Source organism: Desulfuromonas sp. (assembly GCA_002869615.1).
Classification (GTDB): domain Bacteria; phylum Desulfobacterota; class Desulfuromonadia; order Desulfuromonadales; family UBA2294; genus BM707.
In genome coordinates, this window is the sequence record PKUH01000101.1 from 1 (window position 1) to 53,602 (window position 53,602).

The 53,602-nt window shown below is 51.7% G+C and carries 62 protein-coding genes, 3 tRNA genes and 2 pseudogenes; 10 read left to right on the forward strand and 57 right to left on the reverse strand.

Going from position 1 to position 53,602, the window contains the following annotated elements:
• From C0623_10635 to C0623_10655, 5 genes are all read right to left on the reverse strand, one after another.
• On the reverse strand, positions 1–183 hold a 183-nt coding region (locus C0623_10635), incomplete at its 3' end, for a hypothetical protein (GenBank protein PLX98921.1).
• On the reverse strand, positions 173–583 hold the full coding sequence (locus C0623_10640; GenBank protein ID PLX98922.1) for a hypothetical protein: 411 nt from the start codon (positions 581–583) through the stop codon (positions 173–175). The genes C0623_10635 and C0623_10640, both read right to left, overlap by 11 nt.
• A 9-nt stretch (positions 584–592) precedes the next feature.
• Positions 593–1,084 (reverse strand): hypothetical protein, encoded by a 492-nt coding sequence (locus tag C0623_10645; GenBank protein ID PLX98923.1) that lies wholly within the window; start codon positions 1,082–1,084, stop codon positions 593–595.
• Positions 1,085–1,121: 37 nt separating this feature from the next.
• Positions 1,122–1,625: a hypothetical protein gene (locus tag C0623_10650; GenBank protein PLX98924.1), complete on the reverse strand. Its 504-nt coding sequence runs from the start codon at positions 1,623–1,625 to the stop codon at positions 1,122–1,124.
• On the reverse strand, positions 1,622–3,256 hold the full coding sequence (locus C0623_10655; protein PLX98925.1) for an AAA family ATPase: 1,635 nt from the start codon (positions 3,254–3,256) through the stop codon (positions 1,622–1,624). Before C0623_10655 ends, C0623_10650 begins: the two co-directional genes overlap by 4 nt.
• Before the next feature lie 253 nt (positions 3,257–3,509).
• On the opposite strand from C0623_10655, the gene C0623_10660 reads away from it, so the two are divergent.
• The 3 genes from C0623_10660 (at position 3,510) to C0623_10670 (ending at position 5,927) form a co-directional block, all read left to right on the forward strand.
• A complete protein-coding gene (locus C0623_10660) occupies positions 3,510–4,214 on the forward strand; it encodes a hypothetical protein (GenBank protein PLX98926.1) in 705 nt (234 codons plus the stop codon).
• A 266-nt stretch (positions 4,215–4,480) separates the two neighbouring features.
• Entirely contained in the window at positions 4,481–5,497 is a 1,017-nt protein-coding gene (locus C0623_10665; GenBank protein ID PLX98927.1) for a taurine dioxygenase, read from the forward strand.
• A gap of 250 nt (positions 5,498–5,747) precedes the next feature.
• The gene (locus tag C0623_10670; GenBank protein ID PLX98928.1) at positions 5,748–5,927 is read left to right on the forward strand and encodes a hypothetical protein; all 180 of its coding nucleotides are present in this window, start codon (positions 5,748–5,750) and stop codon (positions 5,925–5,927) included.
• A 156-nt stretch (positions 5,928–6,083) separates the two neighbouring features.
• On the opposite strand, the gene C0623_10675 is transcribed toward C0623_10670, so the two are convergent.
• The 36 genes and pseudogenes from C0623_10675 to C0623_10850 form a co-directional block, all read right to left on the reverse strand.
• A tRNA-Arg gene (locus tag C0623_10675) sits at positions 6,084–6,160 on the reverse strand.
• Between the two features lie 20 nt (positions 6,161–6,180).
• Entirely contained in the window at positions 6,181–6,699 is a 519-nt protein-coding gene (locus C0623_10680; protein ID PLX98979.1) for an adenine phosphoribosyltransferase, read from the reverse strand.
• 18 nt (positions 6,700–6,717) lie between these two features.
• Complete coding sequence (locus C0623_10685; protein PLX98929.1) at positions 6,718–7,611, reverse strand: RNA polymerase subunit sigma; 894 nt, start codon at positions 7,609–7,611, stop codon at positions 6,718–6,720.
• Between the two features lie 37 nt (positions 7,612–7,648).
• Positions 7,649–8,407: a peptidase gene (locus C0623_10690; protein ID PLX98930.1), complete on the reverse strand. Its 759-nt coding sequence runs from the start codon at positions 8,405–8,407 to the stop codon at positions 7,649–7,651.
• A gap of 72 nt (positions 8,408–8,479) precedes the next feature.
• Positions 8,480–9,073, reverse strand: coding sequence for a cytochrome B (locus C0623_10695; GenBank protein ID PLX98931.1), 594 nt, complete (start codon positions 9,071–9,073; stop codon positions 8,480–8,482).
• Complete coding sequence (locus tag C0623_10700; GenBank protein PLX98932.1) at positions 9,070–9,732, reverse strand: protein-L-isoaspartate O-methyltransferase; 663 nt, start codon at positions 9,730–9,732, stop codon at positions 9,070–9,072. Before C0623_10700 ends, C0623_10695 begins: the two co-directional genes overlap by 4 nt.
• Positions 9,732–10,511: a 5'/3'-nucleotidase SurE gene (locus C0623_10705; GenBank protein PLX98933.1), complete on the reverse strand. Its 780-nt coding sequence runs from the start codon at positions 10,509–10,511 to the stop codon at positions 9,732–9,734. The genes C0623_10700 and C0623_10705 overlap by 1 nt, the downstream gene beginning before the upstream one ends.
• 3 nt (positions 10,512–10,514) lie before the next feature.
• Positions 10,515–10,928 carry a MerR family transcriptional regulator gene (locus C0623_10710; protein ID PLX98934.1) on the reverse strand — a complete coding sequence of 138 codons (414 nt, stop codon included), beginning with the start codon at positions 10,926–10,928 and terminating at the stop codon, positions 10,515–10,517.
• A gap of 22 nt (positions 10,929–10,950) precedes the next feature.
• Entirely contained in the window at positions 10,951–11,232 is a 282-nt protein-coding gene (locus C0623_10715; GenBank protein PLX98935.1) for an integration host factor subunit alpha, read from the reverse strand.
• Positions 11,233–11,326: 94 nt separating this feature from the next.
• The gene (locus C0623_10720; protein PLX98936.1) at positions 11,327–13,732 is read right to left on the reverse strand and encodes a phenylalanine--tRNA ligase subunit beta; all 2,406 of its coding nucleotides are present in this window, start codon (positions 13,730–13,732) and stop codon (positions 11,327–11,329) included.
• A 42-nt stretch (positions 13,733–13,774) separates the two neighbouring features.
• Positions 13,775–14,794: a phenylalanine--tRNA ligase subunit alpha gene (locus C0623_10725; protein PLX98937.1), complete on the reverse strand. Its 1,020-nt coding sequence runs from the start codon at positions 14,792–14,794 to the stop codon at positions 13,775–13,777.
• 108 nt (positions 14,795–14,902) lie between these two features.
• Complete coding sequence (locus C0623_10730; protein PLX98938.1) at positions 14,903–15,259, reverse strand: 50S ribosomal protein L20; 357 nt, start codon at positions 15,257–15,259, stop codon at positions 14,903–14,905.
• A 107-nt stretch (positions 15,260–15,366) separates the two neighbouring features.
• On the reverse strand, positions 15,367–15,564 hold the full coding sequence (locus C0623_10735; protein PLX98939.1) for a 50S ribosomal protein L35: 198 nt from the start codon (positions 15,562–15,564) through the stop codon (positions 15,367–15,369).
• A gap of 17 nt (positions 15,565–15,581) precedes the next feature.
• A complete protein-coding gene (locus C0623_10740) occupies positions 15,582–16,103 on the reverse strand; it encodes a translation initiation factor IF-3 (GenBank protein ID PLX98940.1) in 522 nt (173 codons plus the stop codon).
• Positions 16,104–16,113: 10 nt separating this feature from the next.
• A complete protein-coding gene (locus C0623_10745) occupies positions 16,114–18,030 on the reverse strand; it encodes a threonine--tRNA ligase (GenBank protein ID PLX98941.1) in 1,917 nt (638 codons plus the stop codon).
• Between the two features lie 70 nt (positions 18,031–18,100).
• Positions 18,101–18,175: transfer RNA gene (locus C0623_10750), tRNA-Val, on the reverse strand.
• A 163-nt stretch (positions 18,176–18,338) separates the two neighbouring features.
• Positions 18,339–19,685, reverse strand: a complete 1,347-nt coding sequence (locus C0623_10755) for a hypothetical protein (protein ID PLX98942.1) — start codon at positions 19,683–19,685, stop codon at positions 18,339–18,341.
• 147 nt (positions 19,686–19,832) lie between these two features.
• Positions 19,833–21,143: pseudogene (locus tag C0623_10760) on the reverse strand (homoserine dehydrogenase).
• Between the two features lie 21 nt (positions 21,144–21,164).
• Positions 21,165–21,662 carry a hypothetical protein gene (locus C0623_10765; GenBank protein ID PLX98943.1) on the reverse strand — a complete coding sequence of 166 codons (498 nt, stop codon included), beginning with the start codon at positions 21,660–21,662 and terminating at the stop codon, positions 21,165–21,167.
• Positions 21,659–22,123, reverse strand: a complete 465-nt coding sequence (nusB, locus tag C0623_10770) for a transcription antitermination factor NusB (protein PLX98944.1) — start codon at positions 22,121–22,123, stop codon at positions 21,659–21,661. Before nusB ends, C0623_10765 begins: the two co-directional genes overlap by 4 nt.
• Positions 22,123–22,593 carry a 6,7-dimethyl-8-ribityllumazine synthase gene (locus C0623_10775; GenBank protein ID PLX98945.1) on the reverse strand — a complete coding sequence of 157 codons (471 nt, stop codon included), beginning with the start codon at positions 22,591–22,593 and terminating at the stop codon, positions 22,123–22,125. The genes nusB and C0623_10775 overlap by 1 nt, the downstream gene beginning before the upstream one ends.
• Positions 22,594–22,616: 23 nt before the next feature.
• On the reverse strand, positions 22,617–23,822 hold the full coding sequence (locus C0623_10780) for a bifunctional 3,4-dihydroxy-2-butanone-4-phosphate synthase/GTP cyclohydrolase II (protein PLX98946.1): 1,206 nt from the start codon (positions 23,820–23,822) through the stop codon (positions 22,617–22,619).
• Positions 23,823–23,851: 29 nt separating this feature from the next.
• The gene (locus C0623_10785) at positions 23,852–24,502 is read right to left on the reverse strand and encodes a riboflavin synthase (GenBank protein PLX98947.1); all 651 of its coding nucleotides are present in this window, start codon (positions 24,500–24,502) and stop codon (positions 23,852–23,854) included.
• Positions 24,502–25,593, reverse strand: coding sequence for a bifunctional diaminohydroxyphosphoribosylaminopyrimidine deaminase/5-amino-6-(5-phosphoribosylamino)uracil reductase RibD (gene ribD / locus C0623_10790; GenBank protein ID PLX98980.1), 1,092 nt, complete (start codon positions 25,591–25,593; stop codon positions 24,502–24,504). The genes C0623_10785 and ribD overlap by 1 nt, the downstream gene beginning before the upstream one ends.
• Before the next feature lie 33 nt (positions 25,594–25,626).
• Entirely contained in the window at positions 25,627–26,097 is a 471-nt protein-coding gene (locus tag C0623_10795) for a transcriptional regulator NrdR (GenBank protein PLX98948.1), read from the reverse strand.
• Positions 26,094–26,570, reverse strand: coding sequence for a cytidine deaminase (locus C0623_10800; protein PLX98949.1), 477 nt, complete (start codon positions 26,568–26,570; stop codon positions 26,094–26,096). Before C0623_10800 ends, C0623_10795 begins: the two co-directional genes overlap by 4 nt.
• The gene (gene glyA, locus C0623_10805) at positions 26,570–27,820 is read right to left on the reverse strand and encodes a serine hydroxymethyltransferase (GenBank protein PLX98950.1); all 1,251 of its coding nucleotides are present in this window, start codon (positions 27,818–27,820) and stop codon (positions 26,570–26,572) included. The genes C0623_10800 and glyA overlap by 1 nt, the downstream gene beginning before the upstream one ends.
• A gap of 73 nt (positions 27,821–27,893) precedes the next feature.
• Entirely contained in the window at positions 27,894–28,358 is a 465-nt protein-coding gene (rpiB, locus tag C0623_10810) for a ribose 5-phosphate isomerase B (protein PLX98951.1), read from the reverse strand.
• A 1-nt stretch (position 28,359) separates the two neighbouring features.
• Positions 28,360–29,592 carry a beta-ketoacyl-[acyl-carrier-protein] synthase II gene (gene fabF, locus C0623_10815; protein PLX98981.1) on the reverse strand — a complete coding sequence of 411 codons (1,233 nt, stop codon included), beginning with the start codon at positions 29,590–29,592 and terminating at the stop codon, positions 28,360–28,362.
• A 106-nt stretch (positions 29,593–29,698) separates the two neighbouring features.
• Positions 29,699–29,929, reverse strand: a complete 231-nt coding sequence (locus C0623_10820) for an acyl carrier protein (protein ID PLX98952.1) — start codon at positions 29,927–29,929, stop codon at positions 29,699–29,701.
• A gap of 42 nt (positions 29,930–29,971) precedes the next feature.
• Complete coding sequence (locus C0623_10825; GenBank protein ID PLX98953.1) at positions 29,972–30,709, reverse strand: 3-oxoacyl-ACP reductase; 738 nt, start codon at positions 30,707–30,709, stop codon at positions 29,972–29,974.
• A gap of 17 nt (positions 30,710–30,726) precedes the next feature.
• A complete protein-coding gene (gene fabD / locus C0623_10830) occupies positions 30,727–31,650 on the reverse strand; it encodes a [acyl-carrier-protein] S-malonyltransferase (protein ID PLX98954.1) in 924 nt (307 codons plus the stop codon).
• A gap of 17 nt (positions 31,651–31,667) precedes the next feature.
• The gene (locus tag C0623_10835) at positions 31,668–32,648 is read right to left on the reverse strand and encodes a 3-oxoacyl-ACP synthase (protein ID PLX98955.1); all 981 of its coding nucleotides are present in this window, start codon (positions 32,646–32,648) and stop codon (positions 31,668–31,670) included.
• 15 nt (positions 32,649–32,663) lie between these two features.
• Positions 32,664–33,674 (reverse strand): phosphate acyltransferase PlsX, encoded by a 1,011-nt coding sequence (locus C0623_10840; GenBank protein PLX98956.1) that lies wholly within the window; start codon positions 33,672–33,674, stop codon positions 32,664–32,666.
• Positions 33,675–33,685: 11 nt separating this feature from the next.
• The gene (locus C0623_10845) at positions 33,686–33,865 is read right to left on the reverse strand and encodes a 50S ribosomal protein L32 (protein PLX98957.1); all 180 of its coding nucleotides are present in this window, start codon (positions 33,863–33,865) and stop codon (positions 33,686–33,688) included.
• A 32-nt stretch (positions 33,866–33,897) separates the two neighbouring features.
• Positions 33,898–34,446 (reverse strand): hypothetical protein, encoded by a 549-nt coding sequence (locus C0623_10850; protein PLX98958.1) that lies wholly within the window; start codon positions 34,444–34,446, stop codon positions 33,898–33,900.
• Positions 34,447–34,671: 225 nt separating this feature from the next.
• Between C0623_10850 and C0623_10855 the strand changes: the two genes are divergently transcribed.
• Complete coding sequence (locus C0623_10855) at positions 34,672–35,463, forward strand: nucleoside triphosphate pyrophosphohydrolase (protein ID PLX98959.1); 792 nt, start codon at positions 34,672–34,674, stop codon at positions 35,461–35,463.
• 256 nt (positions 35,464–35,719) lie between these two features.
• Complete coding sequence (locus tag C0623_10860) at positions 35,720–36,112, forward strand: membrane protein FxsA (GenBank protein PLX98960.1); 393 nt, start codon at positions 35,720–35,722, stop codon at positions 36,110–36,112.
• On the opposite strand, the gene C0623_10865 is transcribed toward C0623_10860, so the two are convergent.
• Together C0623_10865 and C0623_10870 are read right to left on the reverse strand one after the other, a co-directional pair.
• The gene (locus C0623_10865; GenBank protein ID PLX98961.1) at positions 36,113–36,445 is read right to left on the reverse strand and encodes a hypothetical protein; all 333 of its coding nucleotides are present in this window, start codon (positions 36,443–36,445) and stop codon (positions 36,113–36,115) included.
• Between the two features lie 81 nt (positions 36,446–36,526).
• Positions 36,527–36,946: a secondary thiamine-phosphate synthase enzyme gene (locus C0623_10870; protein PLX98962.1), complete on the reverse strand. Its 420-nt coding sequence runs from the start codon at positions 36,944–36,946 to the stop codon at positions 36,527–36,529.
• Here C0623_10870 and C0623_10875 point away from each other — a divergent pair.
• Positions 36,846–37,982, forward strand: a complete 1,137-nt coding sequence (locus C0623_10875) for a hypothetical protein (GenBank protein PLX98982.1) — start codon at positions 36,846–36,848, stop codon at positions 37,980–37,982. The two genes, C0623_10870 and C0623_10875, sit on opposite strands and share 101 nt — an antisense overlap.
• Here C0623_10875 and C0623_10880 read toward each other — a convergent pair.
• The 13 genes from C0623_10880 to C0623_10940 form a co-directional block, all read right to left on the reverse strand.
• On the reverse strand, positions 37,971–39,113 hold the full coding sequence (locus C0623_10880; GenBank protein PLX98963.1) for a hypothetical protein: 1,143 nt from the start codon (positions 39,111–39,113) through the stop codon (positions 37,971–37,973). The two genes, C0623_10875 and C0623_10880, sit on opposite strands and share 12 nt — an antisense overlap.
• Positions 39,044–40,513: a phosphohydrolase gene (locus C0623_10885; GenBank protein ID PLX98964.1), complete on the reverse strand. Its 1,470-nt coding sequence runs from the start codon at positions 40,511–40,513 to the stop codon at positions 39,044–39,046. Before C0623_10885 ends, C0623_10880 begins: the two co-directional genes overlap by 70 nt.
• A gap of 54 nt (positions 40,514–40,567) precedes the next feature.
• A complete protein-coding gene (locus tag C0623_10890; protein ID PLX98965.1) occupies positions 40,568–40,915 on the reverse strand; it encodes a histidine triad nucleotide-binding protein in 348 nt (115 codons plus the stop codon).
• 29 nt (positions 40,916–40,944) lie between these two features.
• Positions 40,945–41,904, reverse strand: a complete 960-nt coding sequence (locus C0623_10895; GenBank protein ID PLX98966.1) for a hypothetical protein — start codon at positions 41,902–41,904, stop codon at positions 40,945–40,947.
• Between the two features lie 3 nt (positions 41,905–41,907).
• Positions 41,908–42,672: a hypothetical protein gene (locus C0623_10900; GenBank protein ID PLX98967.1), complete on the reverse strand. Its 765-nt coding sequence runs from the start codon at positions 42,670–42,672 to the stop codon at positions 41,908–41,910.
• On the reverse strand, positions 42,669–43,400 hold the full coding sequence (locus tag C0623_10905) for a TlyA family rRNA (cytidine-2'-O)-methyltransferase (GenBank protein ID PLX98968.1): 732 nt from the start codon (positions 43,398–43,400) through the stop codon (positions 42,669–42,671). The genes C0623_10900 and C0623_10905 overlap by 4 nt, the downstream gene beginning before the upstream one ends.
• 22 nt (positions 43,401–43,422) lie before the next feature.
• Positions 43,423–45,240: a chloride channel protein gene (locus C0623_10910; protein PLX98969.1), complete on the reverse strand. Its 1,818-nt coding sequence runs from the start codon at positions 45,238–45,240 to the stop codon at positions 43,423–43,425.
• A gap of 158 nt (positions 45,241–45,398) precedes the next feature.
• On the reverse strand, positions 45,399–46,064 hold the full coding sequence (locus C0623_10915) for a hypothetical protein (GenBank protein PLX98970.1): 666 nt from the start codon (positions 46,062–46,064) through the stop codon (positions 45,399–45,401).
• 90 nt (positions 46,065–46,154) lie between these two features.
• Complete coding sequence (locus C0623_10920; protein ID PLX98971.1) at positions 46,155–46,625, reverse strand: aminoacyl-tRNA deacylase; 471 nt, start codon at positions 46,623–46,625, stop codon at positions 46,155–46,157.
• A complete protein-coding gene (locus tag C0623_10925) occupies positions 46,618–47,151 on the reverse strand; it encodes a hypothetical protein (GenBank protein ID PLX98972.1) in 534 nt (177 codons plus the stop codon). The genes C0623_10920 and C0623_10925 overlap by 8 nt, the downstream gene beginning before the upstream one ends.
• Before the next feature lie 205 nt (positions 47,152–47,356).
• A tRNA-Gly gene (locus tag C0623_10930) sits at positions 47,357–47,431 on the reverse strand.
• A gap of 80 nt (positions 47,432–47,511) precedes the next feature.
• Complete coding sequence (pgsA, locus tag C0623_10935) at positions 47,512–48,111, reverse strand: CDP-diacylglycerol--glycerol-3-phosphate 3-phosphatidyltransferase (GenBank protein ID PLX98973.1); 600 nt, start codon at positions 48,109–48,111, stop codon at positions 47,512–47,514.
• Entirely contained in the window at positions 48,108–48,677 is a 570-nt protein-coding gene (locus tag C0623_10940; protein ID PLX98974.1) for a lytic transglycosylase, read from the reverse strand. The genes pgsA and C0623_10940 overlap by 4 nt, the downstream gene beginning before the upstream one ends.
• Positions 48,678–48,856: 179 nt before the next feature.
• Between C0623_10940 and C0623_10945 the strand changes: the two genes are divergently transcribed.
• Genes C0623_10945 through C0623_10955 form a run of 3 tightly spaced genes read left to right on the forward strand, consistent with a single transcriptional unit; the run spans position 48,857 to position 50,949 of the window.
• The gene (locus C0623_10945; protein PLX98975.1) at positions 48,857–50,455 is read left to right on the forward strand and encodes an L-aspartate oxidase; all 1,599 of its coding nucleotides are present in this window, start codon (positions 48,857–48,859) and stop codon (positions 50,453–50,455) included.
• A 9-nt stretch (positions 50,456–50,464) separates the two neighbouring features.
• Positions 50,465–50,737 (forward strand): chorismate mutase, encoded by a 273-nt coding sequence (locus C0623_10950; GenBank protein ID PLX98976.1) that lies wholly within the window; start codon positions 50,465–50,467, stop codon positions 50,735–50,737.
• A 2-nt stretch (positions 50,738–50,739) separates the two neighbouring features.
• On the forward strand, positions 50,740–50,949 hold the full coding sequence (locus tag C0623_10955) for a hypothetical protein (GenBank protein PLX98977.1): 210 nt from the start codon (positions 50,740–50,742) through the stop codon (positions 50,947–50,949).
• On the opposite strand, the gene C0623_10960 is transcribed toward C0623_10955, so the two are convergent.
• Positions 50,946–51,446, reverse strand: a complete 501-nt coding sequence (locus C0623_10960; GenBank protein ID PLX98978.1) for a hypothetical protein — start codon at positions 51,444–51,446, stop codon at positions 50,946–50,948. The genes C0623_10955 and C0623_10960 overlap by 4 nt on opposite strands.
• A gap of 156 nt (positions 51,447–51,602) precedes the next feature.
• Here C0623_10960 and C0623_10965 point away from each other — a divergent pair.
• Positions 51,603–53,276, forward strand: a pseudogene (locus C0623_10965) (energy-dependent translational throttle protein EttA).
• Positions 53,277–53,602: the final 326 nt, after the last annotated feature.

The window sequence follows — 53,602 nt, forward strand, 5'->3', positions numbered from 1 at the left end:
ATTGCTTAAACGACGACACCAGTTGTCCAGTGCGTAAACAGACGGTCTTTTCCAGGCGCCGGCCGCCGCAGCGATCATGAACTCATCAAACTGAACCATAATCTGCCGGGCAAGGCGGTTGGTTGCGGTCAGGCAAACCGTACCTTCGCGGAGAAAATTGTAGAGAGCTGTATTATCTTTCATTACGCCTGGATTTTAATTTTTCCTGAAGACAGAATATGGCACATCCGAGCAACGCCCCGATCGTATTGGCAATGATATCTCCAAGTTCTGCGCTGCGGGTTTCGGTCAGTGCTGCCTGCAGCAGTTCAACTAATGAACCAAGTATGATCGAGTAAACGATTGAAATGATGGCAGAACTTTTGATTGAAAATGATATGGCCCGAAGCGAGTGTGCGGCCAGCCATGACATCAGTGTATAAGCAGCGAAGTGCAGAACTTTGTCATATCCCGAAATCGCCAACCCGGCGCCGTTAGGGGTGAGTGACAGATAGACCAGACCGGCAGTCCAGAGAAAAACGGCAACGGTCTTCAGGTAAAAAGAGATATGGCAACTACTTTCAGGTCGGGGCAATTTCGACATAATGTGCGTTTACAGCGGCCGCAAATCATAGCTGTACTGGCGTTTCTTCTCATCTTCAAGCTTCGAGCCAATGAGAAGCCGTTTGCCCCGAAGACGGTCTGTATCGAAAGCAGCTACGAAATATCCGTTTTTGTACTCCATCTGCACGGCAGGTGTTTTTGTTTGCTCTGCGATGTCTTCAATTTTGAAGGCGACGAGCCCATTCTCAACACTGGTATTGTTGCCGGAATGAAAGAATTGAACAAAAAGAAGATACGGAAATTGGTTCATGTTATCAATCGCCGCCGCCGATGGCCGGTTTTTGTAGATATAAGCTGTCGCACGAACATTATTATCTTCCTCTTCACCGATTAATTTGGCACCGGGTGGGAGTATGTCGATTTCAGTTGCCGCTTCCCGGGTCTGATCGGTCGCCGCAGCAGGATTCGCCAGGTCCTGGCCGAATGAGTTCGTGAATGAAAGCAGAATGCATATCAGGACAAGCTGAACGATCAAGCGCATGGTAACCTCCTGGTAGTGTTTTGCATGAAAAGTTCAATCATTGTGGTTTCAACTCAAGCCGATACTCGGCCCCGTCTTTATGCAGGACCACCGTGCCCGGGCCGATCGCGCTCACGGTATAACCCTCGACCAGGGTTCCTTCCATAACCGGCAGGTCATTTATGATCGCCAGGCGGTTTTCCGCATCAGCCTGGTAGACAATACCGCTTAAACGGGGTAAATCAGTCGGGGCAACCTCGGAAGAAGAGTTGGCTTGAACCTTTTTGGGTTGTCGTACAACGGTTGGCTGTGCCGGCCGGGAATCGTTTTGAATGGAATCCGCGACCGGTGATGAGGTAATCTTCCCTGTTCTGCTGCCAAGATAATAACCGGTGGCCGCGATGACAAGAACTCCGATGACCGCAACCAATGCATAAAACCAGCGGTTTTTTGCCCTTTGCCGTGAAGAACGGAGGATATCACTTGCGACCGCTGTCGATAATTCATCGCGTTGCGATTTCTCCCCTTCCAGTTTCTTTAATGCCTTCAGGATCGAACTCATGAGGACCTCACCATGTTCAGGCGGGGGGGATTGTATGCCCCGCTCTGCTGATAGAGCAGCATCAGCGTCAGAGGCCCGACCCGGCCGTCCTGGATGATGCCCCGCTCAGCCTGGAAGCGGGTGACCGCAGTGATCGTTTTTTGATCGTAAACGCCGGAGACCGGCACATCAGTTATGCCGGCCTGAACGAGCATCGACTGCACTTCCCTGACATCCGAGGCCGTGGTGCCGGCGGCAGAGAGGAAATCGATTGCGAGGTAATTCTTCCAGATAAAATAGGCCTTGCCGCCGTACAGGGCTTCAAGGACAGCGGGTTCAACGGCCGACAGACCATTGAGCGATGGGGTAATGGTATAAAGGTTCTCGGCTTTACCGGTGATGGCCAGGTAACGGCGGCCACTGACGCCGGGCAGAATACTTTCAATGATGACGGGAGCATCAAGCTTTGCGAGACTGGAAAAATCGCCCTGGTAGGAGGTCCATTGCCAGCTGTTCTGCTCAAGCAGTTCGATAAATGCAAAACTGGCAAACGGCTCTGCAAGCTGGTCAACGAATTCAAGATGCCAGGCCGCTGCGAGGGCTTGTGCCGCCAGGGAGAATGTCCTGGTTTCGGAATATGATGCCAGCGAGGCCCGGTAGCTGTCTAAATTGACTTCTGGCTGCGGAGCGGCAATATTCTGTTGATTTGAACCGGAATCGGCAGCGAAGCTTTCGCTCTCTTTACTGATGGGCAGCAGATAGAGAGCAAAAGCCGCGGCCGCTACGAAAAAGATGGTTGCAGCGGCAATACCGACTGCCAGAGGCGACATTCCGGACCGGGCTGAAACCGATCGCAGTTCAGCCAGCGCCGTTTTTACCTGTGGTCGCTCAACCCTGTGGCAATCGTCACTGAAAGCTGCCAGCAGCGAGCGGTCTGCGATAATATTAATCAGCCGTGGAAGCCCCTTCGACTCTCTGAATATCAGCTTCAGGGCTGCGGCACTGAAGATATCGGGCTCTTCACTGCCGGCGATCTTCAGGCGATGCCTGATATAAGCGACGGAGTCCTGCTCGTTCATCGGGCGCAAATGATAACGGACAGAAATCCGCTGGTTAAGCTGTCTCAGGTTGGTCCGCCCCAAAACTTCGGCCAATTCCGGTTGACCGACCAGAATAATCTGGATCAGCTTGTCGGTTTCGGTCTCCAGATTCGACAACAGCCGGATCTGCTCCAGCACCGGCGCCGCCAGGTTCTGGGCTTCATCGATAACCAGAACGACCGTTCTTCCGGCCGAGTTTTCGGCCAGCAGGAAACTGTTGATCAACGGCAGCAGCTGCCCGCCCCTGCTCTGCCCGGTTTCGATGCCGAGTTCACGGCAGATTTCGAGCAGAAGCTCATCGGCCGACAGGCTGGGATTGAACACGAACGCCAGCCGGAACTCCGCCTCTTCAAGCTGTTCAAAAAGAGTTCTCAGCACCGTGGTTTTACCAGCCCCGACTTCACCGGTGATTTCGATAAAACCACACCGGTTCTGCAGCCCGTAAAGCAGGTGTGCGAAGACTTCCTTATGGTTGTGGCTCAGGAAGATAAATTGCGGGTTTGGCGTTATGTTGAATGGTTTTTCAGTCAGTCCAAAATGTTCAAGATACATAGCTTGCTATTATTTATAAAATAATACGTTAAGGCAAGGATAAGTTAAGTAGAAGACTATCGGTAACACAAGTCGACAAATAGCATCACATCACTGTTTTTTGCACAGATTTATTTAAATGTATGTTAAATCATGATTTAAAATCTGAAAAAGAAGCCTTTCCCATTTTTCTCTTTCGACGAACCTTTCAAGCGAACCACTTCCTCGCCTGTTGGCGTGGCAAGAAATCCAAGCATGTGATGAGCGCACTCTGATGGTAAAACTCTTTTGCTGGTGGTTACTACGCGAATGGCGCTACCTGAAGTCCTGGCGATGGCAAGAGGGGACAACATGGTATTTTGCGTTCGGGGCCAACCTGGACACCAGGGTTCTCAAAACCCGGCACATGCGTCCTCTGTCCATCGTCCCTTTTGTCTTGCAAGACCACGAACTGCGCTTTGATCATCCGAGCAGTTGGCAAGGTGTAGGGTACGCTTCTGTGCATGCATCGCAAAGCAAGCAGATCTATGGACATTTGATTCAGCTCCCTGACTGTGATGCAAATCGCATGGATTGCGACGAACTCGTCCCCTTTTTTTGCCGCTACGTTCGCCATGAACACGAACAGGACGGCCACATATTTTATTTCTACATCTCTACAGTGCCGACCGACAATCTGCTGCCGACGCCGAACTACCTAAACATGATACTATCAGGGTTGCGCCTTCACCCGTATATCCCCGCTGACATGCTTTCCCACTACCAAAACCATGCGACCAGGCTTCCCCATACACCGACGCCTGACAGCGAATATTTCGTGCAGCGGGGGCGATGGCCAAACTGGCTGCGCACAATTTCGGGGCCCTATGAGATCGCCATGTCTCGACTACTGATCAGCCATGTTCGTCATTGGACGATCTTCGGCCATTTCATGGAAATCAATTCTTATTATAATAAGCTTGGGATCGATCAAGACTGATGGGCTGGCAAATTCCTCACAAATTACTTCTGCTCGGTGGAATCCACTGACTCAATTTTATTGAGCTCCTGAATCACATGCCACTGATACAAAACGATTCATAGCATTTGCTGGCAATGAATGAGTTGTTATACTGCAGCGTGGAGACGCACTGAATGCAATTAGCTGGTGTCCATCCGGAAAAACCGCATAGGTCCGGGTGCGTTTTCAAATGAAAACCAGCTGAAATATGAGTAAACCCAACAAACCTTACATGGAGTTCAGTTATGAATCAAATTGACTATAAAATACGACCGATAAAACCGAAGCATATCCGTTCCATAGAAGATTTTGGCGGCAAGATCATTCCATTAGAACCCTTGGGAGCCAAAGTTTATGGCATCGATCTATCTGTAAAAAACAGGCTAACAGCTGATGTTATAAATGCCCTTGAAGAAGAAATGGCATACCGCGGATTTGTGGTATTTAAAAACCAGGTCGACTTGTCAATCGATGATTTTCTCAATGCCTGCTGCCTCTGGGGTGGTCATGAGCTGCATAGCACACATGGCGTTCACCCTGCGACTCCCGGGCAGAACAGACATATCTTTCGCTTGTCCAACGATCCCCGGCACGGAGTTTGTGGTGTCGGGCCTCAGTGGCACAATGACGGCAGTTTTATCTCTGCTACCTTTTCACATGCCGGGTATCATATTATCCGCCCTGCCGAACATGGCGGCGGAACCCATTTTGCCCACCAGGGTGCCGCCTATGATGCGCTGACCGAAGAACAACAAGAATTCTGGAGCCGTCTTTCTTCTGTTAACTCGTCTTCAGGTGTTGTCCATCCGGTGGTTCATGAGCATCCCGTTTCCGGAAGAAAGTCTGTCTGGCTACATTTGGGAATGACGGCAGCCGTGATTGAAAAGCGACCCGATAACGATCAGTTCCGATTATTGCAGGAAGATGAGATGAGAAGCTTTTTCAACCAGTATAACGATTTGCTTACAGATGGTATGAAAAACGGGTATGCACTCAATTATGAATATCAGGACAAAGATTGTGTTATTACCGATAATTTAGCCGTAGCTCACAGAGCGGCGCCTGAGGCACACATGTCTCCAGATCAGCAAGGATTGCGGATTATGCACCGAGCCACTGTTCGAGGGGTGCAAGACCTCGCTCCAGACTTTGAGCTGCCGCAACAATTGGATGTTCGTGCCCACAATACCTTTGGTGAAGGCGTTTGGGTGATGGGAGGTATTGGCTTTCGGTGGGATAAAGATATTGCAATGCAAAACTAAACGTGAGGACAAAACGCTTATTCATAAACAATATAACGAACAAAAACAGCCTAGCCTTCATGACTTGATCAGTCGAAAACAAAAAGGGGGCAGGTTGCTTTTCCAATAAAGTCAAGAAAGGTAGCTTGCCCCTTTGTTTTTCCGGATACACCGAAGCCAACATTTAATACACGAAAGTTATCGACTAAAAAACGGAGGGTAAACAACGGCCAAAAAGAAAAACGCCCGGCACTCCAGCGTACCGGGCTGCTTGCTCGAAATCGTCGGGCTGATCGCCATCTTCTTTTTCCCGATCGGCACCGTCATCGGAATCATACTGCTCATCGTCGGCGCCAGGATGACATATCAGCTCATCTGCACCGAATGCGGCAACAAGATCATCCGCACAACAAAGCTATGCCCGACCTGCGGATCCGACCTGCAAAAATAAACCAACAAGCAAGCCGTAACACCACAAAAAAAAATGGTCGGAAAGATGACCTCACCACCCGGAGCGCGCCGATAAAAATGACAACTCACACACGAAGTCACACACAAAACAAAAAAACAGGCACTCACAAAAACCCTGTAAGTACCTGTTTTTAAATGGCGGCCCCGACAGGATTCGAACCTGTGGCCTACCGCTTAGGAGGCGGTCGCTCTATCCAGCTGAGCTACGGGGCCGGTATTTCTACAGAATCAGATCAGTCGAATTGAAGCAGGCTGTAAACCTTGTCTTTCGGCAGTCGATCACGACCGTTGAGGAATGTCAATTCGGTCATGAAGCAGCATTCGACGATCTCGGCGCCGAGATTCTCAACCAGTTCGACAACTGCGGCAACCGTACCGCCCGTTGCCAGAAGATCGTCGGCAATCAGCACTTTATCACCAGGCTTGAACGCATCCTCGTGGATCTCAAGGGTGTCGGTCCCGTATTCAAGCGCGTAGGAGACACTCTTGGTTTTCGATGGGAGTTTGCCCGGTTTTCGAACAAGAGTCACACCGGCGCCGAGTTTATAAGCCAGAGCGGCACCGAGAATGAACCCCCGGGCTTCAACACCGACGATCTGATTGATGTTCATGCCGACATAGCGGTGGGCAATCAGATCGACCATGCGATGGTAATTACGCCCGTCATTGAGCAATGTGGTAATATCCTTAAAGACGATCCCCTCTTTCGGGAAGTCGGGTATATCACGAATGATACGTTTCAGTTCGTCCACAAAATCCTCCTGCGGCAATCAGCTTGAGCGCTCCATGCCTGTTTGGCTCTCTTCGAGAATCTTTCTGAGTTTTTCGATACTTTTGGCTTCTATCTGACGGATACGTTCCCGGGTCACCCCGAACTTTTGACCTATGGTGTCGAGCGTTTGCGGTTCTCTGTCGTTGAGGCCGAAACGGAGCGCCAGGATCTCCCGCTCGTTTTCCGCCAGGGTCGACAGCCATTGTTCAATCCGGTCATATTTGTTCAACTCTTCAATAAGGCTTTCCGGATCAACTGAATTGGCATCTTCGATCGTATCGATCAGGCTGTAGTCGTTGTTTTCTCCCATCGGGTGCTCAATCGAATAGGTCTTCTTGACCAGGACCATCAGTCGCCTGATATAGGAGGGTTCAACCTCCATGATATTGGCCACCTCTTCCGGGGACGGTTCGCGATTCAGATCACGGGTCAACTCACGCGAGATCTTGAGATACTTGTTGATATCGTCGGAGACATGCACCGGCAGGCGTATCGTCCGGCTCTGATTAACCAGGGCGCGTTCGATCGATTGCCGTATCCACCAGGTTGCATAAGTTGAAAAACGGCATTCCTTGCTGATTTGAAAACGCTCGACCGCTTTGATCAGCCCCATGTTCCCTTCTTCGATCAGGTCAAGAAAAGGAAGGCCGCGGTTCATGTAGCGTTTTGCTATCTTGACGACCAGTCTGAGGTTCGATTCGATCATTCTGGCCCGAGCCGCTTCATCCCCGTTGTCGATTTTGGTTGCCAGTTCCCGTTCATCTTCGGCTGTTAAAAGCGTACTCTTCTGGATCTCTTTCAGGTAGAGCTTGATGGCATCTCCATAATGACTTTCGGTATCCGCTGCGGCCGATACCGGTGTCTTTGTTTCGTCATCCGATTTTTTTGTCATAAACGCCCCTTCCGACAATCGAGCCGGCAGAAAAATTTCAAGGTAGATAGGTTAATGGATTAACCGGTTTTTTACCGTAGCGGATCTCAAAATATACGCGGTAAGGACCCCCGGACGGCGGTTTGCCGGAAAGCGCAAGTTTTTCGCCTTTGCTGACAAATGCACCGGCCTCAACAAGGTTTTTCTGATTGTAGCCGTAAACCGTAAAAAAAGAGCCGTCATGTCTTATAATGACCAGGTTGCCGTACCCGGAAATGCCTGAACCGCTGTAAATAACCTTGCCGGCAGCTGCAGAAGCGACCGGGGTGCCTTCATTTGCCGCGATCTCGAGCCCTTTACTGGAGCCGCTGCCAAATTTCTTGACAATCTTCCCTTTGACGGGCCAGATAAATCTGTCCTTGGATGCTGTCGGCGGCTTGCTGTAGCTCTTTTTCGGCGGCGGCGTCTTCTTTGGCTGCACCGTCCTGGTCGGCTGGACCGGTTTCGGCTTTTTCACCACCGGTTTCGGCTTGCTTGCCACCTTCGGCGGCTGATTTGGCTTGACCGTGATCGGAACTTTTTTTACATACTTGGCCCCGGGAATATAAATCCGCTCACCGACCTGCAACTCTGTCGGATCGGGAATACCATTAATTCTGGCGAGATAAAGTTTGTCAACATCGTAGATGCGACTGATGGTATAGAGAGTCTGCCCTTTTTTGACGGTATGATAAACACCCGCCTGGCGCTTAGCGGCGCAAGCGGTTAAGGCAAAGACGAGAATAGCGATTATAATCAGGCGGCAGTAGTTCATCATATTGGTCCAGGTAATTCGGATGATCGTACTCTATCTAAAACAAGGCGTACTCGTCAATCGTTGCTTGTTAAATTATCGGACCATTCCCAGGGCGATAAACCCGCCAACCAGCAACAGCATGAACAGCAGCGCCAGCAGATTGAAGTAGCGGTCAATAAAGACCCGGACGGAAGGTCCGAAATATTTCAGTAATCCTGCGACCAGGTAGAAACGGGCGCTCCGACTGATGAGCGATGCAATCGCAAATATCAGGAAATTGACGCCGAATACACCGGCCCCGATCGTGATCACCTTGTAGGGGATCGGAGTGAAGCCGGCGGCAAATACAACCAGAAAGTCATACTGATCAAAATAACTCTGGACCGTAGCGAAGACTTCAGGTGTGAACCCGGGAATATAATCAAAAAACAGTTGGGCCAGGGCCTGCCAGACGAGAAATCCGATCAGGTAGCCGGCGACCCCGCCAAGCACTGAACCGGCCGAGCAGAGAAATGCATACCACAGGGCTCGCGCCGGAATCGAGAGCGACAGGGCAATCAATAAAACATCAGGAGGAACCGGGAAGAAAGAGGCTTCGGCAAAAGCGAGGATAAACAGTGCCGGAGCTCCGTATGGGGTTTCAGCCCATTTCAGAACCCAATCGTAAAGGCCACGCAAAAATTTCAAGAGGACTCCTCCCCGGACCAGCCATGCTTGCCGATCAACGGGACAAAGCGGCAATCGAGAAGAGACTCTTCTTCAAAGTGTTTTTCATCAATCCGGGTAATGCGCTTCAACACCTGCGCCCCCTGGCTGCCGACCGGAATAATAAGCCGTCCGCCATGTTCCAGTTGCGTTTTCAGATGCTCAGGGACTTCAGGAGAGCCGGCCGTCGTGATGATGCCGTCAAAAGGCGCCTGCTCCTGCCAGCCGCAGGTGCCGTCTGTGACCCGGATATGTACGTTGTAGGCACCGGCCAGATCAAGAGCTTTTCTGGCGGTACGGGCGAGCTCGGAAATTCGTTCGACCGTATAAACCTGATGGGCGATGGTTGCGAGGATTGCGGCCTGGTAGCCGGACCCGGTTCCGATCTCAAGAATCCGCTCCCCGCCCTTAAGTTTGAGCGCTTCGGTCATGAAAGCGACCATAAAAGGCTGGGAAATCGTCTGTTTATGACCAATCGGCAAAGGGAAATCATTGTAGGCCTGATCGACCAGGCCAGGATTGACGAATAAATGGCGCGGAACCGACAGCATCGCCATGATAACCAGAGCGTCAGAGATACCGCGTCCGGTTATCTGCTGCTCGACCATACGGCGCCGGGCAATGGCGTAATCATTGTTCATCAAGGTTTCTCATCTGCTGTAAAACAGCGATCAAGGTCCCATGTTGATATTTCATCAAAGGAACGATAATTGGTCAGATCCATGTGGAGTGGCGTCACTGAGATATAGTGATGGTTAATTGCGTTAAAATCGGTCCCTTCAACATCGTGGAAACCGAGCTCCGAGCCGCCCAACCAGTAATATTTCTTGCCCCGCGGATCGGTTTTGATCTCAATCTCACCGGCATAGCGGCGTTTGCCCTGGCGCGTCAATTTAACCCCGGAGACCTCACCGGACGGCACATTGATATTCAAAAAAGTATCAGCCGGCAACTCATGGCTGATGATTTGTCCGGCAATACTGGCCGCGAAACGGGCCGCCAATGCGAAGTCATCAGGGGTGAAGCTTAATGATTCAAGTGAGACTGCAAAGGCCGGCACACCCATAAGGGTTGCCTCCATCGCCGCCGCGACAGTACCCGAATAGGTAATATCATCACCGAGGTTGCCGCCACGGTTGATCCCTGAAACAACGATATCGGGAGTCCGTTCAAGTAAACCATGAATGCCGAGATTAACACAATCTGTCGGCGTCCCGGAAATAGCATAAAATCCTTCAGCGATTTCCTCGGCGCGTAATGGTGCGTGCAGGGTCAGCGAATGTCCGATGGCGCTCCGTTCCCGGTCCGGGGCAACCACAACGACCTGTCCGACAGCCTTGAGAGCGTCGGCCAGCACCGTCAGGCCGGGCGAAAGAACCCCGTCATCATTGGTCACCAGAATCAATACGTCAGAGTTCATCGGCTATTTCGGAGGAGTTTTCTTCAGGGAGTCACGGAGCCTGATCACATCTTCACGGATTTCATCAAGTAGTTTACTGTCTACTCCTGAGACGAGCGGCAGAGCCATCTGGTCAGATGAAACCTCCTCTGCCTGCTCCGGGGAAACCTGCTCAGGCACGCCACCGGTACGGGATAGCTCCCGTAATTTTTTTCGGGCACCGGCAATCGTATAGCCCTGATGATGCAACAGGTCTTTGATTTTCAGGACAAACTCAATGTCCTTACGTTTGTATAAGCGTTGATTGGTTTTGCTTTTGACCGGACGAAAAGAGCCGAACTCTGATTCCCAGTAGCGGAGCACGTGTGGCTTCACACCGGCAAGTTCGGCAACTTCACCTATCTTAAAATAGAGCTTGTCTGGGATTTCCTGGTCCATCGCGCCTACGGCTTATCGATGGTTAAGAACCATTGTTTATTGCGTTCTTGAGAACCTGGCTCGGTTTGAAGGTCAGAATCTTACGCGCCGTGATTTCAATTTCGTCTCCGGTTTGCGGATTGCGGCCTCGCCGGGTCGACTTTTCCTTGACGACAAAATTACCGAATCCGGCAATTTTGATCTTCTCGCCATCTTCCAGAGTTGTCTTGATGAGATCAAATACGGTCTCAACAATCTCTGCAGATTCCTTCTTGGAAAAACCGGTTTTTAGATAAACACTTTCAATCAGATCGGCTTTGGTCATAGCCCACCTCCTGAAGACGCACAGACCATTGAATTTACACGGTTTTATACCACAGGAATCAACAACCTTCAACCGTTTTTTTCTTTATATGACATTATCTTAGCTGGGCACCGAGCTGTTTTTCGATTGTCTTGACAATACGGTTGTGTGCCTTGTTGATTTCTTCATCGGTCAGGGTTCTTTCACTTGAGCGGTATCGGACCCGGATTGCGATGCTTTTCTTGTCTTCAGGTACGCCCTTGCCACGATAGACATCGAACAGATTAACACTCTCGACCAGCTTGCCGCGGGCGCTGTTGATTGTCGTCAGGATTTTCTCGGCGCTGATCTCGTCGTCGAACAGAAAGGCACTGTCGCGAAAGACATCCGGAAAGCGTGAGATCTGGCTGAAGCTGATCCGGCCGGTCGAGGCCTTGATCAGCTCCTCAACATCGAGTTCAAAAGCGTAAACCGCGTCCTTGAGGTCATAGTTGTCAAGGACGTTCGGATGGATCTCTCCCAACACCCCGAGGCGTATCTCTGCGGAATAAACAGAACAGGATTTTCCCGGATGGAGATAAGGTTCGCTCTGGTCGACCCGCCAGCTGATATCTTCGATCCGGGCAGCTGCGAGCAGGGATTCGACAATGCCTTTCAGATCATAGAAATCGAACGCGTCACCGACCTGGCTCCAGCCGAATGGCTCGCGGCGACCGCTCATGACTCCGGAAATAAAGGTCGGTTCATAGGGCAGTTCTTCATTCTCAACCGGGCGGAATACCGGCCTGATTTCGAACAGTGAGAGGTCGAGTGAACGATATGAGTGGTTGCGTACGACATTCTCAAGCAGACTCGGTAGCAGGCTGGTCCGCATCACCGATTGCTCTTCGGTGAGGGGATTCATGACCGCAACATTTTCACGTCGGGCATCATCCGCCGAAAGATTAATCTGATCATAAGCTGTTGGCGATATAAAGGAATAGTTGATGACTTCGGAAAAGCCGTCGGCAACCATGACTTCGCGCAGGCGGCGAACAACGGCCTGATGTTCCGAAGCGGGATGATCGACCGATTCGCCGGACGGCATCGTCACCGGGATATTGTCATAGCCATTCAGCCGGGCAATCTCTTCAATCAGGTCGACTTCCCGCTCAAGGTCCGGGCGGAATGTCGGAATCACGACACTCAGGCTATCGGCGGAAGCATCTTTGACAATATCAAGACCAATCGAACCGAGCATTGATGCAATCTGGTCCAGGTTCAGGTTGAGGCCGAGCAAACGATTTGTTTTCTCCAGAGTAATCGAGACCTGTTTTTCACTGATTTCCTTCGGATAGGCGTCGATTGCCCCTTTGGCAACCTTTCCACCGGCGAGTTCGGCGATCAGGCTTGCGGCCCGGTCAAGAGCAATCGGAACCATGTTGACATCGGCCCCACGCTCAAAACGGTGTGAAGATTCGGAGTGTATGCCGAGCCGTTTGCTTGTCCGGCGAATTGAAACAGGTTCGAAATAAGCACTTTCGAGAAGAACATCCGTGGTGTTCGGCTGGATTTCAGAGTTCTGGCCGCCCATGATGCCGGCCAGCGCCACCGGGCTTTCGGCGTCGCAGATAGCGAGGTCGGATCCAATCAACTGATGTTCCTGGTCGTCCAGGGTTGTGAATTTCGTCTCGCCGGGGCAGCGTACGATGATTTTTTGACCGCGCAGCAGACTGAAGTCAAAGGCATGCAGGGGATGGCCCAGTTCCATCATCACGTAGTTGGTAATGTCAACGACGTTATTGATGGCCCGGACACCGACCGATTCGAGGCGACGGACGAGCCAGTCCGGAGAGGGGCCGATCTCGACACCCTTGATCAGTCGAGCCATGTAACGCGGCCCTTTGTCGGCGTCGACAATATCAACCGAGGTCTCCTGCTCGATCGGACCACCCTCTTCCTTGACCACCGGTTGTGGAATCTGCAGCGGCTGGCCGACCATGGCGGCAACCTCACGGGCAACGCCGACAACGCTGAGGCAGTCGGCGCGATTCGGAGTCAAGCCTATTTCGTAACGGACATCAGCCAGCCCGGTTGCTTCAAAGAACGGCTGGCCGACGTTCAGATCATTCGGCAGAATCATGATGCCGGACGCTTCCTCGGACAGGCCGAGTTCCTTCTCCGAGCAGAGCATTCCTTCGGAAACCTGACCACGTATTTTCGATTTCTTGATTTTGAAATCACCCGGCAGAACCGTGCCGACCCTGGCCAGGGCGACATAGTCACCGGTCTTGTGGTTGGTTGCACCGCAGACGATCTGCAGCTCTTCAGCACCGGCATTCACCCGGCAGACCGTCAGGCGGTCGGCGTCAGGGTGCCGCTCGACACTCAACAGGTGCGCGACAACGACGGATTCAAGTCCGGCACCGGTCTTTTCCATGGCGTCGACTTCGAGGCCGGCCATGGTCAGACGGTGTGACAATTCTTCGGGTGAGAGGTCGAAATCTACGAATTCCTTTAACCAGTTATAGGTAACAACCATCTTGAAGCCTTTTATAGATAAGTTAAGACAAGTTATTGAATATCAGGCGAATTGATCGAGAAAGCGTACATCATTTTCAAAGAAAAGCCGCAGATCGTTGACACCATATTTGAGCATCGCAATCCGCTCAATACCCATGCCGAATGCAAATCCGCTGTATTTCTCAGGGTCGTAATCTACCGACTTGAATACCTCGGGGTCGATCATGCCGCTGCCGAGAATCTCCAGCCAGCCGGTCTGGCTGCACACCCGACAACCGCCGCCACCGCAGATGACGCACTGCATATCGACTTCGGCGCTCGGTTCGGTAAACGGGAAAAACGAGGGGCGGAAGCGGACGCCGATACCTTCACCGAAATAGCGATTGACGAAGGTCGTCAGGACTCCCTTGAGGTCGCCGAAGGTCACATCACGGTCCACCAGGAAGCCTTCGATCTGGTGAAACATCGGGCTGTGGGTCAGGTCGGAGTCGCGCCGATAGACCGTGCCGGGGGCAATCACCCGCACCGGGGGTTCATATTTGAGCATTGTCCGGATTTGTACCGGAGAGGTATGGGTCCGCAGAACAACGTCATCGTCGATATAGAAGGTATCCTGCATGTCACGAGCCGGATGGTCTTTCGGGATATTGAGAGCCTCGAAGTTGTAAAAATCTTTTTCAATCTCCGGCCCTTCCTCGATACCGAAACCAAGAGAAGCAAAAATTGCCGAAATCTCTTCAGTCGCCAGGGTGATCGGATGCTTGCTGCCGACCCGCTGGCGGCGGCCCGGCAGTGTGACATCAATCGACTCACTGCTGAGACGGCTCGCAACCGCTTCTGTTTTCAGGAGTTCCTGGCGATTAAGGACCAGGGATTCGATTTCTTCCTTGATCTTGTTGGCTAAAGCACCGATGACGGGACGCTCTTCCGCAGAGAGTTGCCCCATACCCTTCATGATAGCCGTCAACTCCCCTTTTTTGCCGAGCAGTTGAACCTTGACCTCCTGCAGGGCTGCTTCGTCTTCAGCGGATGCAATCGCATCGCGTCCCTTGCTCAGAAGTTCATCCAGACGTTGTTTCATTCTTTCACCTTGAATCGGAAATAAAAAACGACGATGGAATTGATCCATCGCGACCTTGAACAAAAAAAAAGATGAGGCTGTTACAGCCTCATCTTTTTCTCAGCGTTTCTACTGAAGCTGCGCCTTGGCCTTATCTACGACGGCGCTAAAGGCAGCTGGCTCGGAAACGGCCAATTGTGCCAGGATCTTGCGATCCAGGCCGATTTCGGCTTTTTTCAGCCCATGTACCAGACGGCTGTAAGACAAGCCGTTCTCCCGAGACGCAGCATTGATACGAACAATCCAGAGGGCACGGAAATCACGCTTGCGAATCTTGCGATCGCGATACGAATATTTCATGGCCCGATCGACCGCTTCGGTAGCACTCCGAAACAGTTTGCCGCGCGCGCCACGATACCCTTTGGCTAGTTTGAGAACCTTGTTTCTGCGTCGTCTCGCTTTGAAACCTCTTTTTACTCTTGGCATAACATACTCCTTGTTACCATGTTAAAAGCGATGGACTTCCTCGACCGGATTTACAGGGGGAGACAAAGCCCCGCAATTCTCGGTGTCCATCCAGAATGCCTTTTCCGCTACTTGTAGGGAATCAGACAGGCGATATTCTTTGCATCCGCGGAATCAACCAGAGTTGCCTGGCGCAGATCGCGCTTACGCTTGGTTGTTTTGCTGGTCAGGATATGGCTGGTAAACGCCTTGTTGCGACGAATCTTGCCTGTGCCTGTTTTACGAAAACGTTTGGCCGCACCGCGGCATGTCTTGATCTTGGGCATAACCCTCTCCTTGTTTCTTATTTATTCTTGATCGGGGCAATGACCATTGTCATGAACCGCCCCGCCATTCTCGGCATCATTTCGACCTGTCCAAGGTCTTTCACTTCTTCAACTAAACGTTCCAGCTGCCGGCGGCCATAATCGGGATGAGTCACTTCACGACCGCGGAACATAATCGTGACCTTGACCTTGTTGCCGGCCTCAAGGAAGCGTCTGGCGTTCTTCAGCTTGAAATTGAAATCATGCTCTTCAGTCTTGGGACGAAGCTTGACCTCCTTGATCTCCACCTTGGCCGTCTTCTTTTTCGCCTCAGCTGCCTTCTTCTGCGCCTGGTACTTGTACTTGCCGTAATCCATGATCCGGCAAACCGGCGGTGATGCATTCGGTGAAACCTCTACGAGGTCCAGGCCGCGATCATCGGCTGCTTCAAGAGCGGCGTCGAGACTGATTACTCCGAGCTGTTCTCCTTCATCATCAATCACCCGAACCTCGCGGGCCCGGATATCACGATTGATCCTGGTCGACTCTTCCCTGGCTATGGTACACCTCCTATTTATACTGATTACATTCGTCCCTGACGAAATCGATGAACGCTTCTACCGTCATCGGGTCAAGGTTCTTTCCGGAGCGGAAGCGTGGTGCAACCGTCCCTTCCTCCATTTCCTTATCGCCGATGACCAGCATATAAGGGATTTTTTCCATTTGCGCTTCCCGGATCTTGAAACCGAGTTTTTCGTTGCGCAAATCCTTCTGTACACGAACACCAGCTTCACGAAGCTGGTTGAAAACCTGCTCGGCATACTCCGACTGATTGTCGGTAACATTTACGACAATAGCCTGAACCGGAGAAATCCAGAGCGGAAAATTCCCGGCGTAGTGCTCGATTAAAACACCGACAAACCGTTCGATGGAGCCGAGGATAACCCTGTGAACCATAACCGGCCGGTGTTTCTCGCCGTCGGCCCCCACATAGTTGAGGTCAAAGCGTTCGGGCAGGGTAAAATCGCACTGGATTGTAGCACATTGCCATTCCCTGTCAAGACAGTCCTTAAGCTTGATATCGATCTTCGGACCATAGAATGCGCCATCCCCTTCGTTGATATCATAAGGAAGTCCGGTGTCGTCCAGAGCCGAGATCAGCGCTTTGGTTGCGCGGTCCCAATCCTCGTCCGATCCGATCGATTTTTCCGGCCGGGTCGAGATTTCCATTCCGCACTCGAAGCCGAAAATCCCCATGACATCCTTGACGAAATTAATAACCCCCTTGATCTCCCCGTCGAGCTGATCGGGAGTACAGAGGATGTGAGCATCGTCCTGGGTAAAACCGCGGACCCGCAAAAGACCATGCAGGACGCCCGACTTCTCATGCCGATGCACGGTGCCGAGCTCGAAATAACGGAGCGGCAAATCGCGGTAGGAGCGGATCTGGGATTTATAAATCAGCATGTGCGCCAGGCAGTTCATCGGTTTGACGCCGTAACTCTGTTCATCGACTTCCGTGAAGTACATATTCTCACGGTAGTTTTCGTAATGGCCGGAGGTTTTCCAGAGTTCGGTCTTGAGGATCTGTGGCCCCATGACAATTTCATAGCCGCGCTTCTGGTGCTCCAACTTCTCAAAATTCTCGATCAGGGTTCGCAGCATGGCACCTTTGGGGTGCCAGATAACAAGACCGGCCCCGGCCTCTTCATTGAAGGAGAAGAGATCGAGCTCCCGGCCGAGCTTGCGGTGATCGCGTTTGCGAGCCTCTTCGAGTCGGGCCAGATACTTCTTCAGTTCCTTCTTGTCAGGGAATGCAGTTGCGTAGATGCGCTGCAGCATGGCGTTTTTTTCGTCGCCACGCCAGTAGGCACCGGCTACCGAAGTGAGTTTGAAAGCCTTGATATGGCCGGTGGTCGGCAGATGCGGACCACGGCACAGATCGGCGAAGTTGCCTTGCGTGTAGACAGAGACAGTCGGCTCACCAAGATCCTCGATCAGTTCGACCTTGTAGTCTTCACCCATTGCCCTGAACTTGGCAATCGCTTCGTCCCGTGACAGAACTTCCCGTTCAATCGGCAACTTCTCATTGACGATCTCACTCATCCGCTTTTCTATTTTTTCAAAATCATCCGGAGAAAACGTGTGCTTATCGCTATAGAAATCATAGTAGAAACCGTTATCAATCGCCGGTCCGATAGTGACCTGAACATCGTTTCCGTAGAGGTCCTTGACCGCCTGGGCCATCAGGTGGGCGGCCGAGTGGCGATAGATATCGAGTGCTTCATCAGATTTCATGGTTACCAGTTCAAGCTGAACATCCTGGGCGAGCGGTGTTGTGATATCGACCAGTTGACCGTCGACCCTGGCGGCAATTGACGCCTTGGCCAACCCTTCACCGATTGACATGGCGACATCGTAGGGAGTACTGCCTGAAGCCAGCTCCTTGACCGATCCGTCCGGTAATTCAACACGTATGTCACTCATAAATCTGCTCCATGAATGAAAAGAGGCATCATCGGATGCCTCTTTATCTGAAAAGCCGTTGTGCAGTTTATGGTAGGCACGGGCAGGATTGAACTGCCGACCCCTACCGTGTCAAGGTAGTGCTCTCCCACTGAGCTACGTGCCTACAATCAACAGCGGAGGCAATTATTAGCAGAAGCACCCATACGAGTCAAGGGTTTTTGGCACTTAAAAATCGTTTTTTTCTTTTCACATCAGTTATTTGAGTTGCCTGCCACAAATAAAAAAGCCCGGCCGATTGGCCGGGCTCGATTTGACTGGAAAAGAGTCTAGAAATTGTAATTCAGCTGGGCGCTGAGGATATTGACGGTAGCGTCATATTCACCCTGAAGGAATCCACGTGTATTGTTCTCGACAGAGGTTGGATCAGTCTTATTGATGACAGGGTCATCAGTCATGATATGAGCGAAAGCCGCTTCAAAACTCCAGGTCTTGGAGAATTCTTGACTATAGCCAACGGTCAACCATGTGCGGTCCTCACCCGGAACACGGACACCTCGTAGCTCATCATTCGGAATCGGCGATTCGTCAAATGCCAGACCGCCACGCAGTCTACTTGTTTCATTCAGATCATAAGAGACACCGATCGAATAACGCATTGAATCATCCCATTGGAATTGAGTCACACCATTCTGGGTTCCATCAGCGTAATCAAGTACCAACTCATCCAAGACGCTCCACTCAGTCCAGCTAATATCAGCCATTAGAGCCAATTTATTGAATTGGCCAAAATAGCTCAAAGAAGCAGTACTGGGAAGCTCAATGTTAACCTTAACGCCTCCATCCTGAAATTGGTTTAAAGCAGCCATTGTCAAATCAAAACCGCCCGTCGACGGCAAAGTCCAATCGACATCACCTTCAACATCATGCTCAATTTTGGAACGATAAGACAATCCGACTCTTTGCTTTTCCGTGATGTTATAAAGGAAACCCAGATTATAACCAAAACCCCAACTATCGCCCTCCGCGGCAGTAAAACCGTCATCACCTTGAGGGGTCATGCCGAATACCGCCGGCGCAAAAAATCCGAGTGTTTCGAGAGCTCCAAAATCGATCGCATTGGTCAATTCAGCATCAAGATACTGAATGCTGATCCCAAAGCCATAACTGAATTTATCGTTTAACCTGTGAGCTGCGGATGGATTAATATTGATTGTTTCAACCGCTGACTTAACACCATGATATCGGCCTACCCAGTCCGAATCATACTCAGTGGCAAAACCGAAGGGCGCGTTAACACCGAGACCAAATGACCAACCGGTGTCAAATGTTTCTGTATAGTAAAGATTTGGAACCGGAACAACGCCACCAGCGTCACCACCATTGCCACCAGATAAAGGAGCGGCAAAGACTGTATTCGATCCATTATTCTTAAATTCAGCTTTAGGGATAATGATATGAAGCGATCCAACAAACTGTTTACCTTCAATCTGCGTCATACCGGCCGGGTTATGCCACACTGTAGATGCATCTTCAGCGGCAGCAGATCCCCCAGCAAAAGCATTCCCTAAACCACTGACACTTTGTTCAGCAATCGCAAAACCGGACGCCATGGCATTTCCGGAAAAGCTCAAAATAGTCACCAATACAACCAGTACTCCAATTCTGAATTTCATATTTGCCTCCCATTAAATTGATAAATAGTCAGTGTTGAAGAATAACGTCGTCAATTTATGTTTGCAAGAAAATAAACAAGTGTTCTGTTAGACAAAACAAAAGGCACCTTGATGGGTGCCTTTTGTTTGAAGCTATATAAGAACACGCTAATCCATCGCGCTTTCAATCCGGATAAAATGCGTTTTCTCACTGACAACATCGAGCTGGTCGATCTTGTCAATCGCCTTGCGGACCTCCCCTTCAGTTGCATCATGCGTCATCAGGACGATCGGAGTCGCTCCTCCGACCACGCGGTCCGGCTGGATCATCGATGCGATGCTGATCCCGTGATCACCGAGAATGCCGGAAATTTTGGAGAGAACCCCCGGCTGGTCGAGAACTCCGACCCGCAAGTAGTACTGGGTTGAAATCTCTTCCATCGGCTTGACCGCGACATTCCTGATCGCTTCGGTGCAGTAGGCCATCGGCGGGGTTCTCTGCCCTGCTCCGGCCGCAATGCCCCGGGCAATTGACATGACATCTCCCATCACGGCACTGGCAGTCGCTTCCATGCCGGCTCCATGACCGTAGAGCATCACCGGGCCAACGAAATCTCCGACCAGGCGTACGGCATTGAAAACACCATCGACGTCAGCCAACGGGTAATGTTGCGGAACCATGGTCGGATGAACGCGGGCTTCGATCTTGCCATTGTCGGCTTTGCCGATTGCCAGTAGTTTGATTTTGTAGCCGAACTGCTTGGCGTATTCAATATCGAGGGGCGTGATATTGCTGATCCCTTCAGTGTAAACGTCGTCAAAATCGACCTTGGTGCCGAAACAGAGGGCAATCATCAATGCCAGCTTGTGCGCCGTATCAACCCCCTCAATATCAAAGGTCGGATCGGCTTCGGCGTAACCGAGTTCCTGTGCAACCTGGAGAATATCAGCAAAGGCGGCGCCTTCGTTGGTCATACGGGTCAGGATGTAGTTGCAGGTGCCATTGAGGATTCCGAAGACCGAATGGAAGTTATTGGCACAGAGATTCTCTTTAACCGAGGAGATAACCGGAATGCCGCCACCGACCGAGGCTTCAAACATAACCTCGACCCGATGCTTGGCCGCGGCGGCGAAGATTTCATCGCCATGCAGGGCGAGCAACGCCTTGTTGGCGGTCACAATGTGCTTGCCGTTCTCGATCGCCTTGAGCACAAACGTTCGCGCCGGTTAATAGCCGCCGATCAATTCAATGACAATATCGATATCCGGGTTGACCAGCACGTCATCGGCATCTGTTGTCAACAATCCGGGTTCGAGCGTGACTCCGCGATCGGTGGTAATATCGAGATCGGCGATCTTGTCAAGAATCAAATCGGCGCCGAGACGCGCCTTGATAAGCTCGGCGTTGTTCTGAAACACTTTCACGACACCGGTTCCGATTGTTCCGAAGCCCAGTAACCCAGCACGAATCTGTTTCATAATCTCCTCTTGAAATCGTTCCTAAAGTAGTGACTGTTGTTTTTCCGTTTCTGAAAAGTCCAGAACCGGTACGGTGTCAAACGAAAAAAGACATTCGATTGAAGATGCGCCCTGATCCTTCAAAACATGTCCGGCGATCGCCTTGATTTCGGCTACAGATGCATCGCGCTGGCTGTCAAGACAAAAAGCGATCCGGTCAAAACCGGCCTTGACGCATGTTTTCAGCCCTTTTCTCAATAATCGTTCCCAGACCGCACCTGAAAGTCGGCTTCTCTTGCCGCCGCCAAGGAAGAGAGCCCAGTCGGCATCGAGCTTTCCGTTGTTCTGAAAAATAACAGTGTCGCCCAGTTTCCCGGTTACTTTCCCGGCGAGAAGCAAATCGGTCAAGGCTCCATTCAACCGCCAATCGAGCAGGGATGCCGAACCATGTAGCGGCCGGTCGTCTTCGAAAAAGAAAACGGTTGCAACCTCACCTTCCATCCGGTCGGGTGGCAAATCGAGTATATAAGCTTCCTTCATTTTTTGCTTGCCTGCTGCGAAATCTTGTCAAGAATGCCATTGATGAATGGAGGGGTTTCCTTGGTGCCGTACCTTTTGCCGATTTCGATGGCTTCGTTCATCACCACATTCGCCGGGACATCGGGTTCATAGACGAGTTCGTACGTAGCCATACGAAGCAATGAGAGGTCAACCCGGGCCATCCGGTCGAGAGCCCAGTTGGTCGAGCATTTATCGATAATGGCATCGATTTCTGCAAGGTGATTAACGACACCCTTGATCAGCGTGTCGGCGAAAGCCTTGATGTCAGCTGGGACCGAACGGCCTGTATCTTCATTCGGCTCCCCGAGGACATCATCGTTAAACCTGAAATTGTCCCAGAAATCCTGCAGAATATAGTCTATCTCGACATCATGATCGTAAAGGCTGTACAGGACCTTCAGCGCGAGCTCCCGCCCGTTGCGACGTGCGCCCTGTCCCATCAGGCATCCATCGCCTTGAAGAGATTAACCATTTCGATCGCAGTGACAGCTGCCTCAAATCCCTTGTTGCCGGATTTTGTACCGGCCCGCTCCACGGCCTGTTCAATGTTGTCGGTGGTCAATACTCCGAACGCAACCGGGACCCCGGAATCGAGGCTGACCGAAGCAATACCTTTGGAGACTTCGGCGCTGACATAATCAAAATGCGGGGTCGCGCCACGGATGACAGCGCCGAGACAGATAACCGCATCGTATTGACCGGTCGCCACCATTTTTTTTGCAGCAATCGGCAATTCGAATGCACCGGGGACACGCGCAACCGTCAGATTGTCCCCGGATGCACCATGTCGAATCAGCGCATCGGTGGCACCTTCAAGCAGACGATCAGAGATGAAACTGTTGAAACGACTGACCAGCAGTCCGACTTTCAAACCGGATGCATCAAGTTTTCCTTCGATCTGTTTTGGCATTTTATTCTCCCACCCGTTAATAATCAGATGTTCTCAAGAAGATGGCCCATCTTCTCACGTTTTGTTTTCAGATACTCGATGTTGCTGCCGGTAGCCTCAACTTCGATCGGAACCCGTTCGACGATCTTAAGCCCATAACCTTCAAGGCCGACGATCTTTTTGGGGTTATTCGTCATCAGGCGGATCTGGCGAACGCCGAGTTCGGTCAGGATTTGCGCGCCGATCCCGTAATCCCGCAGATCGGCCTTGAAACCAAGGACCTCATTGGCTTCGACCGTATCATGACCTTCATCCTGCAGGGCGTAAGCCTTGAGCTTATTGATCAGACCGATGCCGCGACCTTCCTGGCGCATATAGAGGATAACCACGGCACCCTCTCGATCAATCTGCTGCATTGCCGCATGCAGCTGATCTCCGCAATCGCAACGCTGAGAGCCGAAGACATCTCCGGTCAGGCATTCCGAGTGGACACGCACCAGCACCGGTTTTTCGGGATCGATTTCCCCTTTAATGAGGGCCAGATGGTTGGCATTGTCGACCTCGTTGTCGTAAGCAATTGCCTTGAAATCACCGCCATAGGGGGTCGGCAATACGACCTCGGCGGCCCGTTTGACCAGCATTTCTTTCTGCAGGCGATAAGCGACCAGATCGGCAATGGTTACGATCCGTAAATCGTGTTTCTTCGCAAACTTCCGTAATTCGGGCATCCTCGACATCGTTCCGTCGTCATTCATGATCTCGCAAATAACGCCGGCCGGTTTGAGGCCGGCGAGACGGGACAGGTCAACTGAACCTTCGGTCTGACCGGCCCGAACCAGTACCCCGCCTTTTTTGGCACGCAACGGAAAGATATGACCGGGACGGGCGAGATCAAAGGGCCGTGTATCGTCGGCAATGGCGACCTGGACCGTCCGGGCCCGGTCGGCGGCAGAAATACCGGTAGAGACTCCGGTACGGGCTTCAATAGAGATGGTGAATGCCGTTCCGAAGGAAGAGGAGTTTTCCTGGACCATCAGCGGCAGCTCGAGTTCATCGGCCCGCTGTTCCGTCATCGAAAGACAGATCAGCCCACGACCTTCCCTGGCCATGAAATTGATCGATTCTGCCGATACCTTCTCGGCGGCAACAACAAGATCGCCTTCATTCTCACGATCTTCGTCATCAACCAGGATTATCATTTTGCCCTGGCGTAAATCCTCCAGAGCAGCTTCAATGTTGGCAATTGGCATTATAAAATCCTTTCGAACTGCCAAATATCTCACATAAAACCATGCTTGGCAAGGAAATCGCTGGTCAAATTCGACCGTTCACCGGCCCCTGAACCCTGGCCGAGGAGACGTTCAATGTACTTGCCGAGGATGTCGGTTTCGATATTGACAAGACGCCCCGGTTGACAGTCGACCAGCGTTGTTGCAGACAGGGTGTGCGGGATGATGCTGACAGAGAAGCTGCTATTGTCGACAGTATTGATCGTCAGGCTTATCCCGTCTATGGCAACCGAACCTTTCGCGACAAGGTAACGGGCATAATCGTCAGGAACAGTCAGCATGATAACGACGGCGTTTTGTTCGCGCCGGACCGAATCGACCATCCCGACACAATCGATATGGCCGGTTACGATATGCCCGCCGAGCCGGTCGCCGACGCGCAAGGCCCGTTCAAGGTTGAGACGATGACCGCTGGTCAATTTGCTGAAGGTTGTCCGTTCGAAGGTTTCCGGCGACATATCAACTGTGAACGTTTTCGCGTCTTTTTCGACCACTGTCAGGCAGGCGCCATTGACCGCTACCGAATCACCAATCGAAAGTTCCCCGGTCGGCAGCGAAGACTCGACCGTGAGCCGCACGCCCGTTCCGGATTGGTTCAGGCTTTTGATCAGACCGCAATCTTCGACAAGACCGGTAAACATCAGGAAACCTCCCCTTCGACAAGGATATCATCGGCAAACTGACGAACCGTTACGGCCTTCAGCTGGAGCGCATCTTTCATGAGCTTACACCCTGAGCCGTTAAACAGGCATTTGCCATCGTTGCCGACCAGCAGCTTTGGTGCAATGAAAATTGCCATTCGATCAACGATACCACACTTCAGGGCTTCGGCGGCAACGGTTGCACCACCTTCGAGCAGTACAGACTGAATGTCACGCCGACCCAGCTCCTGCATTGCTGCCCGCAGATCGACCCGGCCATTTCGTTCCGGAACGACGACGACTTCGGCGCCGATATTTTGCAGGGCGGTAATTTTGCCAGCATCGGCCCGGGGTGTCGTCAACAGGATGACCTGGGCCGCGGAGTCCGGGTTGAAAACCCGCGCTGTCTCCGGAATCTTCAGGTTTGAATCGACAATAATCCTGACCGGGTCTTTGCCGTTATGCGGCAGCCGGGTGGTTAATTGCGGATCATCAGCCAGCACCGTACCAACGCCAACCATGATCGCGTCTGAGACATTCCGCATCTGATGGACATGGTGGCGGCTCTGTTCATTGCTGATCCATTGCGAATCGCCATCGGCCGTTGCCGTCTGGCCGTCAAGGGTCATTGCCATTTTCAGGGTGACATAAGGAAGTCCGGTCTTTATATGCTTGGCGAAAGGCGCGATCAGTCTCCGGCAGGCTGTCTCCATAAGGCCGACCGAGACCTCAATGCCGGCATTTTTGAGACGGTCCACACCTTTGCCGGCGACCAGTGGGTTGGGGTCAAGGGTTCCGACGATAACGTTTTTTATACCGGCGGCGATAACAGCTTCGGTACAGGGGCCGGTTCGTCCCTGGTGATTGCATGGTTCGAGAGTCACATAAAGGGTCGCTCCGGAAGCCTTGGTACCGGCATCCTGGATTGCCAAAACCTCGGCATGCGGCTGACCGGCGCCGGGATGAAAACCCTGACCAACAATCCGGCCATCGACAACCAGTACGGCTCCCACCGGCGGATTCGGCCGGGTAAGGCCCTCTGCCCTGGCTGCCAGTTCAAGTGCCAGCTGCATATATTTCTGTTCAGGCATTGGTGACTCGCGGATGATCTGCAAACGATGGGGTCAGGCGCCCTTTTCACCGCTTTTGGCGAGGATATCTGTCAGTTCGGACATGAATTCGTTGATATCCTTGAACTGACGATAAACTGATGCGAAGCGAACATAAGCGACTTCATCCATCTCATGCAAGGCTTCCATGACGGCGCCGCCGATCCGGTCGGCATCGATTTCCTTCTCTCCGCTCTCCTGCAGCGATTGCTCGAGAGAGTCGACAAACCGTTCAATCGTTGCAATCGGTACCGGCCTTTTTTCGCAGGCCCGACGCATCCCGGCAATGATCTTGTTGCGATCAAAACTCTCACGGCGGCCGTCCTTCTTGACAATGATCGGCAATGACTCTTCGACACGTTCATAGGTCGTAAAGCGCCGCTCGCAATCACTGCATTCGCGACGGCGGCGGATATTGTTCCCCTCTTTTCCCAGGCGCGAGTCGACAACCCTGGTATCTTCAAAACCACAAAATGGGCACTTCATAACTCTTCATCACTTCCGCTGGCAACAGGTCCGTTAAAAACGCGAAAATCGATTTCCGACTCAGCCAGGATGTCCTTTGACAGAATGTCAGGATACCCATCGAGGTAAACGATCTCCTTGATGCCGGAATTAATAATCATTTTTGAACAGATTATACAGGGGGAGCTGGTGCAATAGAGCGTTGAACCATCTATATTGATTCCGTGTTTTGCCGCCTGAACAATGACGTTCTGTTCGGCGTGCAGACCACGACAGAGCTCATGACGCTCCCCTGACGGGATTTTCAGCTGCTCACGCAAGCAACCGGTCTCCGAGCAGTGGGTAATGCCGCTCGGCGTTCCATTGTAGCCGGTTGCAAGGATATTCTTGTCCTTGACGATAACCGCACCGACCTGTCGCCTCAGGCAGGTTGACCGTTTGGCCACCAGCTTGGCGATGTCCATGAAATACTCTTCCCAACTGGGACGATCCATTATTTCAACCGATGCGCATAGAGGGGGAACTTCTTACACAGATCCTTGACTTCATCTCTGATTGCCAGCAGCTCGCTATCGTTCTCGATGTTTTCCAGAGCCCGGGCAATCCAGTCGGCAACCTGCTTCATTTCGGTCTCCTTGAGGCCGCGGGTTGTCGTCGCCGGTGTGCCTATTCTGATTCCACTGGTTACAAAAGGTGATCGCGTGTCGAATGGTACGGCGTTCTTGTTGACCGTGATGCCAGCTTTTTCCAGGGTCTCTTCGGCAACTTTTCCGGTCAGATCGGTACCGGTAAAATCAAGCAGCATGAGATGATTGTCGGTCCCGCCGGAAACGAGTTTAAAACCGTGACCAACCAGTCCTTCAGCCAGTGCCCTGGCATTTTTAACGACCTGGGCCGCATATTCCTTGAACTCCGGCGAGAGCGCTTCCTTAAAGGCGACGGCTTTTGCAGCGATTACATGCATCAGCGGTCCTCCCTGGATACCGGGGAAGATGTTACTGTTCAGTTTCTTGGCATATTCTTCCTGGCAGAGGATCATGCCGCCACGCGGACCACGCAGGGTCTTGTGGGTTGTCGTCGTAACAAACTCGGCATGCGGTATCGGGCTCGGGTGCTCTCCGGCCGCAACCAGTCCGGCAATGTGGGCCATATCCACCATGACCTTGGCGCCGACCTGGTCGGCGATACGGCGGAACGGCTCAAATTCAATGACGCGGGGATAGGCACTGGCACCGACAACGATCAGTTTCGGTTTATGCTCTTTTGCCAGCTGCTCGACTTCTTCGTAATCGATCCGGCCGGTCTTTTCATCAACTCCGTACGGTACAATGTTGAAAAGCTTGCCGGAGAAGTTAACCGGAGAGCCGTTGGTCAGGTGGCCGCCATGCGCCAGGTTCATGCCGAGAACCGTATCTCCCGGCTGACAGGTTGCGAAATAGACCGCCATATTGGCCTGCGAACCGGAATGGGCCTGAACGTTGACATGCTCTGCTCCGAACAACTGCTTGGCCCGGTCAATCGCCAATTGTTCAGCGACATCGACAAACTCACAGCCGCCATAATACCGCTTGCCCGGATAGCCTTCAGCATACTTGTTGGTCAGCACCGAACCCTGGGCTTCAAGCACGTTTTCACTGACAAAGTTCTCAGATGCTATGAATTCAAGGCTGTACTCCTGGCGCCCGGTTTCATCGGTTATGGTTTTTGCGATTTCCGGATCAAACCCGGTTAGAGACTTGGACATGGCTGGTCATTCCTCCAGTAAAAACTTGGTAAAGAAAAGGCAGGCAAAAAGCCTGCCTGATTTATTTTAGGTCTTATAAACTGCCCGACCTGATATCGTCTTCAAGCGCTGCAATCTTGTCGAGACGGCGCTGATGCCGCCCTCCTTCATACTCCGCTTCAAGCCAGGTCTGAACCAATTTCCGGGCCTGCTCGGCCGAAAGAACACGGCCGCCCATGACGATGATATTGGCATTGTTATGTTCTTTTGACATCCGCGCGGTAAATTCATCAGTGATCAGCGCAGCCCGGATACCGGGAAACTTGTTGGCAACAATCGACATGCCGATTCCGGTGCCGCAAATCAAAATTCCATTGTCGGCCTCGCCAATCGAGACAGCGCGGGCAACCTTGATTCCGTAATCAGGATAATCCACCGAATCGTCATTGATGGTGCCGAGGTCGCTAACGCAGATGCCGAGTTCCTGAAGGTACGTCGACACGGCGTTTTTGAGATCAAGCCCGCCATGGTCACTTGCTATGACAAATTTACCGTCCACATCAGACCTTTTTAAAGAGAATGGTTGCGTTGGTTCCGCCGAAACCGAGTGAATTGGAAATCACGACATCAACGTCAGCCTCGACCGGCGTGTTCGGCACGTAATCGAGATCGCACTCCGGGTCCGGGTCCTCGTAATTGATTGTTGGCGGCAGAACGCCCCGGTTCATCGCCAGTAACGAATAGACAGCTTCAAGGCCGCCGGCCGCGCCGAGGGTGTGGCCGGTCATGCTTTTGGTCGAACTGACTTTCAACTTATACGCATGTTCACCAAAAACAGACTTGATTGCCATGGTCTCGTAAAGGTCATTATACGGAGTTGAGGTTCCGTGAGCGTTTATGTAACCGACCTCTTCCGGGTTGACTCCGGCTTTGTCGAGGGCCATTTTCATGCAGCGGGCGGCCCCTTCTCCTTCGGGCGCCGGAGCGGTCAGATGGTAGGCATCCGAGGTCAAGCCGTAGCCGCCAACTTCGGCGTAAATCTTAGCGCCTCTCTTTTTAGCGGATTCCATCTCCTCCAGAACAAGGATGCCGGCGCCCTCACCCATGACAAAACCATCACGACCTTTATCGAACGGCCGGCTGGCAGCGGCAGGGTCATCATTCCGGGTCGACAGGGCTTTCATGACATTGAAGCCGGACATCGCCAGAGGTGTGATTGTTGACTCGGTTCCCCCGGCAATCATGGCATCGACGTCACCGCGCGCAATCATATGATAGGCATCGCCGATGGAATGGGTTCCGGTTGCACAGGCCGATACAGTCGAAAGGTTCGGTCCCTTGGCACCAAAACGGATCGAAATCTGACCAGGTGCCAGATTAATAATAAGCATCGGGATAAAAAACGGTGTAATCCGTTTGTAACTTTTTTCCCGCATAACATCATGATAATGTTCCATGGTCGGCAAGCCGCCAAGGCCCGAGCCGACAAGGACTCCGAGCCGCTCGGCGTTTTCATCCGTGACTTCGTAGCCGGAATCCTCCATCGCCATCTCTGCTGCAGCCAGTGCATACTGGATGAAGAGATCCATTTTTTTCTGCTCTTTTTTATCGATGAAGTCATCGGCGTTAAAGCCTTTGACTTCACCGGCAATCCGCGTTGGCAGATCGCTGGCATCATAACGGGTAATCGGCGAAATACCGGATTGGCCCTTGATCAGAGCTTCCCAGTTTTTCTCTGTCCCGATTCCCAACGGTGAGACGACACCGATTCCTGTAACGACAACTCTACGCATTACGACCATTAACCTCCAACAGAAGTCGGATATCACAGCGAATCAAGTGATATCCGGATCGGTTGAACTTGCAGGGAGGAGGGTTTTCCTCCTCCCCTTTAATTTATCAGGAATTTTCCTTGATGTAGCTGATTGCATCCTTGACAGTCTGGATCTTTTCGGCATCTTCGTCAGAAATTTCAACATCAAATTCCTCTTCGAGAGCCATAACAAGCTCAACAGTGTCAAGGGAATCGGCGCCGAGATCGTCCATGAAGGCTGCGTTTTCAGTTACCTGGTCTTCGTCAACACCGAGTTGCTCAACAACAATCTGCTTTACTTTTTCTTCAATAGCCATGTTTTCCTCCTTGAACGTGTGGTCTGATAATCCGTTATTAATTCACATATACATTCCGCCGTTTACACCAAGTACCTGTCCGGTAATATAACCGGCCTGGCCAGATGCAAGAAACAGAACAGCCTGAGTTACATCATCCGATTCACCAAGTCTTCCGAGTGGAATATTTGATGTCAGTTCCTCTTTTGCCTTCTCTCCAAGCTCATCTGTCATATCGGTGAGGATATAGCCGGGAGCAACGACATTTACTGTTATATTGCGTCGTCCGAATTCACGCGCGTTCGATTTGGTCAGGCCGATCATGCCGGCCTTGCTGGCACAATAATTAGCCTGTCCGGGGTTGCCCATTGCACCGACGACTGAAGAGATGTTGATAATCCGGCCATAGCGTTGTTTCGACATCACCTTGGCGACGGCGCGAGTACAAACAAAGGCGCCTTTCAGGTTTGTCTCGAGTACGGCATCCCAATCATCATCCTTCATTCTGATCAGCAATCCGTCACGGGTGATTCCGGCATTGTTGACGAGAATATCGACTCGGCCAAAAGCCGCAACCGTTTCAGCTATCAACTTATCGGCATCTTCGCTTTTTGCAACATCTGCTGCAACAGCGATTGCTTCGCCACCGGCCGCCTTAATTTCATCAACAAGTTCGGCAAGGGCATTCTGGTTGCGGGCTGAAACAGCAACCTTGGCTCCTTTTTCAGCCAGAGCCAGGGCAATGTTCTTTCCGATTCCCCGTGATGCACCCGTTACAATAGCTACCTGATCATTAAACATGAGAACCCCTGAGAACGCTAGGATTTTAACAGCTTATCCAGAGAAGTACAGTCTTCGACATTAGCCGAAGCCGCCGAACGGTAAATACGTCGAACCAGCCCTGACAGCACCTTCCCCGGACCGATTTCAATAAATGTCTTTACGCCATCAGCAACCATTCGGGCAATTGACTCATCCCAGCGGACCGGAGCGCTGACTTGTGCCACCAGTAATTCCTGCAAGCGGGATGCATCACTGTTCGGCGCTGCCTCAACGTTGCTGACAACCGGAATATTCATTTCTGCAAACACAACATTGTCAAGCACCTGGGCTAGTCGCTCGCCGGCCGGAACCATCAGTGAACAATGAAAGGGTGCGCTGACCGGCAAAGGGAGTGCCCGCTTGGCACCTTTTTCTTTAGCCAGCTCGATAGCCCTCTCGACGGCAGCGGTGTTTCCGGCAATGACAACCTGCCCGGGGCTGTTGAAATTGGCCGGGGAAACAACTTCTCCCTGCGCCGCATCTCGACATACTTCTTCCAGGAGGTCGCCTTCGAGTCCGATAATAGCTGCCATTGCGCCAACACCGACCGGCACAGCCTCCTGCATGAATGCCCCGCGCTGCCGGACGGTCTTGACGGCATCGGCAAAAGCCATGGCCCCGGAGCAGACCAGTGCGGAATACTCCCCCAGGGAATGCCCCGCTGCGCTGACCGGCTGCAACTCGGATTCCTGTTGCAAAACCCGCAAGGCAGCGATACTTGTCGTCAGAATGGCCGGCTGAGTGTTGGTTGTGAGCTTCAGGTCCTCTTCCGGACCATTGAAGCAGAGTGCCGCAAGGTCGAATCCGAGAGCGTCATTAGCTTCTTCAAATACCTGCCGTGCGGCAGCGAAATTATCGGCAAGATCCTTGCCCATTCCGGCATGTTGAGAACCCTGCCCGGGAAAAACAAATGCAGTCATCTAAACATATCTCCAGATTACCAGCGGATACAGGCAGAAGCCCAGGTAAAACCTCCGCCAAAAGCATTCAGTACAATCAGATCATTATCTTTCAGTTTGCCGGCCCGGTTGGCTTCATCCATTGCCAGGGGAATGGTTGCCGCTGATGTATTTCCGTATCGATCGACATTTATATAGACTTTGTCTTCCGGCAGTTTCAGTCGCTTGGCCGCCGCTTCAAGGATTCTGATATTTGCCTGGTGCGGGATCAGCAGATCGAGGTCCTCAATTGTAAATCCATTTGAGTCGAGTGCTTCATGAGCCACTTCGGCCAGCATTTTAACGGCAACCTTGAAAACCTCATTTCCCTGCATCTTCAAAAAGTAGCCGCGATCTCTGACAATCTCTTCGGTCGGAGTGAGCGCCGTTCCGAATCCCGGTTGATAGAGCAACTCGAGATATGAACCGTCGGCATGGAGGTGAGTTGAAAGAATCCCCTGTTCACCCTCATGAGCCTCCAGAACTACGGCACCGGCAGCATCGCCAAAAAGCAGGCAGGTGTTGCGGTCCTCGTAATCGACAATTCGGGAAAGGGTCTCGGCGCCGATAACCAATGCACGCTCGATTGCCCCGGATTCAATCTGGGCAACGGCATTGCTCAGGGCATAGATAAACCCGCTGCAGGCAGCCGATAAGTCATAGGAGCCACACTGTTTGGCGCCGAGCTTGTCCTGGACAATACAGGCCGTCGCCGGCCAGGGATAGTCACTGGTAATCGTGCCGACGATGATCTGATCAATATCCTCGGCCGAGATGTCAGCCATTTCGAGTGCTTTACGGGCAGCGTTGACGCAGAGGTCGGATGTGTATTCGCCTTCGGCAGCAATGTGGCGTTCACGAATACCGGTTCGCGCTACGATCCATTCATCAGTCGTGTCCAGATACTTCTCGAAATCCTGATTGGTCATCACCTTTTCCGGGACATAAGACCCGGTACCGATAATACGTGCTCGTCTCAAACCAGTCTCCTCGTCTTAATGTTTCGCCGCCAGATCGAGTTTTGCCGCCAGCTTTTCGCTGAACCGTTGCTGGGCTGCCTCATTTGCCATTCTGATGGCGTTCATAATCGCCTTCGGATTTGATCCACCGTGGCAGATCATGGCGGTGCCCTGTATCCCGAGCAAAGGGGCGCCACCATATTCGGAATAATCAATTCTTTTTTTGAAATTCCGGAAAGCTCCTCGTGAAAGAATATAACCGATCTTGGCCAGCAGTGACTGCTCGATTTCAGTTTTCAGCATTTTACCAACGGTCTCGGCCAACCCTTCCGATACCTTGAGCAGGACATTGCCGACAAAACCATCACAAACAACGACATCCACCCGACCATTGAATATATCCCGACCCTCTACGTATCCGATATAATTAAAAGGTGCATCAGAAACAAGACGGTGTACTTCCCGGGTCAGTTCGTTACCCTTACTCAGTTCCTCGCCATTGGAAAGAATGCCGACTCGTGGCTTCTCCTTGCCCATCAACTGGCGGGCATAAACATCGCCCATTACTGCGAACTTCTGAAGATGTACGGCTTTGCAGTCAACGTTGCCACCGACATCCAGAATAAGGGTCTGATCTTTCTGGTTCGGAAAAATTGTCGCCAGAGCCGGGCGCTCGATGCCCGGGATCCTTTTCAGGACAAACATCCCGGCAGCCATCGTGGCACCGGAATTGCCGGCACTGACAACCGCCTGCGCCGTACCCTGTTTAACCAGATCGAATGCAACCCGAATCGAAGAGTTTTTCTTCTTCCTGACCGCATCGGATGCAGAATCGTGCATGCCGACAACCTCTTCAGCATGAACAATCGAAATATCCAGACCCTGAACCGGGTGGCGCGCGAGTTCCGCTTCAATGAGCGGCGTATCACCCACCAGAATAATCGACATACCCCAATTTTGCGCAGCCGCAACGACACCTTCGATAACGTCTGCAGGGGCCTTGTCACCACCCATTGCATCAACTGCTATGGTTGCTAGTTCGTTCAAGAGAAGTCCCGCTAGTCGTTATCGCCGAGAACTTCTTTTCCTTTGTAGGTTCCGCAGGCCGCGCACGCACGGTGCGGTGGCTTCAACTCTTTGCATTGGGGACAGGTAGACATGCCGGCCGGGGTCAGTGCATCATGAGAGCGGCGCATGTCGCGCCTTGATTTCGATGTCTTTTTCTTTGGAACTGCCATTTTACGTACTCCTTGTATACCTGAATCAGGTTTTATTCTTCGACTTTAAAATTTTTCAACGCGGCAAAACGCGTATCAAATGATTCCTCTGTGCAATCACAACGGTTAAGGTTCAGATTGTCTCCGCAAAACGGACAGAGACCCTTGCAGTCTCTGCTGCAAAGGGGCTGAACTGGCAATGCTATCAATAATTGTTCCTGAAGCGGCTCGAGTAAAGAGAGTTCTTCACCACTTATCAGGGTCATGCCCATTTCCTCGGCGGAGAGCTCTGTCTCCTCGTCATCATCATCAAAACAATCCGGCAAAGACTTCGAATACGTTACGAGAAAATCTGATGAAAAAGGTATCTGATAGGAATCGAGACAGCGACCACAAGCAAGTCTGAGCTCCGTGCTTACATGACCTTTGACTTCTATCAGGTCCATCAGGCGACTGATTTCAATTCGATAATGTATCGGCTCGGGAAAACTCGCAATTTCTTCTCTGGCCAGTTCGACCAATTGAGGAAAATCGGAAGGGTCGGTTTCGCCTTCCAGCGATAATCCCTTATCTTCAATTTCATCCAGTTTGATAGTGAGCAAAACGCGCTCCGGTACTACGTTATCGAAGTCGGCTAGTATAAAGATTGCCCTATTATTGTCAAGGGAAATAAACCATCCGCCAGACCCTTCGACAGCATGACTTTATTAGCCCAAACATCATGAATTTGCAAGATAATTTTTCTTAATAACTATTGATCTTTATTGTTAATTTGCCTATAAGGATTGCCATCCACACATGTCCCCCTGAAAGGAACTGTCAAGCTCATGTCATTGCCGGAAGAACCGATTGCCAGACTGCGTTTTATAATGTCACATCTCAGGTCTGCTCATGGATGCCCATGGGATCAAGCGCAAACACCCGTAACCCTCAAACCTTATCTCCTTGAAGAGGTTCACGAACTTCTGGATGCATTAAACGGGGGCGACGAAGAAGAAATCAGGGATGAACTGGGTGATTTATTGCTGCAGGTCGTTTTTCTTACCGAGATATTCAATGAAAAAGAATCCTTCAATCTTGATGATGTCGCAACATCGATCTGCAACAAACTGATCAGACGACACCCGCATGTTTTCGAAAACACCTCAGAAAACGATAATGTTGATCTCGATCGCCAATGGGAAACAATCAAGAATTCGGAACAGAGAAGACCGGTGAATACACGGCTCGGCAATCCCCTGCCACCCATGCCGGCCCTTCTGGCGGCGCAAAAGATGACGCAGAAAGCAGCGCGTACAGGTTTTGACTGGTCGCAACATGAAGCAGTCATCGACCAGCTTGAAGAAGAAATCACAGAACTCAAAGAGGCTCTTGCGGCAAATGAGCGTGATCACGCTATCCACGAATTTGGCGACATCCTTCTGACCGTTGTCAACCTGGGACGGCAACTCGATATTGATGCTGAAACAACCCTGCAGCAGACAATGAACCGCTTCCGGTCGAGATTCATCCGTATGGAAGAGTTAATTGCAGCTGACCATCTCGATATTTATTCAATAGATCTGGATTGCATGAACGGTTACTGGCAGCAGGCAAAGAAAGATGAACAGGCAGATTGACAAAAAACCACTTAAAATCAGTGTGTTGTATACACTCTTGAACGTTTTCCACAAAAACTGTTGATAAAATGTTAAAAAGGTTGTGTATAAAATTATCGACGCTGTATCTATCGTAGGAAATGCCATTTTGCACAATTTTTAATCAAATTAAAATAACTTGTAAATTCAATGACTTATGCTACAAAGGTGACAAATGATAGCCAAAGATTAGAATAAGTTACCTTTCGAACCATATTTCTCAATTTAAGGTATTATTGTGTTTGTAAAGCTCTCTATCCTGTTTATAACCATCCCTATTTGTGAGATTTTCATCTTTCTCCAGGCGGGAGAAATCATTGGCCTGTGGCCGACGATCCTGACCGTTGTCCTGACCGGTCTCGCCGGTGCTTATCTGGCCCGGACCCAGGGTTTTGATCTGCTTCAGCGAATCGGGAAAAGCATGGATGCTGGCGAATTGCCGGCAAATGAACTTGTTGACGGAGTTTTTATCTTGTCAGGCGGGTTACTGTTATTAACGCCGGGCTTTCTGACCGACCTGTTGGGGTTCATCTGTCTTGCACCGATCAGTCGAATACCGTTGAAGCAGTTGCTGGTTGGCTGGTTTAAGAGAAAGGTTGAAAAGGGTGAGATCGTAATTGGCAGATACTAGTCAGGCGGCAAGCAGGGTGTAGGAATCTTCGACCAGAGCATCCATGTAGTCCTCTACATATATCGACTCAACAGTCGGGACCCGGTCAAAGGGATTGTCGGCGATCAGCGGTTGAATCAATTTCACCCCGGAGATGCCGCTACTCATGAATATGACACCGCACACCAATGGCAAACCGGCGTTGGCAAGGAAATGCAAAGCCAACCCCCGACTCCTGCCCCAGACCCGTTTCATCGAAGTCAGTCGATAAAACTCGTGGTCAGCCATAACCTGCAGCAGTGACAGCATGGCGACTACAAAAGAAAAAATTCCCATTGCGATGTAAGATTTCATACTAACCCCCACAACGGTTTTTTTTCATTCTATCAATTCATCGGGACAATTTCCAGAAACAAAACCATTCACTGTCGACTGCTATTCACCAATAATCTTCACCAACACCCTCTTTTTGCGATTCCCGTCAAATTCCCCGTAAAAGATCTGCTCCCAGGGGCCAAAATCGAGACACCCTTGACTGATCGCAACGACAACCTCACGCCCCATTACCGATCTTTTCAGGTGGGCATCACCATTATCTTCGCCGGTCAGGTTATGTTGGTATCTTGATAATGGCTGATGCGGAGCCAATTCTTCCAGCCATTTATCAAAATCGGCATGCAGACCGCTTTCATCATCATTGATAAAAACAGATGCTGTGATATGCATTGCATTGACAAGGCAAAACCCTTCATCTATGGAGCTTTCCCGGAGGCACTCTTTGACCTCAGGTGTAATATTGACAAAGCCCCGGCGCGACGGAATATCAAAACAGAGTTCTTTTCGAAATGATTTCATATCTTCCTCCATCCATTGTATAATGGGAATATATATGAATATGTCCGCGTCATCAACAAACGCCAAACGTATATATGCCATTATCTGCTGCCTGCTGACGACTCTGCTCATTACAGGGTGTGAGCGGGGACTGAACATGGATGGAGATGGGGACACCCGTGCCAAAATAATCTCCGAAAACCACGTCCGTACCGTTCTTGATACATACCAGAAATTTTCTTATCGATGGGACCAGATTGATGCAGGCGTCCCACCCTTGATGCTTGAGGAATTCCCGACCGACATCCATCTGATCCGCTCTACCGATAAAAAGAAAAAGTTTTTCTTTCTGTCGGTTCTGCCGCTGGCCCTGATGGGAAATAACGAAATCAGGCAGCATCGGAATGCTGTTGAGTACTACCTTGGTTTTATCGACCAGGGCAAGGAGCTCTCGCTACACCAACATGAAGAATTATTAAAGATACAGAGCTATTATAAAGTGGAAGGCGATATACTGCATGACCGCTCGGCACGCGAGCGCCTGCTTCGGCGCGTCGATACCATCCCCCCTTCCCTGACTCTCGCCCAGGCGGCTAACGAATCGGGCTGGGGCCTGTCTCGATTTGCCCAACAGGCCAACAATATCTTCGGGGAATGGACATTTACCCCCGGGACCGGCCTGGTGCCCAAAGGCCGACCCGAGGGCGAGATCTATGAAGTCAGACGATTTGACAGCCTGTATGCTTCGATCCGATCCTACCTGCGCAACCTGAATACGCATCGGGCCTATCGATCAATGCGGAGCGTCCGTCAAAGACTCCGCGACAACAACCTGCCATTAACCGGCTACACCCTGGCCGGAGAGATGCAATTCTATTCCACCCGCCGCGAAGCTTATGTCAGGGAGATCCGGGCGATAATCTCCACCAATCATCTGGAGAAGGTGAATAACGTAGCACTGCTCGAGCGGGCGGTGCCGGCGCCGGTTGAAGATGCGCCAAGGAAGAAGGGGTTGCTCAGTTCCGGAGACGGTCGACCAAACCCTTCAGAAACCTGAATCAAGACGGAACCAGGGTTGACTGAACCAGGCCCAGCCCCCTCCTTTTTTCAGAGGAGCGGTCAGAGTGTACTTGTTCCGCCGACCGGCCAGGGGTTTTTCCGCCCTGATGGCAACAACCCCCTCCTGATGATTAACAATTTCAATCAGCAGACGGTTATCCCCCTGGACGAAGCCCTGAAGTTGTCCCAGATCGTATTCGTCGGGCGCGATCCTGACTTTCAGAGTCGGCGGATCAACATCTAGCAAAACAGGGCTTGGCGGAGAGAGCACGGCAGCATTGAGCGCATGCATCGACGCTTTGCTGCGAAAGGATTGCAGGCTGGCAAAAGGACCACCCATCGGGAATCGGGGAAGAGCAAAAAGATCGCTTTCACTTGATATAACTCCTGACTGCTGGGCTACGGCAGCACTGAAACCGAGTGAACGGACCAGCTTGGCCAGGCGGGGAGAGTATTCGCCATAGGGGTAGGCAAAGATTCGTGGGCGTGATCCGAGTTCGCGCGCGAAGACTTCTTGCGCCCTGAGGATATCAGCCCTGACCCTCTCTTCCCATCCGGCTCGATCTTCACCGTCCTCCCGTTCAAGCAGATAATCATGGGTTGCGGTATGGTTGCCGATTTCGACACCCTCCGCCGACAATTTCCTTAACTGATCCCAGTCGAGGTACCCGGGACTGCCTACGCCATCGGTATTAACAAACAGGGTGACCGGAATCCTGTATTTCCGAATCAGGGGCATTGCATTTTCGAGGAAAGAATCGAAAGCATCATCGACCGTAATTGCCACAACCTGACCAGGCAGGCCTTCAGCTGTATGCAGAGAGTCGACAATTGCAGAAAGGGACACCACGGTCTGACCGCTCTTCTTCAGGTGTTCAAGATGGCTCGCAAACAAATCGGGGTCTATATTGGTAGAAGGATAGCGGCTTTCGCCAAACCGGTGATAGATGAACACATTGGCCTCTCCGGCATCAACAGCAGCGGGGTTGGCCAGCAAGGAGAGCAGGAGGATGAGAATAAACAGAACCGGGACCAGCAGGATTCTGACCGGTGAAAAATTCATATTGATTTCACCTTGCCGCGCAGGTAGCGCCGAATGGAGTTGCGAGCCTTTGGTGTCACTGCCCATTCAAGCCATTTCGGAAGGACCATAACTGTTTCTGCACGGGTAATATCGACCTGATCACCATCCATCAGTCGGGATTTCAAAAGCCTGGTTCTTCCGTTGATGCGGGCATTAACAGCGTGCAAACCGAGCTTTTCGTGAATATCGAAGGCAAAATCAAGAACGCAACTCCCTTCGGGAAGTACCCGCATATCGCCCAGGGGGGTATAGACCTGAATGGTTCTGGAGGCAAGCCGAAGAGATTCGGCATCAAAAGCAGTCTCACCTTCGAGCAGGGCATGCATCAGTTCGGCAAAGTTTTTCTTTCTGAACTCAAAACCCGGGGCCAGAACGCCCGAATCATTGAAGCGCGCCAGTTTGCGTGTCGTGATTTCGATCCGCACCCTCTCCTCACCCGCCTGAATTGTCGATTTCAATGACTGATAGCCATGCAGGGAGGGGACTGAAAGGTGATCACGGAGTTTGCCGGGAATCGGTGGATAGAGCCCGTGTATCAAGCCGAGAGCCATATACGCTTCCATCGTGTGATCAACCTGTATATCAAGCGTGTAAACAGCCTGTAATCCTCTTTTTATAGCGCGTGCTGCCGGAATCGTAAAAGCCCGCCAGCGGTTGTTGAGGGAAAAGGAAATTTTATGGTGATCAAGCGCGGAATGAATCTCGGCTCGCAACTTTCGTAAAAAAACCTTGGAACTCGACTTGATTTCCTTCAGCCCGTTATTGTAGCGTTTTGCCCGGGTTGGATAAAGAATATTGAGTGACAGGGATTCGAGTTCGGTCGAAACGTAACCCATCCCGAGATGCAGGGCCAGGGGGACATATATTTTACGTGTCTCTTCGGCAATCAGGGACTGTTTGGCTGCCGGCAAAGCCCCGATCGTCTGCAGATTGTCAACCCGGTCCCAGAATTTCAGACAGAGAACCCGGATGTCTTCAATGGCAACCAGTAACTGTTTCCGGTAGGTTTTTTCCTTGAGTACATTGCGGCTGAGATTTCTATCGGCAGCCTTGGTCAGACCGCTGACAAGCAGTGACACCTCACTGCCAAACTTTTCTTCTACATGGCTCAGGGTGACCGGGGTATCTTCGACGACATCATGAAGAAGAGCCGCAATAACGGACGGGAACCCCATCCAGTGCCGGGCCGCCAATAGTGCTACCCGCAATGGATGAAAAAAATATGGTTCTCCCGATTTGCGGAATTGATCGGCATGGGAGTCGCGACCTAACTCGATCGCCTTGTGGAAACTGTCGATACTGTGGTCGAACTCCGCTTCAGACATACCACCGCCGTGGTGCGTGACCAGCAACTCCAGGATATCATTGATCAGACGTTGCTCGAGGCGCTTATCGTATTTCCGGGGCGTATCCGGCAGTATTTCAGCGATCAGGGAATCAGCCATCGTTACCGTTTATCTTATTCCGCTAATGATTTGTCTTCAAGTAAAAGTATGCGTTTAGCCGGGGGGCCAGGTCATATCCCGGCCGCCGAGTAAATGAAAATGAATATGCCACACCATCTGGCCTCCGTCCGAATTACAGTTTACAACAACCCTGAAACCATCGTCGGCGAAACCGAGATCATGCGCTACCTTGCCGGCTACCTGGTAAACATGCCCGATCATATCATTGTCGGCCGTTGTCAAATCAAGAACCGTCCGGATGTGCTTGCGCGGGACGATTAACAGATGGGTCGGGGCCTGCGGATCAATGTCTTCGAAGACGAGGAGACGATCATCCTCAAAAACGATTTTGGCTGGAATTTCACCTTTAACGATTTTACAGAACAAGCATTCTTCTGACATTTCAGCTCCTTTTCTGTATACCGGAACAGTTAATCGGGCAGATAATATTCAGGATAATAGCAGACATTTGGTGAACAAGGCGATCCGAAACGATCGTGATGCGCCGCCATCGCCTTTTTTCGATAACTGCCAAAATCCTCTGCAGCGGCGGCCAGTTTTATGAAATCTTTGGCCAGTTGAATGTTTTTGATTTTTTGTCGGCCGGGGGCACCACGGCCGACAAGCTTGACGCCATGGATACCGGCCTGCTGCAAAGCCGGAACAGCACATAGCCCGCAGCCGTGCCGCCGATCGGTGAGTGACCAAGAACTCTGGTTCGCAATGATCCGGGCAAAGGCTTCCGGTACGTCTTCCCGCATGGGCTCAATGTCGTAGGGTATTTCGCAGGGCCAGGCCCGGTCGGGGCTTGAATGGTGAAAGGTGCAAAGGCCTTCAGTATTCGGGCATTTGCCGACCAGCATGAAGACATCAAACTCAATATCCGGGCACGATTGAACGATATCGGCAATTTCATTGACCGGAATATGGCGCGGAAGAATCATTCGGGACAGACCGGCAGAGGCATAGACACGGGCCGACAGGCTGTTGCCGATATGGGCCAGGGTGCTGGCTTGAAGTTCGACTTCCGGAAAACGCTTCCTGACGCTGCGCAACAGGGACAGATCGGCCAGGATCAGGCCATCGATGCCGGTTGAAACAGCGTCCGCCACATAATCGAGAAGATACGGTATCTGCTCGTCGGTGTAAAAGGGTGCATTCAAGGTCAGGTTGAAGCGGATTCCGGCGGTATGAGCCTGATCGATAATGCCGACCAACTCATCCCGTGAAGAGATCTGCGCCGTCGCAAACGTGCGCTGATTCAGCGAGGTCAGCAGGCTGAAGGTCGCCTCCCAGGCAGGTGTGACATAACCACCGTAGAGTTCATCGGCTCCTGCGGCAATCAGGGCACCGCATTCTGCCAGATTATCGACGGGCGAAATGATTTTCATCAGTCAATACTGTTCTTTCCAGATGTTTTCATGCCGGTAATTCCACCAATCCCCGGTGGCGGTAGTCATGAGCGTTTCGCCAACCACGACCAGGGTCAGCGCCGGCCGTTTATCCCGACTGTCGAGGTTAAAGTAATCCCGACCGGCTACCTTCTCAACAATATCATCCAGCCGGCCGACGACAACTTCTTCGCCGGGCAGGCAGAGTTTGTGCAGGATCGCTATTGGCACGTTTGATCGATAGCCATAGCGCAAATCAGCGACCAGATCACTCAGGGGGATATTATTCATGTAAATCAGCAGAGTCACCCCGGGCGCCGCAAGATTGCGAATCGATTCGGACCCATCGTCGCCGAGGGTACGTGGCGAAACAATCACTGCGCGGCTACTGACGTCGGGCAAATCAAGGGTTTTTCCGAGACAGGCCGAGGCGGCATTTGCCGTACCAACTCCCGGGACCACAACGGCTCGCCCGGCCAGCGCATCAACAAAAGGCTGAAATGGTGAATAAAAGGTTAGATCACCCGGCACCAGAAAACCGACGTCTCCCTGATCGAGCAATTCTTCGATCCGACCAAGCAGCTCTTCAAAAGTATATGTAAAAGGGATCTCGATCTTTTTGCCGAGCAGATGTTCGGCCATGGTCTCTTCATAAGGAGGCGGAACAAATACGGAATGACACGAAGCCAGAACCCGACTGGCCTGCAGGGTCAGCAGGTCGGGACTCCCCGGTCCGGCACCGATAAAATATACCTTGGACGATTTCATTCACACCTCAGAAAGATCAGGAATTCAACGTTTCCTTTCGGGCCGGTAACGGGGCTTTCAACAAGATCGACCACCTGACAGCCGATGGCGCAGCTGAACTCCCGGATACGTTGCTTGACCTGCTCATGCTGTTCCCGATTGCGAACCACCCCACCCTTGCCGACCTCCCCTCTGCCCACCTCGAATTGCGGTTTGATCAGGGCAATGATTTCAGCCGGACGCCGCAGCAGATCCAGGGTCGGCGGAAGGACCTTCTCAAGTGAAATAAATGATGCATCAATAACGGCAAGATCAGGCAGTTCATCAAGATCGCAGGGCTTGAGCTTGCGGATATTGGTTCGCTCGAGGTTGACAACCCTCGGATCACTCCGCAAAGACCAGGCAAGCTGACCGTAGCCAACATCAACGGCAAAAACCCTGGCGACCTTGTTCTGCAGCAGGCAGTCGGTGAAGCCGCCGGTTGATGCGCCAACATCGATAGCAGTTCTATTTTCTATATTTACCGGAAAAACCTCAAGTGCTTTCGCAAGCTTCAGACCGCCCCTTGAAACATAAGGGATATCTTCACCGCGCAGCCGAACAGCAGCTTCGGCTGACACTTTTGTGCCGGCTTTGTCGATAACCAGATCATTTACCAGAACCGAGCCGGCCAGAATCAGCGCCCTTGCTCTTTCGCGAGAAGATACGAGGCCCTTGTCAACGAGTAATTTATCGAGACGTTCTTTCACCTGTCAACACCTGGAGCACTGTTCAGCTCTCCTGATAAAAACCCTTCTTGCTCTCAAGCTCGCGGGCGTAGCGGGCAAGCAGGGCCCGGCGCGTCAGCATAAACAGAATCTTGCTCGGGTCATTGCGGTCAACGACCGGGATCTCTTCCAGCCCGCGGCTTGACATCAACTGGAGAGTCGTATTCATCGGATCGTCGGGAAATACCGTTATGACCTTCGGAGTTGCAATATCCTTGGCACAGACCAGTCCGGGGGGGATCTCTTCATCGAGAATCCTCCTGATATCGTTCACGGAAAAAATCCCGGTCAGATTTTCATCGGTATCAACAACCGGATAATAGGCCCCTTCGGCGACTGCAATCCGGTTAAGAATATCGGAGAGCGTCAGGTATTCTTCAATAACCAGTGGCTGATGACCCTGTTCGGCAAGGTCCGAAACCTTAATCCCTTCGAGGACGTCAACGACAAAGTCGCCTTTATGCGCCGGCGATTCGGAACGGCTGAGCACCTGATTCTCATAAATTGTATTACGGTGATGGATGATCATCGAAATAACACAAACGAGCATCAGGGGCGCCAGAAGTCCGTAATTACCCGTCAATTCACTGACCATGATCAACGTCGCAATCGGCGTATTGGAAACGCCGGCAAAAAAACCGGCCATGCCGACGAGAACATAACTGCGGGGATCGGCAACCATTGCCGGAAAAAACATTTCTGCGGTTGCTCCGAACGTGCCGCCAAGCAGAGCGCCAATAACCAGGCTCGGTGCGAAGACCCCACCCGATCCGCCGGATGGAATTGTCAGGCTGGTTGCGACGATCTTGGCAATAGCAATGGTCAGCATGACCCAGAGAGCAATCTTGCCGTACAGCGCGGCCTGCACCCACCCGTAGCCGGACCCGAGCACCTGGGGCACAAAAAACGCCAGAACACCGAGGGCCAATCCGCCGATGGCCGGGCGGAACATGGGAGAAACCGGAAGCAAGGCAAACAGGTCACGCATCTTGTAGAAAAACCGGACGTAGAATACGCCCAAAAGGGCACAGAAGATCCCGAGAGCAAGGTACAGAATCAATTCGCGCGGTTGTTCAAAGGCGAATAAAGGGGTGTCGAGCAACGGCTCCCATCCGGTCACGGCGCCAAACATCGAATAAGCGACAATAGACGCAATAATCGAGGGGATCAAGGCTTCGTGCTCGAAATCGGTCTCCCGGTAAAGAACCTCTACAGCAAACAGCGCCCCGGCCAGTGGAGCCCGGAAAGTCGCGCCGACCCCTGCCGCGATCCCCGCCAAGAGCAATATCCTTCTATCGGCGGCAGAAAGGCCAAGCTTGGCGCCAATCCATGAACCGATCCCGGCGCCGATCTGGGCAATCGGTCCTTCACGGCCGGCCGATCCACCCGTACCGATTGTCGCGACCGAAGCCAGGGCCTTGATCCAGGGAACTCGGGCCCGGATATGACCTCCCTTTCGGTGAAAAGAGTCGATTGCCGCATCGGTGCCATGACCTTCGGCCTCGGGAGCAAACTTGTAGACGAGATATCCGGAGACCAGACCGCCGAGGGCCGGTAGCAGAAACAGAACCCAGCGATGATGCATGGCAAGTGTATCAATGTAGGAAATATCACCCACTGCAACCGGACCATGTGCTGAGGGAGGGTTGTATCCGGCAAGACCACCGAGCAACAATGCATCGACACTGTTGGCAGCAAAATAGAAGGCGACAGCACCGAGGCCACCGAGCAATCCGACTACAGAGCTCAGAACCAGGTAGCGCCCCTTGGCATGATTGGCCAGATCAATCAGAAACTTCGGGATGTACTTGCGTGCATTCAACAGCAGATCTTTTAAATTTCAGGGGTTTTCAGATTGGTGACAAGCTCAAACTAGTCAACTGAGGCAATGGTGTCAAGCACAGAATGCACGAGTATCGATAAGAATCGAATGCAAAGGAAATCACATTTTTTCAACTGGTTATCGCTCAATCGATCAGGTCAGGAAGCAGATGTATCTGCGAGAACATTTTTGACCGATGAAGAGATGACCTGCCAGAGGTTTTCACGATCCCGTTTGTCGAGATCGGTAAATTTTATGCCGATATCGACTGCCGGGTTTTCTTTACCAGAAGCACCTTTGATCCAGGCGATCTTTCCGCTTAATGAAAAAGGAACCCCATGACCCGGCAACAAAAACTCGGTTGTGATAATACTGCCGACAGCAGGGATGATATAGATGTTATCCGTTTCGATACAGGCACCGACCATACTCAGATTAACAAGCCAGCCCGATTGAAGTTTGCCATCGAACCGTAAACGAACGGGAACCGACAGGGCAAACTGCAGGCGATAATTCCCCCTGGCCCCGGCCATCATTTCTTTTAGAATCTCTATGAACTGGTCGGTGCTTTTCCTGCCGGGATCTGAAGGGTCAACGCCCACCGACATCAGGGATTTTTCCTCAACGATGTCTGCCAGGAGTTTTTTGTAACGGAAAATGCGTTTGAGCAGTTCATCCCGGCTGATCGTCATGCCACGGGCCGAAATCAGAACATTACGGACCGGGACATCCTTGTTGCAGTGGCTGCAGTACATTTCATCAATCTCTGCCAGCAGTGAAGAGAAGATCAATTCATGACAATTCGGGCAAAGCATTTTCAGCAAAACAAAACCTCCGGACACGCTGAAACGCGATGAGACGACTAGTATTAATTTAACCTATTATCCGGATGATGCAAAAAAAGAAGAGAGAAACTAGGCAAGAGGGAGTGATACCCGCACCTCAACTCCGCCGGTCAAAGACTTTAACTGGGCAAAAGTGATCGCGACAGCAGAATGACTGTTGCCGCAGGCCGGATAGACCTGATAAAAACGGCCCAGGGAATAATCAAGCAGCACCGGCAAACCGGAAGGCAGCAGAAACGGCGAGACGCCGCCTGGTGTAAATCCGGTGTGGCGCTTAACCTCATCAGCCGCCGGCAATCTCACCTTGCCGCTCAGCCCGGTCGCTTTCTTCAGTAGTGAGCTGTTGACCTTCATGTCTCCCGATGTGACGACAAGGACCGGTGCGTCGCCGACCAGAAGCAGGATGCTTTTGGCGATTTCAGCAATGGTGCAGTCGACCGCCGCCGCTGCCGTTTCAGCACTCGGTATTGGCGCGTCGAATTCGAGGAGAGTCAGGCCCTGCGCCGACAAAAAATCTTTTATCTCAATAAAATCAGCCATCCTGACGACCGGTTTGATGAAATTTTATAAGTTTCTTCCAGGCGGCTTCTATCTGTTTCGCTTCGAGTCCGGTTTCCGCCAGAGACTGGCTCCAGCTCTTCTTCCCGGTCCGGACCGCTTTAAAGATAATTGACGGTTCCTCGGCGAGAAGGAGAGAAATAAATATGGAAAGAATCTGTTCCTTGCGGCTTGCACCTGCCAGCTCCAATCCGGCCAGGGTCTCATCCCTGATGCCGAGTTGTGTCTGCATCACTGAACGATAGGCGCCAGCAGCCAGCCGCTCAAGGCTATCTGGACTGGTCAGTGCCATTATGAATGGTTTATCCAGACGCGTCGAAGATTGAACGAGAGTCGAAATAAATCCAGGCCTTAAATTTGCGTTGGTGTATAATTCGATCATCTCCGACGTATCGAGACCGGTCCTGTCTGAAAGGTAGTAGACAACCCAGAGGAGGTCGGCATCAGCGCCCCCCATCTTGGCCCTGACGATCGTACTTTTTTCGATGTTTAAAGCGGCAGAGAGCAATGAATTCTGGGTTGTCGCGAGAAAGTATGCATCTGCAGCGGTTGGGAGTTGGGGATCAAAGGTTCGGTCCTGGAAGCAATGGCAATTAACGGCATGGGATTTACTCGCCGCAACAGTAACCAAAAGTATCAGTAGAAGAAGTAGCCTTTTCATGACATCCTAAACGAAAAATCCCCCGACGATTGCGTCGGGGGATTTTTTTATCTGGAGCGGGAAACGGGATTCGAACCCGCGACTTCGACCTTGGCAAGGTCGCACTCTACCACTGAGTTATTCCCGCTCAAATCAGGTGCTCCCGAGCGGAGCGACGATATAAATAACAAAAGGTTCAGACCAAGTCAACAGAAAAACTCGATAAAATCAACCACTCTTCTTTCCTGTAAAAACCTTGGCAAATTTAACCAGATATTCACCACCGGACCAGAGGGTCAAGGCAAATGCGATATAGAAATAGAATATTCCCATGTTGTGCATGTTGACATGAAAGATCTCCCACTCAATCCCGAAAAACCAGTAGTACTCGTAATGGAGCAGCAACCCGGGAATAGCAACCATCTGGAAAATCGTTTTGTATTTACCGAGATCGCTCGCATCAATCACAATCCCCTCTGAAGAGGCAATCGAGCGAAGCCCGGTTATGACCATTTCGCGCGCCAGAATCAAAAAAACCATCCAGGCCGGCACCCGTCCATCCGGGATGAGCATGATCAGGGCGGCCATGACGATCAGTTTGTCGGCCAATGGGTCAAGGAATTTACCGAGAACGGAAACGACATCCCATTTACGGGCCAGCCAGCCATCGACAGCATCGGTAACTGCGGCAACCCCGAAAATGGCGGCTGCCCACATGCAGGCCGGTTTGCTGTCGAAAAAAAGCAGCCCTACAAATACAGGAACAGCCGCTATCCTGCCTACGGTCAGCAGATTCGGAAGGTTCCAGGTCCCTTCACGAAGGTTCATAGAACCGCACCCCTGTTCTGCCGATAAACGTCAAGGTAGTGCTTAACTTTATCAACATAACGGATGGTTTCGGTATACGGAGGGATACCGCCATAGTTGCGAACTGCGGTCGGGCCGGCATTATAGGCGGCAAGCGCCAGATCAAGGTTGCCCTTGAACTGGTCGAGCATCATTCTGAGGTAGCGGCTTCCGCCGCGGATATTATCTTCAGGGTCGAGTGGATCTTTGACTTTCAACATTTGTGCGGTTGTCGGAATCAACTGCATCATGCCGAGGGCCCCTTTTCGTGACACCGCATTCGGATTGAAATCACTTTCGACCTTGATAACGGCATTGACCAGCGCTTTATCGAGGCGATAGAAATCGGCGTAACGCTGAATCACATCCTGCACGGAAAGTTTGCGGCCATTCTCTTTCTGGTAAAGCTTGTAGTGGTTTCGGGTTGGTGTGTTGGTGAAATGGATAACGCCGTTATTATCGACGTATTTATAAATATCGGCAAAACCGGCTGACGGCAGCAGGAGCAGAAAAAGTGCCAATATTATGATCTGTTTAAAACCGGCCATTGCCCTCTTCCGGAACCCAGGATAGTGAAATCACAAAATACAACTTCGTATAGTAACTGATCTCTTTCGACATTTCAAGTAGTTACATCTGTTTCGCTTGACAGGGGTCGACCGTGAGATAATAATGAAAAAAATCTGACATGCTTGACCTGATACATTTCAACCGGAATGAATAATCAATGAAAAGAACATCAGACTTTCTGGTCATCGGTAGTGGCATCGCCGGTCTCTCTTATGCGCTCAAGGTTGCCGAGCATGGAACCGTCTCGATCGTTACCAAGCGCAATATTTCCGAAACCGCCACTAATCTGGCTCAGGGCGGGATCGCCGCGGTCATCGCAAAGGATGATTCATTCGATTCGCATATTGAAGATACGATGAAAGCCGGTGCCTGGCTTTCTGATCAGGATATTGTCCGGATGGTTGTCGAGAGCGGTCCGCAGGCGATTGACAATCTGATTCAATGGGGTGTGAAATTTTCCAGAAATGACAATGAAGAATATGATCTGACCCGCGAGGGTGGCCACAGCCAGCGGCGAATCCTGCACGCCAAGGATATGACCGGTCAGGAAATCGAACGGGCCCTGATTGCTGCGGCTGAAGCCCATAGCAATATCAGTTTTTATGAAAACCATATCGGTATTGACCTGATCACCGAAGCGAAAAACAAGAATCGTCAGGTCGTACCGGATCGCAGTCTCGGTGCCTACGTCCTCGATATCAGTTCCGGCGAAGTGATTACCTTCGGCGCCAGGTTTACGGTTCTTGCGACCGGCGGTGCCGGCAAGGTCTATCTCTATACCGGTAATCCCGATGTCGCAACCGGCGACGGGGTTGCCATGGCTTACAGGGCGGGCGCTACCGTTGCCAACATGGAGTTCATGCAGTTTCACCCGACGACTCTTTATCACCCGCTGGCCAAATCCTTTCTGATTTCCGAAGCGGTCCGGGGGGAAGGAGCCATTCTTAAAAGAAGTGATGGCACAGCTTTCATGGATCAATATCATGAGCTCAAAGACCTCGCTCCCCGGGATATTGTCGCACGGGCGATTGATAATGAGATGAAGATCCATGGCGACGATTGTGTCTTCCTCGACATGACACACAAAGAGCCCGAATTCATCAGAGATCGCTTTCCGAATATTTACGAAACCTGCCTCGGCTACGGAATTGATATAACCTCTGAACCGATTCCGGTTGTCCCGGCAGCCCACTACCTCTGCGGCGGCGTCGTCGTCGATTCCTGGGGTGAAACAGACATAAAGAATCTCTTTGCCATTGGTGAAGTCTCCTGTACCGGCCTGCACGGGGCCAATCGCCTTGCCAGCAACAGCCTCCTCGAAGGGGTTGTTTACGGTGATCGCGCCGCGCAACGCAGCCGTGAACTGATGGCTGTTGAACAACACCCCTTCCCGCCGATCAAGCCATGGGATACCGGCAGTGCAACCGACAGTGACGAAGAAGTCGTTGTTGCCCACAACTGGGATGAAATCAGGCGGTGCATGTGGAACTATGTCGGCATCGTGCGCTCCAACAAGCGTCTGGTGCGGGCCTTGCGCAGAATCCAGATGATCCAGGAAGAGATTGCCGATTACTACTGGGATTTCATTATTACCTCAGATCTCATCGAACTGCGCAATATCGCCACCGTTGCCGAAATGATTATCCGCTGCGCCCTCGAAAGAAAAGAGAGCCGGGGTCTGCATTATACGATCGATTATCCCGACACCGATGACGTTAACTGGAAAAAGAATACAATCGTCAGTAAAAAGTTTTAGGAGACTGTTTTGGATATTTCCGATTTTCGTAATGAAATTGACCGGCTCGATCGCGAACTTCTCCGGATCTTCAATGAGCGCGCTGCCCTGGCCCTGAAGATCGGGGAAATCAAGAAGACCCTTGACCTTCCGGTCTACGATCCGACCCGGGAAAAGAGGATTTTTGCGGAAATGACCAGGGACAACCCCGGCCCGTTGGCGGACGATGCCATCGTCCGCCTTTTTGAACGTGTCATCGATGAATCACGCAGTCTCGAGCGCATTCGTACGAAAGGGAAATAAAGATGCTTATTGTCATGAAAAAAACCGCCAACGATGAGCAGCTGCAGAACGTCAAACAATATCTCGTCGACAACGACTTCGATTTCCATCAATCGACCGGCGCCAACCGCACCATCCTCGGTGTGATCGGTGACACCGATACGATCACTCCGGATCAACTGAAGGGGATTCCGGGAGTTCTCGAGGTCTTCAAGATACCGAAAGAGGATTAATTCATCGGCACCAGCGCATACCCTTTGGCCTGATAACCGACCAGGCTGATCAGGCTGTTACCGACCAGGGTCAGGTCATCATCGAGATCCTTTCTCTCGATCTCGAAAATACCGGCGGCAACGTTACACGCCTCGAGCGTCATTCCGCCTGAGCGCATTTTTGCCAGCCGTGTTCTTACCTCTTTGAGGATCGCTTTTTCGGCAACATTCTTGACTTCCGGTTTTTTAGTCAAAAGCGGCAAGGTGCCGCCGCGGAAAGAGATTATAAAGTCAGGCTCAACGCCCTGCCCCATCATCCCTTGCTCCGTCTGTTCGATCACCTTGAGGATAAACAGCAGCGTTTTCGGATTGTCCGTACGCACGTCGAAGATCGCCCTGCCGGTCGTCATGCCTTCAAGTGCCGCCGCATCGTCAGGTGCAACGACAGCGGCGAACAGGGATGTATGGGAAAAGACAATTAACAAGACAAACAAAGAAATAATTATTGATCGCAACATATCGACCTCCTGTTCATTATTTGCCTATTATACAGCCTGAAACGTCACTGTGCAGAATTCTGGACTTAAATTCTGAAGAAACGGTTGTGAGTGTCTTGCATATATACTAAAATCGCCAACTCGTTGTTTTGCATAAACTGAAGTAGTAATCAACCGATGAGCGTTGATGATAAAAAGATCATTTACAGCATGATGAAGGTTTCAAAGAATTATGACAAGAAGCCGGTTATCAAGGATATTTCCCTCTCCTACTTTTACGGGGCCAAGATCGGCGTCCTCGGGCTCAACGGTTCAGGTAAATCGTCGCTGCTACGGATCATGGCCGGTGTTGACAAGGAATTTAATGGCGAAGCGGTACTCTCGGCCGGCTATTCCGTCGGCTATCTTGAACAGGAACCGTTACTCAACGAGGAGCGGACCGTGCTCGAGGTCGTCCAGGAGGGTGCCCAGGAGACCGTTGATCTGCTCAAGGAATTCGAAGAGATCAACAATGCTTTCGCCGACCCCGATGCCGATATGGACAAACTGATCGAGCGCCAGGCCAAGGTTCAGGAAAAGCTTGACCACCTTGATGCCTGGGATCTTGATTCACGGCTCGAACAGGCCATGGATGCGCTCCGCTGCCCGGCCGGTGATACGCCGGTCAAGGTTCTGTCCGGCGGCGAAAAACGCCGGGTCGCTCTCTGCCGCCTGCTGTTACAGAAACCGGACATCCTGCTACTCGATGAACCGACCAACCATCTCGATGCTGAAACCGTTGCCTGGCTCTAGCAGCACCTGCAACGTTACGAAGGGACGATCATTGCCGTCACCCATGACCGTTACTTTCTTGATAATGTTGCCGGCTGGATTCTCGAGCTCGACCGCGGCCACGGCATCCCCTGGAAAGGGAACTACTCATCCTGGCTTGAGCAGAAACAGGAACGGTTGCGCCGCGAAGAGAAAGCCGAGGGAGCCCGTCAGAAAACCCTGCAGCGCGAACTCGACTGGATCCGGATGTCTCCCAAGGGGCGCCATGCCAAGAGTCAGGCCCGGATCAATGCTTACGAGGACCTGCTCAAGCAGGAAGCAGACAAGCAGGCAAGCAGCCTCGAGCTCTATATTCCGCCGGGACCGCGGCTCGGCAATGTTGTTATTGAGGCCGATAGCGTCACCAAGGCTTATGGCGACAAGCTTCTGTACGAAAACATGTCATTCCGGCTGCCGCCGGGCGGGATCGTCGGCATCATCGGCCCGAACGGTGCCGGCAAGACGACTCTGTTCAGGATGATCACCGGCCAGGAAGAAGCCGATGCCGGTGAATTCAAAATCGGTGAAACGGTTGAACTCGCCTACGTCGATCAGGGCCGGGAACTCGACGCCGGCAAATCGATCTGGGAAGAGATCACCGATGGCCAGGAGCAGATCGAACTCGGTGATCAGCTCGTCAATTCGCGCGGTTACGTCTCGCGCTTCAACTTCTCCGGCAGCGATCAGCAGAAGAAAGTCAATATGCTCTCCGGCGGCGAACGGAACCGGGTGCATCTCGCCAAGATGCTCAAGCAAGGCGCCAACGTCATCCTGCTCGATGAACCGACCAACGACCTCGATGTCAACACCATGCGCGCCCTCGAAGAAGCTCTTGAGAACTTCGCCGGCTGCGCAGTGGTCATCAGCCATGATCGCTGGTTCCTCGATCGCATCGCCACCCATATCCTCGCCTTCGAAGGCGACAGCGAAGTGACTTTTTTCGAAGGGAACTGGACCGAGTATGAAGAGGACCGCAAGAAGCGCCTGGGGGCCGCGGCCGAGCAGCCACATCGGATCAAGTACCGGCAGTTGACAAGGTAACAGGTTGGCCGTGATCAGTATCTGGTTAGCAGTTTAGAATTGCAAAATAAAAAAGGACGGGTATCTTGTCCTTTTTTGGTTCTTCGCAGATTAGAGTGAATACAACGTTAGACTCCTACTTCAGCTGGCACAGGACAGGCAAGAAAAGTCAGGATTCGGTCGTTTAATACCGGCGGGCTTGATTTTTCGGACGGGACACTGACCTAAATACAGAATACAGTAGAATTGCGCGGTCGCGGCCGCGCACTCCGCCATACTCTTTTATTGAGCCATAAAAGAGTATGCAGAAAACGGCTCCCTTGCAGGGGGCTTTTTTGTCCGGTCTG

What these genes read in the sequence shown, in the direction of transcription:
- C0623_10855 (PLX98959.1), top strand. Translation starts at nt 34,672, where the DNA reads ATGTCATTGCCGGAAGAACCGATTGCCAGACTGCGTTTTATAATGTCA.
- C0623_10645 (PLX98923.1), bottom strand. Translation starts at nt 1,084, where the DNA reads ATGCGCTTGATCGTTCAGCTTGTCCTGATATGCATTCTGCTTTCATTC.
- C0623_10960 (PLX98978.1), bottom strand. Translation starts at nt 51,446, where the DNA reads ATGTTGCGATCAATAATTATTTCTTTGTTTGTCTTGTTAATTGTCTTT.
- C0623_10880 (PLX98963.1), bottom strand. Translation starts at nt 39,113, where the DNA reads ATGGGCAGTGACACCAAAGGCTCGCAACTCCATTCGGCGCTACCTGCG.
- C0623_10890 (PLX98965.1), bottom strand. Translation starts at nt 40,915, where the DNA reads ATGTCAGAAGAATGCTTGTTCTGTAAAATCGTTAAAGGTGAAATTCCA.
- C0623_10705 (PLX98933.1), bottom strand. Translation starts at nt 10,511, where the DNA reads ATGAACTCTGACGTATTGATTCTGGTGACCAATGATGACGGGGTTCTT.
- ribD (PLX98980.1), bottom strand. Translation starts at nt 25,593, where the DNA reads ATGCCTGAACAGAAATATATGCAGCTGGCACTTGAACTGGCAGCCAGG.
- C0623_10820 (PLX98952.1), bottom strand. Translation starts at nt 29,929, where the DNA reads ATGGCTATTGAAGAAAAAGTAAAGCAGATTGTTGTTGAGCAACTCGGT.
- C0623_10785 (PLX98947.1), bottom strand. Translation starts at nt 24,502, where the DNA reads ATGTTTACCGGTCTTGTCGAAGATTGCGGTCTGATCAAAAGCCTGAAC.
- C0623_10870 (PLX98962.1), bottom strand. Translation starts at nt 36,946, where the DNA reads ATGAAATCATTTCGAAAAGAACTCTGTTTTGATATTCCGTCGCGCCGG.
- C0623_10745 (PLX98941.1), bottom strand. Translation starts at nt 18,030, where the DNA reads ATGAGTGACATACGTGTTGAATTACCGGACGGATCGGTCAAGGAGCTG.
- C0623_10900 (PLX98967.1), bottom strand. Translation starts at nt 42,672, where the DNA reads ATGAAATCGTCCAAGGTATATTTTATCGGTGCCGGACCGGGGAGTCCC.
- C0623_10945 (PLX98975.1), top strand. Translation starts at nt 48,857, where the DNA reads ATGAAAAGAACATCAGACTTTCTGGTCATCGGTAGTGGCATCGCCGGT.
- C0623_10660 (PLX98926.1), top strand. Translation starts at nt 3,510, where the DNA reads ATGGTAAAACTCTTTTGCTGGTGGTTACTACGCGAATGGCGCTACCTG.
- C0623_10730 (PLX98938.1), bottom strand. Translation starts at nt 15,259, where the DNA reads ATGCCAAGAGTAAAAAGAGGTTTCAAAGCGAGACGACGCAGAAACAAG.
- fabF (PLX98981.1), bottom strand. Translation starts at nt 29,592, where the DNA reads ATGCGTAGAGTTGTCGTTACAGGAATCGGTGTCGTCTCACCGTTGGGA.
- C0623_10700 (PLX98932.1), bottom strand. Translation starts at nt 9,732, where the DNA reads ATGAACAATGATTACGCCATTGCCCGGCGCCGTATGGTCGAGCAGCAG.
- C0623_10640 (PLX98922.1), bottom strand. Translation starts at nt 583, where the DNA reads ATGTCGAAATTGCCCCGACCTGAAAGTAGTTGCCATATCTCTTTTTAC.
- C0623_10795 (PLX98948.1), bottom strand. Translation starts at nt 26,097, where the DNA reads ATGAAGTGCCCATTTTGTGGTTTTGAAGATACCAGGGTTGTCGACTCG.
- C0623_10780 (PLX98946.1), bottom strand. Translation starts at nt 23,822, where the DNA reads ATGCCAATTGCCAACATTGAAGCTGCTCTGGAGGATTTACGCCAGGGC.
- C0623_10655 (PLX98925.1), bottom strand. Translation starts at nt 3,256, where the DNA reads ATGTATCTTGAACATTTTGGACTGACTGAAAAACCATTCAACATAACG.
- C0623_10710 (PLX98934.1), bottom strand. Translation starts at nt 10,928, where the DNA reads ATGGACCAGGAAATCCCAGACAAGCTCTATTTTAAGATAGGTGAAGTT.
- C0623_10875 (PLX98982.1), top strand. Translation starts at nt 36,846, where the DNA reads ATGGAGCTTTCCCGGAGGCACTCTTTGACCTCAGGTGTAATATTGACA.
- C0623_10825 (PLX98953.1), bottom strand. Translation starts at nt 30,709, where the DNA reads ATGTTTAATGATCAGGTAGCTATTGTAACGGGTGCATCACGGGGAATC.
- C0623_10775 (PLX98945.1), bottom strand. Translation starts at nt 22,593, where the DNA reads ATGCCAAAACAGATCGAAGGAAAACTTGATGCATCCGGTTTGAAAGTC.
- C0623_10725 (PLX98937.1), bottom strand. Translation starts at nt 14,794, where the DNA reads ATGAAACAACGTCTGGATGAACTTCTGAGCAAGGGACGCGATGCGATT.
- C0623_10755 (PLX98942.1), bottom strand. Translation starts at nt 19,685, where the DNA reads ATGAAATTCAGAATTGGAGTACTGGTTGTATTGGTGACTATTTTGAGC.
- C0623_10800 (PLX98949.1), bottom strand. Translation starts at nt 26,570, where the DNA reads ATGGATCGTCCCAGTTGGGAAGAGTATTTCATGGACATCGCCAAGCTG.
- glyA (PLX98950.1), bottom strand. Translation starts at nt 27,820, where the DNA reads ATGTCCAAGTCTCTAACCGGGTTTGATCCGGAAATCGCAAAAACCATA.
- pgsA (PLX98973.1), bottom strand. Translation starts at nt 48,111, where the DNA reads ATGAACCTTCGTGAAGGGACCTGGAACCTTCCGAATCTGCTGACCGTA.
- C0623_10665 (PLX98927.1), top strand. Translation starts at nt 4,481, where the DNA reads ATGAATCAAATTGACTATAAAATACGACCGATAAAACCGAAGCATATC.
- C0623_10735 (PLX98939.1), bottom strand. Translation starts at nt 15,564, where the DNA reads ATGCCCAAGATCAAGACATGCCGCGGTGCGGCCAAACGTTTTCGTAAA.
- C0623_10920 (PLX98971.1), bottom strand. Translation starts at nt 46,625, where the DNA reads ATGGCTGATTTTATTGAGATAAAAGATTTTTTGTCGGCGCAGGGCCTG.
- fabD (PLX98954.1), bottom strand. Translation starts at nt 31,650, where the DNA reads ATGACTGCATTTGTTTTTCCCGGGCAGGGTTCTCAACATGCCGGAATG.
- C0623_10720 (PLX98936.1), bottom strand. Translation starts at nt 13,732, where the DNA reads ATGGTTGTTACCTATAACTGGTTAAAGGAATTCGTAGATTTCGACCTC.
- C0623_10885 (PLX98964.1), bottom strand. Translation starts at nt 40,513, where the DNA reads ATGGCTGATTCCCTGATCGCTGAAATACTGCCGGATACGCCCCGGAAA.
- C0623_10845 (PLX98957.1), bottom strand. Translation starts at nt 33,865, where the DNA reads ATGGCAGTTCCAAAGAAAAAGACATCGAAATCAAGGCGCGACATGCGC.
- C0623_10955 (PLX98977.1), top strand. Translation starts at nt 50,740, where the DNA reads ATGCTTATTGTCATGAAAAAAACCGCCAACGATGAGCAGCTGCAGAAC.
- C0623_10685 (PLX98929.1), bottom strand. Translation starts at nt 7,611, where the DNA reads ATGACAAAAAAATCGGATGACGAAACAAAGACACCGGTATCGGCCGCA.
- C0623_10865 (PLX98961.1), bottom strand. Translation starts at nt 36,445, where the DNA reads ATGAAATCTTACATCGCAATGGGAATTTTTTCTTTTGTAGTCGCCATG.
- C0623_10895 (PLX98966.1), bottom strand. Translation starts at nt 41,904, where the DNA reads ATGAAAATCATTTCGCCCGTCGATAATCTGGCAGAATGCGGTGCCCTG.
- nusB (PLX98944.1), bottom strand. Translation starts at nt 22,123, where the DNA reads ATGGGACAGGGCGCACGTCGCAACGGGCGGGAGCTCGCGCTGAAGGTC.
- C0623_10650 (PLX98924.1), bottom strand. Translation starts at nt 1,625, where the DNA reads ATGAGTTCGATCCTGAAGGCATTAAAGAAACTGGAAGGGGAGAAATCG.
- C0623_10715 (PLX98935.1), bottom strand. Translation starts at nt 11,232, where the DNA reads ATGACCAAAGCCGATCTGATTGAAAGTGTTTATCTAAAAACCGGTTTT.
- C0623_10940 (PLX98974.1), bottom strand. Translation starts at nt 48,677, where the DNA reads ATGGCCGGTTTTAAACAGATCATAATATTGGCACTTTTTCTGCTCCTG.
- C0623_10690 (PLX98930.1), bottom strand. Translation starts at nt 8,407, where the DNA reads ATGATGAACTACTGCCGCCTGATTATAATCGCTATTCTCGTCTTTGCC.
- C0623_10765 (PLX98943.1), bottom strand. Translation starts at nt 21,662, where the DNA reads ATGAAGGAAGCTTATATACTCGATTTGCCACCCGACCGGATGGAAGGT.